This is a genomic window from Candidatus Phyllobacterium onerii, from assembly GCF_028331445.1.
Classification (GTDB): Bacteria; Pseudomonadota; Alphaproteobacteria; order Rhizobiales; family Rhizobiaceae; genus Phyllobacterium; species Phyllobacterium onerii.
This window is the reverse complement of the sequence record NZ_JAQMHX010000009.1, coordinates 1-57,415: the sequence shown is the minus strand read 5'-3', so window position 1 is coordinate 57,415 and position 57,415 is coordinate 1. Positions and strand designations below refer to the sequence as shown.

Annotated in this window: 53 protein-coding genes and 1 tRNA gene (1 of these 54 cut by a window edge); 27 read left to right on the top strand and 27 right to left on the bottom strand. The window is 55.8% G+C overall.

Features of this window, described 5'->3' with window-relative positions; translation table 11 throughout:
- Both PHA01_RS20005 and PHA01_RS20000 read right to left on the bottom strand, forming a co-directional pair.
- Window positions 1-696, bottom strand: partial view of an ATP-binding response regulator gene (locus tag PHA01_RS20005; RefSeq protein ID WP_271898122.1) — the 5' portion only. Its footprint begins 2,019 nt before the window's first position; only the first 696 of its 2,715 coding nucleotides appear in the window; the start codon lies at window positions 694-696; the stop codon falls past the left edge of the window.
- Complete coding sequence (locus tag PHA01_RS20000) at window positions 693-1,436, bottom strand: Tll0287-like domain-containing protein (RefSeq protein ID WP_112530575.1); 744 nt, start codon at window positions 1,434-1,436, stop codon at window positions 693-695. The genes PHA01_RS20005 and PHA01_RS20000 overlap by 4 nt, the downstream gene beginning before the upstream one ends.
- A gap of 306 nt (window positions 1,437-1,742) precedes the next feature.
- Here PHA01_RS20000 and PHA01_RS19995 point away from each other — a divergent pair, with 306 nt between their 5' ends.
- Window positions 1,743-3,341, top strand: coding sequence for an FAD-dependent oxidoreductase (locus PHA01_RS19995; RefSeq protein ID WP_271898121.1), 1,599 nt, complete (start codon window positions 1,743-1,745; stop codon window positions 3,339-3,341).
- A gap of 286 nt (window positions 3,342-3,627) precedes the next feature.
- On the opposite strand, the gene PHA01_RS19990 is transcribed toward PHA01_RS19995, so the two are convergent.
- From PHA01_RS19990 to PHA01_RS19960, 7 genes are all read right to left on the bottom strand, one after another.
- On the bottom strand, window positions 3,628-3,960 hold the full coding sequence (locus PHA01_RS19990) for a hypothetical protein (protein WP_271898120.1): 333 nt from the start codon (window positions 3,958-3,960) through the stop codon (window positions 3,628-3,630).
- A gap of 368 nt (window positions 3,961-4,328) precedes the next feature.
- On the bottom strand, window positions 4,329-4,706 hold the full coding sequence (gene cyoD, locus PHA01_RS19985; RefSeq protein ID WP_271898119.1) for a cytochrome o ubiquinol oxidase subunit IV: 378 nt from the start codon (window positions 4,704-4,706) through the stop codon (window positions 4,329-4,331).
- On the bottom strand, window positions 4,706-5,326 hold the full coding sequence (gene cyoC, locus PHA01_RS19980) for a cytochrome o ubiquinol oxidase subunit III (RefSeq protein ID WP_271898118.1): 621 nt from the start codon (window positions 5,324-5,326) through the stop codon (window positions 4,706-4,708). Before cyoC ends, cyoD begins: the two co-directional genes overlap by 1 nt.
- A complete protein-coding gene (cyoB, locus tag PHA01_RS19975; protein ID WP_271898117.1) occupies window positions 5,323-7,275 on the bottom strand; it encodes a cytochrome o ubiquinol oxidase subunit I in 1,953 nt (650 codons plus the stop codon). The genes cyoC and cyoB overlap by 4 nt, the downstream gene beginning before the upstream one ends.
- Window position 7,276: 1 nt before the next feature.
- Entirely contained in the window at window positions 7,277-8,131 is an 855-nt protein-coding gene (gene cyoA / locus PHA01_RS19970) for a ubiquinol oxidase subunit II (protein ID WP_271898116.1), read from the bottom strand.
- 82 nt (window positions 8,132-8,213) lie between these two features.
- Window positions 8,214-10,166 carry a pyrroloquinoline quinone-dependent dehydrogenase gene (locus tag PHA01_RS19965; RefSeq protein ID WP_271898295.1) on the bottom strand — a complete coding sequence of 651 codons (1,953 nt, stop codon included), beginning with the start codon at window positions 10,164-10,166 and terminating at the stop codon, window positions 8,214-8,216.
- Window positions 10,167-10,195: 29 nt separating this feature from the next.
- A complete protein-coding gene (locus PHA01_RS19960) occupies window positions 10,196-10,555 on the bottom strand; it encodes a hypothetical protein (RefSeq protein ID WP_271898115.1) in 360 nt (119 codons plus the stop codon).
- Between the two features lie 326 nt (window positions 10,556-10,881).
- Here PHA01_RS19960 and PHA01_RS19955 point away from each other — a divergent pair, with 326 nt between their 5' ends.
- The gene (locus tag PHA01_RS19955) at window positions 10,882-11,190 is read left to right on the top strand and encodes a UBP-type zinc finger domain-containing protein (RefSeq protein WP_271898114.1); all 309 of its coding nucleotides are present in this window, start codon (window positions 10,882-10,884) and stop codon (window positions 11,188-11,190) included.
- A 92-nt stretch (window positions 11,191-11,282) separates the two neighbouring features.
- Here the strand turns inward: PHA01_RS19955 and PHA01_RS19950 are convergent.
- Window positions 11,283-11,359: transfer RNA gene (locus PHA01_RS19950), tRNA-Met, on the bottom strand.
- A gap of 451 nt (window positions 11,360-11,810) precedes the next feature.
- Between PHA01_RS19950 and PHA01_RS19945 the strand changes: the two genes are divergently transcribed.
- Both PHA01_RS19945 and PHA01_RS19940 read left to right on the top strand, forming a co-directional pair.
- Entirely contained in the window at window positions 11,811-12,773 is a 963-nt protein-coding gene (locus PHA01_RS19945) for a Gfo/Idh/MocA family protein (RefSeq protein WP_271898294.1), read from the top strand.
- A gap of 299 nt (window positions 12,774-13,072) precedes the next feature.
- Window positions 13,073-14,197, top strand: coding sequence for a DegT/DnrJ/EryC1/StrS family aminotransferase (locus PHA01_RS19940; protein ID WP_271898293.1), 1,125 nt, complete (start codon window positions 13,073-13,075; stop codon window positions 14,195-14,197).
- A gap of 34 nt (window positions 14,198-14,231) precedes the next feature.
- On the opposite strand, the gene mnmA is transcribed toward PHA01_RS19940, so the two are convergent.
- Window positions 14,232-15,419 (bottom strand): tRNA 2-thiouridine(34) synthase MnmA, encoded by a 1,188-nt coding sequence (mnmA, locus tag PHA01_RS19935; protein WP_271898113.1) that lies wholly within the window; start codon window positions 15,417-15,419, stop codon window positions 14,232-14,234.
- Window positions 15,420-15,859: 440 nt separating this feature from the next.
- On the opposite strand from mnmA, the gene sciP reads away from it, so the two are divergent.
- Window positions 15,860-16,135, top strand: coding sequence for a CtrA inhibitor SciP (gene sciP / locus PHA01_RS19930; RefSeq protein ID WP_091878079.1), 276 nt, complete (start codon window positions 15,860-15,862; stop codon window positions 16,133-16,135).
- Between the two features lie 49 nt (window positions 16,136-16,184).
- Here sciP and PHA01_RS19925 read toward each other — a convergent pair whose 3' ends face one another.
- Window positions 16,185-16,643: a paraquat-inducible protein A gene (locus PHA01_RS19925; protein WP_271898112.1), complete on the bottom strand. Its 459-nt coding sequence runs from the start codon at window positions 16,641-16,643 to the stop codon at window positions 16,185-16,187.
- Window positions 16,644-16,867: 224 nt separating this feature from the next.
- Between PHA01_RS19925 and PHA01_RS19920 the strand changes: the two genes are divergently transcribed.
- Window positions 16,868-18,979, top strand: coding sequence for a carboxy terminal-processing peptidase (locus tag PHA01_RS19920; RefSeq protein ID WP_271898111.1), 2,112 nt, complete (start codon window positions 16,868-16,870; stop codon window positions 18,977-18,979).
- Between the two features lie 52 nt (window positions 18,980-19,031).
- Window positions 19,032-19,328, top strand: a complete 297-nt coding sequence (locus PHA01_RS19915; RefSeq protein WP_271898110.1) for a GNAT family N-acetyltransferase — start codon at window positions 19,032-19,034, stop codon at window positions 19,326-19,328.
- A gap of 54 nt (window positions 19,329-19,382) precedes the next feature.
- On the opposite strand, the gene PHA01_RS19910 is transcribed toward PHA01_RS19915, so the two are convergent.
- Window positions 19,383-19,769 carry a flagellar export protein FliJ gene (locus PHA01_RS19910; protein WP_271898109.1) on the bottom strand — a complete coding sequence of 129 codons (387 nt, stop codon included), beginning with the start codon at window positions 19,767-19,769 and terminating at the stop codon, window positions 19,383-19,385.
- A 492-nt stretch (window positions 19,770-20,261) separates the two neighbouring features.
- Here PHA01_RS19910 and ctrA point away from each other — a divergent pair, with 492 nt between their 5' ends.
- Window positions 20,262-20,963, top strand: coding sequence for a response regulator transcription factor CtrA (gene ctrA, locus PHA01_RS19905; RefSeq protein WP_112530599.1), 702 nt, complete (start codon window positions 20,262-20,264; stop codon window positions 20,961-20,963).
- A gap of 103 nt (window positions 20,964-21,066) precedes the next feature.
- On the opposite strand, the gene PHA01_RS19900 is transcribed toward ctrA, so the two are convergent.
- Both PHA01_RS19900 and chpT read right to left on the bottom strand, forming a co-directional pair.
- Window positions 21,067-21,423, bottom strand: coding sequence for a response regulator (locus tag PHA01_RS19900; protein ID WP_271898292.1), 357 nt, complete (start codon window positions 21,421-21,423; stop codon window positions 21,067-21,069).
- A gap of 129 nt (window positions 21,424-21,552) precedes the next feature.
- Complete coding sequence (gene chpT / locus PHA01_RS19895; protein WP_271898108.1) at window positions 21,553-22,182, bottom strand: histidine phosphotransferase ChpT; 630 nt, start codon at window positions 22,180-22,182, stop codon at window positions 21,553-21,555.
- A gap of 319 nt (window positions 22,183-22,501) precedes the next feature.
- Here chpT and PHA01_RS19890 point away from each other — a divergent pair, with 319 nt between their 5' ends.
- On the top strand, window positions 22,502-23,080 hold the full coding sequence (locus PHA01_RS19890; RefSeq protein ID WP_112530605.1) for a DUF1134 domain-containing protein: 579 nt from the start codon (window positions 22,502-22,504) through the stop codon (window positions 23,078-23,080).
- Between the two features lie 110 nt (window positions 23,081-23,190).
- A complete protein-coding gene (locus PHA01_RS19885; RefSeq protein WP_271898107.1) occupies window positions 23,191-24,243 on the top strand; it encodes a coiled-coil domain-containing protein in 1,053 nt (350 codons plus the stop codon).
- On the opposite strand, the gene PHA01_RS19880 is transcribed toward PHA01_RS19885, so the two are convergent.
- The 3 genes from PHA01_RS19880 to PHA01_RS19870 form a co-directional block, all read right to left on the bottom strand.
- On the bottom strand, window positions 24,211-25,047 hold the full coding sequence (locus tag PHA01_RS19880; protein WP_271898291.1) for a TrmH family RNA methyltransferase: 837 nt from the start codon (window positions 25,045-25,047) through the stop codon (window positions 24,211-24,213). The genes PHA01_RS19885 and PHA01_RS19880 overlap by 33 nt on opposite strands.
- A gap of 5 nt (window positions 25,048-25,052) precedes the next feature.
- Window positions 25,053-25,823 (bottom strand): HugZ family pyridoxamine 5'-phosphate oxidase, encoded by a 771-nt coding sequence (locus PHA01_RS19875; RefSeq protein WP_271898106.1) that lies wholly within the window; start codon window positions 25,821-25,823, stop codon window positions 25,053-25,055.
- 97 nt (window positions 25,824-25,920) lie between these two features.
- Entirely contained in the window at window positions 25,921-26,112 is a 192-nt protein-coding gene (locus PHA01_RS19870) for a hypothetical protein (protein WP_271898105.1), read from the bottom strand.
- 238 nt (window positions 26,113-26,350) lie between these two features.
- On the opposite strand from PHA01_RS19870, the gene PHA01_RS19865 reads away from it, so the two are divergent.
- Complete coding sequence (locus PHA01_RS19865) at window positions 26,351-27,295, top strand: cell wall hydrolase (RefSeq protein ID WP_271898104.1); 945 nt, start codon at window positions 26,351-26,353, stop codon at window positions 27,293-27,295.
- A gap of 12 nt (window positions 27,296-27,307) precedes the next feature.
- On the opposite strand, the gene PHA01_RS19860 is transcribed toward PHA01_RS19865, so the two are convergent.
- From PHA01_RS19860 to PHA01_RS19840, 5 genes are all read right to left on the bottom strand, one after another.
- Window positions 27,308-27,661 (bottom strand): DUF930 domain-containing protein, encoded by a 354-nt coding sequence (locus tag PHA01_RS19860; protein WP_334312042.1) that lies wholly within the window; start codon window positions 27,659-27,661, stop codon window positions 27,308-27,310.
- Window positions 27,633-28,493 carry a hypothetical protein gene (locus PHA01_RS19855; RefSeq protein ID WP_271898102.1) on the bottom strand — a complete coding sequence of 287 codons (861 nt, stop codon included), beginning with the start codon at window positions 28,491-28,493 and terminating at the stop codon, window positions 27,633-27,635. The genes PHA01_RS19860 and PHA01_RS19855 overlap by 29 nt, the downstream gene beginning before the upstream one ends.
- 21 nt (window positions 28,494-28,514) lie before the next feature.
- Window positions 28,515-29,105 (bottom strand): protein-S-isoprenylcysteine O-methyltransferase, encoded by a 591-nt coding sequence (locus tag PHA01_RS19850; protein WP_271898101.1) that lies wholly within the window; start codon window positions 29,103-29,105, stop codon window positions 28,515-28,517.
- A complete protein-coding gene (locus PHA01_RS19845) occupies window positions 29,102-30,298 on the bottom strand; it encodes a hypothetical protein (protein WP_271898100.1) in 1,197 nt (398 codons plus the stop codon). Before PHA01_RS19845 ends, PHA01_RS19850 begins: the two co-directional genes overlap by 4 nt.
- A gap of 144 nt (window positions 30,299-30,442) precedes the next feature.
- Window positions 30,443-31,204 carry a 3-hydroxyacyl-CoA dehydrogenase gene (locus tag PHA01_RS19840; RefSeq protein ID WP_271898099.1) on the bottom strand — a complete coding sequence of 254 codons (762 nt, stop codon included), beginning with the start codon at window positions 31,202-31,204 and terminating at the stop codon, window positions 30,443-30,445.
- A 333-nt stretch (window positions 31,205-31,537) separates the two neighbouring features.
- Here PHA01_RS19840 and PHA01_RS19835 point away from each other — a divergent pair, with 333 nt between their 5' ends.
- From PHA01_RS19835 to PHA01_RS19810, 6 genes are all read left to right on the top strand, one after another.
- Window positions 31,538-33,142, top strand: a complete 1,605-nt coding sequence (locus tag PHA01_RS19835; protein ID WP_224511629.1) for an ABC transporter substrate-binding protein — start codon at window positions 31,538-31,540, stop codon at window positions 33,140-33,142.
- Window positions 33,143-33,195: 53 nt separating this feature from the next.
- A complete protein-coding gene (locus PHA01_RS19830) occupies window positions 33,196-34,203 on the top strand; it encodes an ABC transporter permease subunit (RefSeq protein WP_112530624.1) in 1,008 nt (335 codons plus the stop codon).
- A 64-nt stretch (window positions 34,204-34,267) separates the two neighbouring features.
- Window positions 34,268-35,128 (top strand): ABC transporter permease subunit, encoded by an 861-nt coding sequence (locus PHA01_RS19825; protein WP_112530754.1) that lies wholly within the window; start codon window positions 34,268-34,270, stop codon window positions 35,126-35,128.
- Window positions 35,129-35,131: 3 nt separating this feature from the next.
- Window positions 35,132-35,986, top strand: coding sequence for an ABC transporter ATP-binding protein (locus PHA01_RS19820; protein WP_224511631.1), 855 nt, complete (start codon window positions 35,132-35,134; stop codon window positions 35,984-35,986).
- A complete protein-coding gene (locus PHA01_RS19815) occupies window positions 35,983-36,813 on the top strand; it encodes an ABC transporter ATP-binding protein (RefSeq protein WP_271898098.1) in 831 nt (276 codons plus the stop codon). The genes PHA01_RS19820 and PHA01_RS19815 overlap by 4 nt, the downstream gene beginning before the upstream one ends.
- Before the next feature lies 1 nt (window position 36,814).
- Window positions 36,815-37,075, top strand: coding sequence for a hypothetical protein (locus PHA01_RS19810; protein WP_271898097.1), 261 nt, complete (start codon window positions 36,815-36,817; stop codon window positions 37,073-37,075).
- Between the two features lie 6 nt (window positions 37,076-37,081).
- Here the strand turns inward: PHA01_RS19810 and choV are convergent, their stop codons facing one another.
- From choV to PHA01_RS19795, 3 genes are all read right to left on the bottom strand, one after another.
- Entirely contained in the window at window positions 37,082-38,125 is a 1,044-nt protein-coding gene (gene choV, locus PHA01_RS19805) for a choline ABC transporter ATP-binding protein (RefSeq protein ID WP_271898096.1), read from the bottom strand.
- A complete protein-coding gene (choW, locus tag PHA01_RS19800) occupies window positions 38,122-38,964 on the bottom strand; it encodes a choline ABC transporter permease subunit (RefSeq protein WP_224511641.1) in 843 nt (280 codons plus the stop codon). Before choW ends, choV begins: the two co-directional genes overlap by 4 nt.
- A 104-nt stretch (window positions 38,965-39,068) precedes the next feature.
- A complete protein-coding gene (locus PHA01_RS19795; protein WP_271898095.1) occupies window positions 39,069-40,010 on the bottom strand; it encodes a choline ABC transporter substrate-binding protein in 942 nt (313 codons plus the stop codon).
- A 190-nt stretch (window positions 40,011-40,200) separates the two neighbouring features.
- Between PHA01_RS19795 and PHA01_RS19790 the strand changes: the two genes are divergently transcribed.
- The 6 genes from PHA01_RS19790 (at window position 40,201) to PHA01_RS19765 (ending at window position 47,719) form a co-directional block, all read left to right on the top strand.
- The gene (locus tag PHA01_RS19790) at window positions 40,201-40,803 is read left to right on the top strand and encodes a thymidine kinase (protein ID WP_271898094.1); all 603 of its coding nucleotides are present in this window, start codon (window positions 40,201-40,203) and stop codon (window positions 40,801-40,803) included.
- 127 nt (window positions 40,804-40,930) lie between these two features.
- Complete coding sequence (locus PHA01_RS19785) at window positions 40,931-42,019, top strand: hypothetical protein (protein WP_271898093.1); 1,089 nt, start codon at window positions 40,931-40,933, stop codon at window positions 42,017-42,019.
- Window positions 42,020-42,022: 3 nt separating this feature from the next.
- Window positions 42,023-43,177 carry a hypothetical protein gene (locus PHA01_RS19780; RefSeq protein ID WP_271898092.1) on the top strand — a complete coding sequence of 385 codons (1,155 nt, stop codon included), beginning with the start codon at window positions 42,023-42,025 and terminating at the stop codon, window positions 43,175-43,177.
- A 13-nt stretch (window positions 43,178-43,190) separates the two neighbouring features.
- Window positions 43,191-45,098 (top strand): AAA family ATPase, encoded by a 1,908-nt coding sequence (locus PHA01_RS19775; RefSeq protein ID WP_271898091.1) that lies wholly within the window; start codon window positions 43,191-43,193, stop codon window positions 45,096-45,098.
- Entirely contained in the window at window positions 45,098-46,381 is a 1,284-nt protein-coding gene (locus PHA01_RS19770; protein ID WP_271898090.1) for a DUF6638 family protein, read from the top strand. The genes PHA01_RS19775 and PHA01_RS19770 overlap by 1 nt, the downstream gene beginning before the upstream one ends.
- A 204-nt stretch (window positions 46,382-46,585) precedes the next feature.
- Window positions 46,586-47,719 carry a DUF2333 family protein gene (locus tag PHA01_RS19765; protein ID WP_271898089.1) on the top strand — a complete coding sequence of 378 codons (1,134 nt, stop codon included), beginning with the start codon at window positions 46,586-46,588 and terminating at the stop codon, window positions 47,717-47,719.
- Between the two features lie 345 nt (window positions 47,720-48,064).
- On the opposite strand, the gene PHA01_RS19760 is transcribed toward PHA01_RS19765, so the two are convergent.
- Window positions 48,065-48,526 (bottom strand): Lrp/AsnC ligand binding domain-containing protein, encoded by a 462-nt coding sequence (locus tag PHA01_RS19760; protein ID WP_112530643.1) that lies wholly within the window; start codon window positions 48,524-48,526, stop codon window positions 48,065-48,067.
- Between the two features lie 111 nt (window positions 48,527-48,637).
- On the opposite strand from PHA01_RS19760, the gene putA reads away from it, so the two are divergent.
- From putA to PHA01_RS19740, 4 genes are all read left to right on the top strand, one after another.
- The gene (putA, locus tag PHA01_RS19755; RefSeq protein WP_271898088.1) at window positions 48,638-51,730 is read left to right on the top strand and encodes a bifunctional proline dehydrogenase/L-glutamate gamma-semialdehyde dehydrogenase PutA; all 3,093 of its coding nucleotides are present in this window, start codon (window positions 48,638-48,640) and stop codon (window positions 51,728-51,730) included.
- A gap of 99 nt (window positions 51,731-51,829) precedes the next feature.
- Window positions 51,830-53,509: a formate--tetrahydrofolate ligase gene (locus tag PHA01_RS19750; protein ID WP_271898087.1), complete on the top strand. Its 1,680-nt coding sequence runs from the start codon at window positions 51,830-51,832 to the stop codon at window positions 53,507-53,509.
- A gap of 232 nt (window positions 53,510-53,741) precedes the next feature.
- On the top strand, window positions 53,742-55,925 hold the full coding sequence (locus tag PHA01_RS19745; RefSeq protein WP_271898290.1) for an anthranilate synthase: 2,184 nt from the start codon (window positions 53,742-53,744) through the stop codon (window positions 55,923-55,925).
- A complete protein-coding gene (locus PHA01_RS19740) occupies window positions 55,922-56,830 on the top strand; it encodes a cation diffusion facilitator family transporter (RefSeq protein ID WP_271898085.1) in 909 nt (302 codons plus the stop codon). The genes PHA01_RS19745 and PHA01_RS19740 overlap by 4 nt, the downstream gene beginning before the upstream one ends.
- The last annotated feature ends 585 nt before the right edge of the window (window positions 56,831-57,415 follow it).

Below are 57,415 nucleotides of genomic sequence, written 5' to 3'. Positions count from 1 at the left end.
GCGTCCCTCGGTGAGCTGCGCCATGGCTCTATCGACGCGCCCCAGTGGTACAAGGATGGACCGAAGCACCAGCCACGTCATGATCGCGCCAAGGATTGTGATCGCGCTGACTGCAATCATTGCGCGGTGAAATGTGTTGCGCATCGTTGTGACGGCCATATCGCGCGCACCATCGGCTTCAGTTTCGAGGCGTGTTTCAAGCGCCGTCAGGACGCCGTCTATTTCGTCACTATAATTTCTTGCTGCCGCCAGCCGGGTATTGCCGACGACGCGGTTGTCGTTGGTGTAGGCATCGACAGCTTCCATTGCCTGATCGTAATAGGACTTTGCCCCCTTCTGAATCATATCGGCGGCGTCGGGAGCAAACTCCCTGATACGTGCCAAATCCGCGTCGAGGGCAGTTCTTGCGGTTTCGGCGCGACGCTCCGACAGCGTCAGCAGGCTCACGGACAGATCGGTCAGCCAATAGCGCATCTCACCAAAATGCCTGTGTGCCTTGGCGGCCTCGCTGAACATGTGAAAACGCGCGTTTGCCACCTGCACACGCCGTTGATTGTCGAGAAGGTCATGGGCCATGAAGGCGACGCTGAGAAGAAGCGCGCCCAACAGGGCCGCCGAAAGGCAGGCGAGGCGCAGTGGTATCTTCCGTTCCAGGAGCCGGCCGATGCGGGACCGAATGGCATTGAAAGCGCTCATTTGAACAGTGTGATGCTCATTGCACCGCCCAGATCGCCCTCTGCGCCGCCTTCTTTCGGATAGCCGGAGATATCCATCTCCCCCTTGGGTGTTCCGTGGCAACTGAGGCACGAAGCGGAATAATATTCGGGAATGAGCATGCGAAACGCAGGACGGCCGTTCATGGGAACCTCTTCGACGAAGGGTTTGCCTTTTGGCCAATCGGCGGACATGAATTTCTGTTCGATGACCTGCTGCTCCCACTGGTCGGGCAGGGCCTTGCGATTGCGCACCAGTTCCTTTGGAGCCGTCACCTTCATCTTTGCCTGATCTCCGACTTTTTCCCCGAAGCGTTCATTGACGAGGCGGGCAAACGTGGCGGGGATAAAGCCTTTGAAACCCACGCCCTCTACATCGATCATCTTCTGATGCTCATCGACGACTTCGCGCAAGGCAGCGACCTGGGCATCAAAAAGCTTTTTGTCGTCCGCATCGAAACTGTCTTCTGGCGCAGGTTTTCCCTTGGCGAAGATTTCAAGCGTCTCGTCAGCAACACGTTGCCCCGTCAGATGCTTGTCGCCTATCGATGCGTCGTTGATCAGTTTTTGGTGGCCGGAAATCACTGTGCGACCAGCACGCAGGAACGCCGCGAGCCTCTCTCCCGTCGCGATGTCATTGCTGTCGTCCGCGGCGACCGCACCTGCAAAAGCGCAAAATACAACCCCTGCTAGAAAAACTCCGCACCTCAGACCGCGATGCATGGTGGTTCCCCATATTTTATTGATTATGGGAAGAGTGTAACAGACGCTGGAAAGATTCAAAAGCGCCCCATTGGGGTGTCCCTTGCAGCACTATTCGAACTGGCAAACGGTTCTCGATTCCGTGACGTGGTTCAGACGTGGCTGTGCGTGGTTGCGCCACCTTTGGAGCATAGAAAAGCAATCAAAGGACGGGGGTATCCACCAAAGAGACTACGGCTTTCACCCGCCGTGGTGCATTTTTCTCCGGCTAATTCTAACGGTATAATTACAGGAGTACTCCAGGAGTAACGGGGGCCTTGTAAGCGTATGTTTATCGATGCGAGAGAACTTCCATGCGGATCTGTACTCCATACGGAAATCTGCATTATCGGCGGCGGGGTGGCAGGTATAACGCTTGCTTTGGAATTTGCGCGGCGCGGCATAGAAACATGCGTCCTTGAAGGCGGCGGACTCAAGTTCAACGCTCAGTCGCAAGCGCTCTATCGCAGCGAAAATGTTGGTCTTGACTATGATCTTCACGCCACCAGGACGCGGCAACTGGGCGGCAGCTCCAATTGCTGGGGCGGATGGATACGGCCCTTCATAGACATCGATTTCGAGCGAAGGGATTGGGTTCCAAACAGCGGCTGGCCAATCGATCTCACCGAAGTGGAACGCTACTATCACCGTGCGAACGATCTCGTTAAGGTCAATGACCATAGTTTTGAACCGCAGTTCTGGCGCGAGCAGCTTTCTCCCAAACAGGTTCAGTTACTGGAGTTGAACGATGGATCGCTCGAGACGATCGTCAGCAAGTTCAGCCCTCCGACGCGGTTTGGACGCGACTACCGCGCTTCTTTGGCCGCTGCCAGGACGACCAAGGTGCTTCTCAACGCCAACGTAACCGAGATCGCCACCAATGATGATGCTTCCGTTGTGACGGGTGTCCACGTTGTGTCGTCAGCGCAGAAGCCGTTTTTCGTCCGGGCAAAGCGGACTATCCTGGCTGCAGGCGGTGTCGAGAACGCCCGGCTCATGCTTCTTTCGAACAAGGTGGCGCCGGCTGGGCTTGGCAACGAGCACGATGTGGTGGGCCGTTATTTCATGGAACACCCGCGCATCCGCCAAGGGCAGGTGATGCCGTCCAGCACCGCGGCGGCGTTCCGTTTTTACGATGCGCGTCACACGTATCACAATCCCGAGCTTGCCGTGGATGGCACCAGCGCCAGCGCCCATTTCGGTCTTGCCGAGCACGTGCAGCGGGAGGAAAAGCTGGTCCAGTGCCGAACTTATTTCCGCGCGTGCCGGGCAGGCGAAAACAGCGACGTGACCGAACGCTTTCATGAACTCTACAGTGCAATTCAACGGAGAAACTACCGGGACATCAAGCTGCGAACCTTCGCCACTGTAGCGCGTGGCAGTCCCAACCTGATGGCGTCCTTGATCTATCGCAGGCTGAAGCTTGCGGCGAAATCGGATCATTTCCAGATCGAGAGTGTTGTCGAACCGGTTCCGGACCGCGAGAGCCGTGTCACACTCTCCCGGCAACGCGACAGTCTCGGACTGAACCGGGCGGAACTGAACTGGCGGGTGGGCGATCTCGAGAAACGCACGCACCGGCGGATGCTGGGATTGATGAAGCAGCAGCTCGAAGGTTCAGGTATGGCGCGTGTCGATATGGAGCAGGAGGACGAAGGACAGCAGCATCCCATCATAGGTTGCAATCATCATATGGGCACGACGCGCATGCACGTGGACCCGCGTCTTGGCGTGGTGGATCAGAATTGCAAAGTCTATGGTATGCACAATTTGCACGTCGCCGGCAGTTCGGTCTTCCCGACATGCGGCAATGATATGCCGACGCTGACGATCGTCGCCCTGACCTTGCGCCTTGCCGATCACATTACGATGATGCTTGGAGTTTGAGGGTTACGCCGACTTTTGCCGTCAGTTGTTTCCGGCCCAGGACGGCCGCCGTGGTATACCATAATCATCGTCCGGCGGAGAGCCATTGGACACGCAGCCGCTCAAGGCCATTAGAACGAGCATCAAGAATAGTCGCATCTTTGCCTCCAAAAGCGCGGCCCTTTCAACAGACGTATAAGGGGGCCGGGAGCGTTGTTTTGGTTTCCCTAGTGGCGATGCCAAAAACTGCACGCTGCGGCGCGCACGGTCAATTCACAAAGGCGTTTGAGAGACGCGCATAGCACGACTAGCGGCTGAATTCCTCGAAGAGCTGATCTACCTTCGCCTGGGCCTCGGTGAGCAGCGTGATACAATCGCCCTTGTTGATGGGCTTGCTCAGCCGGGTCGTGCCATTTTTCAAGCCACTGTCCAGATTGGATACGTCCTCGTCCTTGAAAGTCGTGTCCGTGTCGAACTTCCTCACCCAGCGTCTGACGGAATCCCGCTTCGTCCTGTAGAGAGGGTCACTGCAGGCGTAGGATAATTTCATCAGATCGAATTGGGCCTGCATGACGGCATCACCCTGTTCAACCCTGGTTCCCGCCAGATATACGCCCAAGAACAACGAAACAGTCAGCATTCGTCCCCCTATGCTCTGCTCGAATCACCCCATGGACGAGCAGCACCCCGAAGATACTTGCTGCGCATGTGCCGGAAAGTAGCTCGTTCGATTGAGAGCCCATTTTGAAACTCTACTGCGGCGGTCATCTGACGCGGTTTTCTGCGCTTCCGGTGCTCAGGTCTGCGCTCGTCGCAAGGGCGACCCCAAAAACCACGCCATATGCCTTCGCCGCAGCGACTTTCCAAACGGGCTCTGAGAAAGGGGCGGTCACGTTCGTTCGTGGCAGCGAGGTAGACGTCAATCGCCCGCCCGACCCCATTCTAAAGCTAATGGCAGTCGCGCCCGCGATCCTAGTATCTTATGCCGCGCAAGATCGCTACCCTTGGCTAGCGCTGCATATTCATCAGTTCCGGCATCGACATCATGTTTGCATTGAGATTGGCCATGATGATCATCGAACCGAATACAACAAGGGCAACGACAAAGACGCCAAAGGCCAGCGCAAGGATGTTGTTGAGGCTGTCCGGTGCGCTGGATATGTGAAGAAAGAAGACGAGGTGAACGCCCATCTGGGCAATCGCCAATACGGCAAGCAGGATCGGCACGCCCGGTCCCCAGACTAGATCGGTTCCAGCAACCCAGAATGAAGCCAGCGTCAGTATGATCGCAAAGACCATTCCGGTGAGGTAGCCCTGCCAACTTCCCCCGGCCACGCGCGGTGCACCGGCCTCTTGATCCTCGGTCGTTTCAATGGGTTCGGCCATCAGTGGGCTCCAAGATAAACGATTGTGAAAACACCAATCCAGACGATATCGAGCGCGTGCCAGAACAGGCTGAAACAGCGCAGCCGCCGCAGGACCATCGGGCGGAAACCGAGGGTTGCGATCTGCGCGAACATCACAAGCAACCAGAACAATCCCGCCGACACGTGCAGGCCATGTGTGCCTACCAGCGTGAAGAAGGCGGAAAGGAAGGCGCTGCGATCGGGTCGGGCACCGCTCTCGATCATGCCGTGGAATTCAAACAGTTCCATGCCGACAAAGGTCGCGCCGAGCAAGAACGTGACCGCGCCCCAGGCGGCGGCGGGGATCAGTTTGCGTTGTTCGACGGCCAAGGACATCAGGCCACAGGTGAAGCTTGACGCGAGAAGAATAGCTGTCTCCAGAAGGACGCGGTTGCGATCAAACAGATCATTCCCCGACGGTCCGCCCGCCGTTTCGTGCGAGAGCACGGCAAATGCTGCAAACAATGCCGCAAATATGACGATGTCGCTCAGGAGAAACAGCCAGAAGCCGAAGCTAACCACCACATTTCTCGGCGCGGGGCCGCGTTCCGATACTGGAATCTCGCGAACCTCTGAGTGAGTCGATGAACTTGCACTCATATGGCGGCTCGCTGCCGTTGGCTCGCGACGACGTACTCGACCTCGTCCGAAACGCGCCAGGCGTGAGCAAGAATGGTCATGAGCGCGCCTATCAATCCGGCGATAGCCATCCACCAGATATGCCAGATCAACGCAAAGCCGGCCATGACGGCAAAAAATGCCAGCACGAACCCGATGGGGCTGTTGCGTGGAACTGCGATTGTTTCCAGATCGGGACCGTTTTGACGGTGAGATTTGGGACTTTTCTTTGCTTCCCAGTAAGGGTCGAGGCCGTTTACCGCCGGCAAAACCGCAAAGTTCCACGCCGGAGGTGGAGAAGGTGTGGACCATTCGAGTGTGCGCCCATTCCATGGATCGCCGGTATGATCGCGCCGCTGGTCGCGTGTGCGGATGCTGACGACGAGTTGAACGCCGGTGAGGACGATGCCAGCGAGGATGACGATTGCGCCAAGCAGCGCTACCAGCATCAGAGGCTGCCATCCGGCAACATCGTAGTGTTGCATCCGCCGTGTCGCGCCCATCAGGCCCAGTATGTAGAGCGGCATGAAGGCCAGATAAAAACCAATGAACCAGCACCAGAAAATTGCCTTGCCGATACGCTCGTCCAGCTTGAAGCCGAACGCTTTCGGGAACCAGAACGTATATCCTGCGAAAGCTCCAAAGAGCACGCCTCCGATGATCACGTTGTGAAAATGCGCAACGAGAAACAGACTGTTGTGCAGGACGAAATCCGCAGGCGGAATTGCAAGCAAAACGCCTGTCATGCCGCCAACGACAAAGGTCACCATGAAGCCCAGCGCCCAATAGACCGGCGCATCGAACCGCAGCCGCCCGCCATAAAGCGTGAACAACCAGTTGAAGACTTTCACGCCGGTCGGCACCGCTATGATCATCGTCATGATGCCGAAAAAGCCGTTGATGTCGGCTCCTGCGCCCATCGTGAAGAAGTGGTGCAACCACACCATGAAGGACAAAACACATATTGCCATGGTGGCGATGACCATGGAGCGATAACCGAATAGTGCTTTGCCGGAAAAGGTGGCGATGACCTCGGAGAAAACGCCGAATGCGGGCAGGATCAGTATGTACACTTCCGGATGACCCCAGGCCCAGATGAGGTTGATATACATCATGGCATTGCCGCCAGCCTCGTTGGTGAAGAAGTGGAATCCGAGATAGCGATCAAGAAGGAGCATCGCGAATGTCGCGGTCAGGATCGGAAAAGCTGCGACGATCAGAAGGTTGGAAGCCAGCGCCGTCCAGCAGAAGATCGGCATCCTCATATAGCCCATGCCGGGCGCTCGCAGCTTCAGGATGGTTGTTGTCAAGTTTATCCCCGACAAAAGCGTGCCCGCGCCGGATATCTGCAGCGCCCAGAGGTAATAATCGACGCCAACTCCGGGCGAATAGGCCAATTCCGATAGAGGCGGGTAGACCAGCCACCCTGTCCGTGCGAACTCGCCAATGACGAGTGACATGTTCACTAGCAGCACACCTGCCGCCGTCAACCAGAAGCTGACCGAGTTCAACACGGGAAACGCCACATCGCGGATACCGAGTTGGAGAGGCACGACGAAGTTCATCAGGCCGACCATGAAGGTCATCGCCACAAAAAAGATCATGATCGTGCCATGAGCCGAGAAGATCTGGTTGTAGTGTTCCGGCGGCAGGTAACCCTGCGCGCCGCCCGCGGCCAGTGCCAGTTGCGAGCGCATCATGATCGCATCGGTAAAGCCTCGGACGAGCATGACAAGGGCAAGCAGGATATACATGACGCCTATGCGCTTGTGATCGACGCTGGTGATCCATTCGGACCAGAGGTACGGCCACCAGCCTTTCCACGTGAAAAGCAGCAATATCGCGGAGATCGTGAGCATGACCAGCAGGGATGCGATCATGGGAATGGGCTGGTCGAAAGGTATGGCGGCCCAGCTGAGCTTTCCAAGCATGTCAGGTTCCGTCAGAAATTGAGGGTGTCGAATGGTGCCCGGTGGGGGAAGTGCCGGGTGCGGGGTTGTTAGAATTCACGATATCATTGAACAGGTTTTGCTCCACCTGACCAAAGGTGGACGACGCTACCGCGGAGCTCGGACGCGCCAGTTGCGCATAGCTCGCCTCGTCCAAATTCCCGCCAGCGGCCCGCGTGTTTGCGGCCCACTGGTCAAAGGCCTGCTGGGGCATTGCATCGACCACAAAGCGCATATCCGAAAAGCCTTCACCGCTGAATTGCGCCGAAAGTCCCGGGTACCTTCCCGGCTTGTCTGCGAGCAGATTGAGCCGCGTCGTCATGCCCTCCATCGTATAAATCTGGCTGCCGAGCTGGGGCACGAAAAAGCTGTTCATCACAGTTGCCGACGTAAGCTGAAAGCGTATCGGAACACCTGCCGGCACCACCAGGCTGTTTACGCTTGCGACGCCCAGATCGGGATAAATGAAGAGCCATTTCCAATCGAGGGAGACCACCTGCACATTGACCGGCGCGGCGCTGGAAGCGATCTGTTTGCCCGGATCGAGATCGTGGGAGCCGACCCAGGCGATTCCGCCGAGGAAAAGCACCACCATCGCGGGTATCGACCAGACGATCAATTCGATGCGGCCCGAATAGGACCAGTCAGGTATATAACGCGCCCGCGCATTGCTGTGCCGAAACCACCAGGCGAACCCGAGAGTGAGCACAATGACAGGAATGACCACTGCCAGCATGATCGTTGTCGCGTTCAGCAAAATCGTATTCTGTGCGGCGCCAACCGGTCCCTGCGGGTCAAGAACGCCGCTGCGCCAGTAAGAGCCCGCTACGTCAGACATGACGTAATGACCAGTAACCGGATTGTCTCATCAACGAAGCCCCTTTTGCCAACCCGGTTCCAAGCTGCAATGGCACGGCGTGTCAGTTCGGCAGGGCGAACGCGATAATTTCGTCGCTGACCTTTGGAGTGAGGATCGAATTACCCCCCGCTGCAAACACGACATATTGTTTGCCCTTATATTCATAAACCGCCGGAAGCGCGACGGCCGGAGCTGCCACAAGAGACTTCCACAACACCTTGCCGGTTGCAAGATCAAGTGCACGCACCATCGAGTCCATGGAAGCGCCGATGAAGATCAAGCCGCTCGCGGTAATGACAGGGCCTCCCAGGGTGATCGATCCCCACGACTCGGGCATATAGAAGCCGTATTGCTGAACCTGCCCGAACGGCACGTCCCAAAGCTGCTTGCCGGTTTTAAGATCATAGGCAGCAATTGAACCATAGGGAGGCTTCCAGCAGGGCATCCCCAAAGGATTGAGGAATGTCGTGAGCTGGACTCCGTAGGGTGCGCCGGTCATCGGAAAGAAACCGCCGGTTTCCAGGCCTCCGGCAGTTGCTGCCTTGTCATAATCAGCGCGCGGGATCAGCTTGTAAATCTGCACTGCACTCGAGTAATTGACAACGAAGGTGCCAGTCGACGGGTCGACCGCTCCGCCACCCCATTCGATGCCTCCAATCGTACCCGGATAAACAAGCGAGCCTTCAAGGCTGGGCGGTGTAAACCTGCCCTCGTCGCGCAACGTCGCGGCGGTGCGGCTGCAATAACCGAAGCTCACGATGTCCGCCAAGCCAAAGACGCCCGGCCACTTGTCTCCCACGACAGCTTTCGGCAGCGGCACGTAGGGCTGCGTCGGCGCGGCCTTCTCGCCGGGTACCGTTGAAGCCGGGAAGGGGCGTTCCTCGATCGGATAGACCGGCTCTCCGGTCTCGCGGTTGAGGACATAAAGGAAACCCTGCTTGGACGTCTGCACCAGCGCCGGAATTGTCGCTCCATCCTTCTGTATATCGATCAGTGTCGGCGCCGAATTGGTGTCGAGATCCCAGATATCGTGATGCACGAGTTGCCTGGACCAGACGACTTTGCCCGTGTCCACATCAAGCGCAGTGACAGACGTTCCGAGCGAGATCGCGTCCAGCCTGTTACCGCCGAAAAAGTTTGGACTGGGTGAACTGACCGGCAAAAACAAGAGGTTACGGTCACGATCGACAGCCATGCTTGCCCAGACGTTCGCCGTGCCGCTCTTCGCAGCGTCCGCTGGGTTCAAGGCATGGAACGTCCAGCGCAACGCGCCTGTGCGTGCATCTAAGGCGAAGACAGTGCCGGGTGGATCGACAGCGTCGGCCCAGTCCTTGCCGGCCCAGCCAACGAAGAGGAAATCCTTGTAGACGGTCGGAGGCTGGAGAATGGACAGCGGCCATTTGGCGTTTTCAACATTCCACTGGTTGATATCCACGACGCCGCCTTTGCCGAAATCGGCACAGGGCTTGCCCGTGTCTGCGTCAACGGAATGCAACTTCGCATCCATCGTACCAATATAGATGCGTTTCTGGCATGCCTGCGAAGTGTCAGGGGCATCTGCCTGCCAGTAAGCAACGCCGCGGTTCTTGAGGTCAGGCTGCGTCAGCGCTTCAAGAACAGCATTGGTGTCATAGCTCCACTTCACTTTTCCCGTATCGGGTTCAAGTGCGAAAATCCGGTAGAAGGGTGTGCCAAGATAGACTGTGTCATTAACGAAAAGCGGCGTCGCCGACCACACTGTTGGCGGAAGATCGGCCTGCGGACCAGAGGCTGGCGGGCGATTGTGCATTCCAGCTGGAGGCGGCCCACCGGATGAAACGTCGCCAGTATGTGTGCGCCATGCGACCGCGAGATTCCCCACATTCTGCGGGGTTATCTGCTTCAGGGGCGAGAATTTTTGTGCCGCCAGGTCACCGTTGTAGGTGCTCCATTCGACGCTTTGGGCCTGGAGTTCGCCGCAAGTTGCCGTCAACGCCACAACAGACAGCGCCGACAATAAATACTTTGTCCACATCACGTCGGTCACCATTGCAAAAGCTTGGTTCAGGCAAACGCGCGACGCCGTCTGAACACGTGAAGAATCCAGCCCAGAAGGCTGACGAGCATAAGGATCACAAGTGTTTGACTATGCAGGAGATACCCGGCGAAGGATGTGCCGGCGATATTGAGGATAGAAGAGACAATGAAGAACGACCGGAGGAAGCCAGGCTTCAATTTCCCAAGCGCCATACCGAATAGTGCCAGCAGAATGGTGGACGCAATCACCAGAAGCGTTCCTGGCTCACCGGCGATACCGCTATCGGGATTGAAGTAGTTGAATATCGAAACGACGAGGCCGCCAAGCGATGCCAGCACCATGAGTGCGGCTCCAGCATCATTAAGGATCCCAGAAGTTTTGGCCATCGTCCCTCGCTGCGATAGTATTGTAGCAAGCGAGTGGCAAAGTCTAGCTGGATTTTTACAGCCGTATAGCTCTTTTGATCAGTCTAATTCCAGTAATTGCCCAACATACCGAAACAATGTTGCATACGCCGCCCAAACATCTTCGCTTAAACAGAGATGCAATTCGCTGATGCGGTTGCGAGGCAACGAGGCGACCAATCCGTGTTTGCGTTTGCTCAGACGAGTTCGCTGCGCTAGATTGCCGCGACATTGGTGTTTGCGCGTACGAGACGGACAGACTAGATGCCTGCCCGAATTGGCCCAGCCGTTTTTTCTGACGACGGAGTATGAGTGTGAGTTCATGCAACCACAGCGGGCAAATTCGCAACGTCATTCCAGGATCGCTTGGATGCGCGGAATGCCTGGCGCTGGGAACACCTTGGGTGCATCTGAGGCTTTGCCGATCATGCGGTCACGTCGGGTGCTGCGACTCTTCGCAAGGAAGACATGCGACGGCGCATTTTCGAACGACCGGCCACCCCATCATTGAAGGTTACGATCCCCCAGAGGGCTGGGGCTGGTGCTACGTCGATGAGGTCATGGTGGAATTACCGGACCAAACCGAGCAGCTTGGCCCGATACCGAGGTTTATCTGATGGTCGAAAGCTCATATCTGCTGGCTCGCGGCTCACCGCGTGTGACATGCCGCCAAACGGCGCGTCTCGGCAACTTGTAATCTTGAAGAAAATGGTAGCGAAGGAGGGATTCGAACCCCCGACACAAGGATTATGATTCCTCTGCTCTAACCTACTGAGCTACTTCGCCCCATATGTCTCGCGACCCATAGATGGTTTGCCTGCAAAAGGAACCGGGAGGCCGCGCTGTCAAATCGACAGGGACGGGGCGGGATATATGGGGGTGGCAACAGCCTGTCAAGCAATGTTACGCCGCTTTTTTATCTCCCCCCTTGCGGGGGAGAAAGGATTTTCCTGAATTTAGCCCCTTCGCTAAACCCTCGGAAAATCCAAGAGAGGGAATTTTTCCGCGGAAGCACGCCAATTTATCCCCTCTCTTGTGATTTCTGGCACTTAGCTGACGCTAAGATGCTGAAATCACCGACCGGGGCGAGCCACGGGTCTCGCCCGCCTTCGGCCCCCCACAAGGGGGGAGATAACGGCCAACCTTTCCGCACAATTCAAGTGCAATGCCCGGAAGCGGGACTTGTCATAGTTTCGTCGTACGGATATTGGATGCCGACATGAACAAGGCTGAAAAGATGGCTCCACGGATTGCAGTGCTGGGTTGCGGTTACTGGGGGAGCAACCATATCCGTACATTGAAGAGCCTTGGCGCTCTTTATGCCGTCGCCGACCAGAACAGCGATCGTGCTGCCGGCTTTGCCGCCGAGCAGGACGTTTTGCATATAGAGGTCGAGGATCTTTTCACCCATCCCGATGTCGACGCCATCGTCATGGCCTTGCCGCCGCAGTTCCATGCGGAAGCGGCTATTCGCGCGGTCACCAATGGCAAGGATGTGCTGGTCGAGAAGCCGATCGCCTTGACGGTACCGGACGCGGAAGCCGCCGTGAAAGCGGCGCATGACAACGGCCGCATCTTCATGGTCGGCCACGTTTTGCGGTTTCATCCCGCGTTTGAAAAGCTGCTCGATCTTATCAAGGCCGGCGATCTCGGCAAGGTGCGCTATATCCACTCGCACCGGCTTGGTCTCGGGAAGTTCCATACCGAGAACGATGCGCTGTGGGATCTCGCGCCGCATGACCTGTCGATGATCCTGGCGATCACGGAAACCGAGCCGCTGGAGGTGCGCGGCGAGGGTGCCGCCGTGCTGGACCACTTGAGCGATTTCGCGCATCTGCATTTGCGTTTTCCGGATAATGTGCGCGGTCACCTGTTTGCCTCGCGGCTCAACCCTTATCGCGAACGCCGCCTGACCGTGGTCGGCACCAAAGCGATGGCGGTGTTCGACGACATGGAGCAATGGGACAAGAAGCTCGCCGTCTACAAGCATTCGATCTGGCAGGATGACGGCCAGTGGGCCTCGACGACGGAAGAGCCGACATATGTCAAGGTTGCACAGGGCATGCCGCTGACGCGCGAGTGCCAGAGTTTTATCGAGAGCATCCAGACGCGCAGGCAACCGAAAACGGATGGCGAGGAAGCCATCCGCGTCTTGCGTATTTTGACCGCGGGAACGGTTGCTCATAACAAGAGTGAGTGAGCTGCATATCGATAGTGCGTGGTTCGACAAGCTCACCATGAGGGAGATTGTTGAATTGCAAGCCAATCGCCGGCGTTGAAGAATTTGGCTCCCTGCAATCAACCCCATCCCCTCATGGTGAGCTTGTCGAACCACGCATTAACGATATGCAATCGCATTGCTCTCGACGTAAAGCGTTGTTACAAGGCCGCACAATCTTTGAAATGGCGCACTCTCGCGGACCTCCCTCCGCCCTTCTATAGAGTAGCCGAACAGTTTCCCCGGCGCAGATTCGCGGAGACATTGATATTGGAGCAATGATGCAGTTCATCGATCTCGGCGCACAGCGTGAACGGATTAGCGGCAAACTCGACGCGGCAATCGCCAAGGTCGTGCGTGAGGGTAAATACATCCTGGGGCCGGATGTTGCCGAGTTTGAAAAACGTCTGGCTGAATATATCGGTGTCGAGCACGTTGTCGCCTGCGCCAATGGCACCGACGCTCTGCAGATCCCGTTGATGGCCAAAGGCATAGGCCCTGGCGATGCGGTGTTTGTGCCAAGCTTCACATTTGCCGCGACTGCGGAAGTGGTTGCGCTGGTCGGTGCCGAACCGGTCTTTGTCGACGTCGATCCCGACACCTACAATATCGATGTGAAGCAACTCGAAGCCGCCATTGCCGCTGTACGCGCGGAAGGCAGGCTGAAGCCGAAAGCGATCATTCCCGTCGATCTGTTCGGGCTTGCCGCCGATTACACGTCGCTGTCTGCAGTCGCGGCCCGCGAGAACTTGTTCGTCATCGAAGACGCTGCGCAGTCAATCGGCGGCAAGCGCGACAATGCCATGTGTGGCGCGTTCGGCGATGTGGGAGCGACGAGTTTTTACCCTGCCAAGCCGCTCGGCTGTTACGGCGATGGCGGCGCCATGTTCACCAATGATGCCGCGTTTGCTGACTTGCTGCGTTCCGTGCTGTTTCACGGCAAGGGCGAGACGCAATATGACAATGTGCGCGTCGGCCTGAATTCCCGTCTCGATACGATCCAGGCAGCGATCCTTATTGAAAAGCTCACCATTCTCGAAGACGAGATGGAAGCGCGGCAGGTGATTGCCAGGCGCTATGCCAATGGCCTCAAGGATGTCGTCAAAGTGGCATTGATGCCGGAAGGATCACGCTCGGCCTGGGCACAATATGCGATCGAGACGAAGAATCGCGATGAATTGAAGGCGCACCTGCAGGCCAACGGTATCCCGTCGGTGATTTATTATGTAAAGCCGCTGCATCTGCAGGAGGCTTATGCTCATTACATGCGCGCGCCGGGCGGTTTGCCGGTTTCTGAAACCTTGCCGAAGAACATCTTGTGCCTCCCCATGCATCCATATCTGAGCAATGATGACCAGGACCGGATTATCGGCACGATCCGCGAGTTCCACGAAAAAGGGGCCTGACGGCCCCATTTCCTTTAACATCGAACTGATCTGATCAGGCGTGCTGGCCTTGCTGGGCGAGACGCTTCAACATGGCTTCCGCCTGCGGGGCACGTTCGGAGCGGCCAATGAAGCCGCCGCCGAAGACGCGGGCATTATTGCTGTCGTCTGAATAAAGCACGCAGGCCTGGCCGGGCGCGATCCCGCTTTCGCCGTCGACCAGCTCGACCCATGTCTCGCCTGCCTGATGGTGCAGGACGGCCGGGCGGGGCGGGCGGGTGGAGCGAACCTTGGCGTAGACCTCGACGCCGCCTGCCGGAATATCTTCCAATGCGTCGTCACCAAGCCAATTGACGTTGCGCAAGAAAACCTTGCGGGTTTCAAGCGCTTCGCGCGGGCCGACTATGACGCGGGCATTGGCCGCATCGAGATGAACGACATAGAGCGGATCGCCGGTAGCGACGCCAATGCCGCGACGCTGGCCGATGGTGTAATGCACAATGCCTTCGTGGCGGCCGAGCACGCGCCCGTCGATGTGGACGATATCGCCCGGATTGGCCGCTTCCGGCTTCAGTTTCGAAATAATGTCCGAATACTTACCCTGCGGTACGAAGCAGATGTCCTGGCTGTCCTGCTTGTTTGCGACAGTGAGACCAAGCTCCTCGGCGATTGCACGGGTTTCCGGCTTCGTCAGACCACCGAGCGGGAAGCGCAGATAATCGATCTGTTCCTGCGTGGTGGCAAAAAGGAAATAACTCTGGTCCTTGTCGGTATCGACAGGACGGAACAGGGCACGATGCGCACCATTGGCATGGCTGCGAATATAATGACCAGTCGCCAGTGCGTCCGCGCCAAGATCGCGGGCGGTCTGCAGTAGATCCGCGAATTTTACGGTCTGGTTGCAGGAAACGCAGGGGATTGGCGTCTCGCCGCTGACATAGCTCGCGGCAAAAGGATCGATCACGGCTTCGCGGAAACGGGCTTCGTAGTCGAGTACATAATGCGGAATGCCGAGACGTTCGGAGACGCGGCGCGCATCCTCGATATCCTGACCAGCGCAGCAGGAACCGGCACGATGGGTCGATGCACCATGGTCATAGAGCTGCAAGGTGACGCCGACGACATCATAGCCCTGGCGTTTGAGGATGCCGGCCACAACAGAAGAATCCACGCCGCCAGACATGGCAACGACGATACGAGTGTCTTCCGGTCTTCCCGGCAGATCGAGATTATTCAGTGTCATAAGCGGATCCGTTTTCGTCGCGGCATATAAGCGCAGCGCTTTGTCGGCTCTATATAGGGCATCGACCCGGACTTGCCAATAAGAGACCGTTTGAAACTCTACTGCGACGGCCATCTAACGCGATTTTCTGCGCTTCCGGTGCTCACGTACAATAGTACGCTGCGCTCCGGTTATCGAAAAACCGCATCATATGCCTCGCCGCAGCGACTTTCCGAACGTCTCTAAGAAGTGGTGTGGGAGAAATTTTTATCGAGACAAGATTTTTGCGCGACACCCGCTTCAAAACACGAAAATTCTGCGAGTTGGGCCAAAGTTTAACGAAAATATGGCCGATCCATTAACCGAAGTTACCAGAGAATGACTCGAGGTTTAGGCAATTATTAAAGCCCTGACTGTAATGTCAGGTGCGATAGGTCTTGAAGTTTAGTGTAGAGAGTACAATGACCGATCTTGTTCGACCGAGAGTAAAATACGTAATCGGCCCGGATGGCAGCCCGCTGACCATCGCCGATCTTCCACCCGCGAATACGCGGCGTTGGGTTATTCGCCGCAAGGCTGAGGTGGTTGCCGCTGTGCGCGGTGGTCTTCTTAGTCTTGAGGAGGCTTGCCATCGCTATACGTTGACGGTGGAAGAGTTCCTGTCCTGGCAGTCCTCGATCTCCGATCATGGGCTGGCTGGTCTCAGAACGACCCGGATACAGCAATATCGTCATTAGATGATGGTGCATGAATAGAAGGGGCTAGCCGCGAGGCCAGCCCCTTCGCTTATGCAATCGTTTCTTCACGCACGATCAAGTGCGTTGCCAGTGCCGACAGAATTGCCGATGCGGTGAAAAACCAGAGTCCTGGCTGGGCGATCGCTGTGGCAAGGCCGCTCGTCTTTGCGCCGAAAATCACCAGAGCGACCAGCAATACGTCCAGCATCGACCATTTCGACAGGAAGCCGATCCACCGGTGCAGAACATGGGCGGCAGCGGGTACTCGAGCTGCCGCCAATTGTGCGACGGCGAGCTTTGTGACTGGAAGAATGACCGAAAAGAGCCCGACGATGGACGCCAGCAACCAATCGCCGCCCGTCCAGAGCGATCGAATTATGCCCAGGAGCGAAGGGTTCTCGTCGAAAAAGTACAGCCTGCTGACATTCATCAGCGGCATGGTCATCCCCAGTGCCAGCGAAAACGTGGCGATGAAGAGAAAGATGGGAATGAACGATCTTGTCGACATGCTGGTCCCGAACCAAGGCTAACCCAGTTACGCATGAAGGAAATGCATGGCACCCGTCAAGCATAGGCGACGACAAGACACACCGGATCACATTCGCTTGTACCCGATTGACGCTTCCCATGGCTGGTCTCCATAGTTAGGGTACATAGCACCGACGACTGCCGGCGGTAACCAAGAGTATTTAATTCTTGATGATTTGGTCGAACATTGGATTGATGCACCTTATGCGTACAAAATTCGGACTGCTGTTTGTTTTCCTGGCCTTTGTTTCCTCGGCCCAGGCGCTGGAGGCCGGCTCCCCGCCACCGCTCGCTCCAGAGGAGGAGCAGGCCAAGGCTGCGCATTTGAGCGCGCAGGTGCTGACATACTACCACTACAAGAAGGTGCCGTTGGACGACGCCTTGTCTGAAAAAATAATTAACCGGTACATAGAATTACTCGACCCGGAGCGCTTCTTTTTCCTCCAGTCCGATATTGATCAATTCATGACCAATAAGGACAAAATCGACGATGCTATCTTCAGCGACGATCTGAGCATCCCGTTCGCTATTTTCAACGTGTTCGAGCAGCGTTACGTGGAGCGGCTTACATACGCGCGTGAATTGCTCAAGAATGGTTTCGATTTCAGCCAGAACGAAGAGTTCACGCTCATCCGCGACAAGGAGCCTTGGCCGAAAACGATGGCGGAGAGCCAAGACCTATGGCGCAAGCGCGTGAAAAACGATTGGCTGCGCCTGAAACTGGCGGGTACGCCTGAAGCGACGATACGCGAAACACTTGGCAAGCGGTATGGAAACTCACTGGCCCGGGCCTACAAGTACAAGAGTGACGATGTCTTTCAGACATTCATGACGGCTTACACGAACTCGATCGAACCCCATACCGACTATCTGGGTGTTGCTGCGGCATCGGATTTCGACATTTCGATGAAACTCTCGCTCGTCGGTATCGGCGCCGTACTGCAGGAGCGCGACGAATATACGACCATACGGGAGCTGGTACCGGGTGGACCGGCCCAGCTGTCTGGCCAGCTGGCGGTCGGCGACAGAATTGTCGGCGTCGCCCAGGGCAAGGACGGCACGCTGGTGGACGTTGTCGGCACCCGCGTTAATGACGTCGTGAAATTGATACGCGGAGAGAAGGATACCGTCGTACGGCTGGATATCTTGCCATCCGATGCGGGACTTGACGGCAAGCATCGCCTCGTCACCCTGGTGCGAGAAAACATCAGTCTGGATAAGCAGGCGGCCAAAAAAAGCGTTCAGATTGTCAAGGACGGCGATATCTCGCGGAAAATCGGCGTGATCTCGTTGCCCACGTTCTATGAAGATTTCGATGCGCGGCGGCGCGGTGACAAGGATTACCGGAGCGCAAGCCGCGATGTCGCCAAGCTGTTGGCAGAACTCGAAAAAGAAAAGGTAGATGGCGTCGTTATCGATCTGCGCAACAATGGCGGCGGTTCTTTGCCGCAAGCGATCGAACTGACCGGCTTTTTCGTGGGCAAGGGACCAGTTCTGCAGCAGCGCAACGGCGATGGTGAGATCAGGGTAAATGGCAACAAGCGCGCAACGGCCCTGTGGACGGGGCCGCTTGCTGTGCTCATCAATCGTGGTTCCGCCTCGGCCTCAGAGATTTTCGCCGCTGCAATACAAGACTATGGCCGCGGCGTCATTATTGGCGAACCGAGTTTCGGCAAGGGCACTGTGCAAACAGTGGTCGATCTGGACGAGGAAGCACGCAATCCAAAGCCGGAATTCGGCGAGCTGAAAATGACTGTCGCGCAGTTCTTCCGCATCAATGGCGGCACCACTCAGCTTCGTGGGGTGACGCCGGATATCGTCCTGCCAGGATTCTCGGACGAGGACAAACTGGGGGAGTCGAGCTATGACAATGCGCTGCCATGGCTGCAGATCAAACCTGCGAGCTACAAACCCCTTGGTGATATCAAAGCGGTTCTGCCGGAGCTACAGAGCCGCCACGACGCCCGCGCCAAAACGGACAAGGATTTCAAGGATCTCGTTGAAGACGTGAATGAGCTCGACGATTTGCGCAACAAGCGGGTTATCTCACTCAACGAAACCGAAAGGCGTGCCGAGAGGGAACGTCAGGTCAACCGCCTGAAGGCGCGCGAGGCAGCAGACGGCAAGGGTTCCGTGTCACAGGCAGATCTTGTGTTTCAGGAAGACGGACTGCAGGCCAACGAGCGCAGCTTGAGCGCAGATATAGCGAGCGAGAAGGCGCTGAAGGACGCAAAGGACGTTCTCCTGGATGAGACGGTGCATATTCTCAGCGATGCCGCAGACCTTACCAAATTGAAATCGGCAAAAAACAATTGATTATTGGCGCCAGCGCTGAGTGCTGGCACTCCACATGGCGAATGGTGCAGCGATGGCAGATCAGATCAGTATCGAAAAACAGGAAACGGGTAGCGGCGGACGCTACGTGGCCGTGGTATCAGGGCACGAGGCCGAGATGGCGTTTTCACGCGCCAGCCCGCATCTGATCATCATCGATCATACGGCGGTGCCGGATGCGTTACGTGGCCAGGGTGTGGGGCAGGCCCTGGCGTTGCATGCGGTAGAAGATGCACGGGCGGGCGGATGGAAGATCATTCCGCTTTGCCCATTCATGCGCGCTCAATCGCTGAGGCACGAGGAATGGGCGGACGTCGTTCAGCAGAGATAAGGCCTTTTGGGAACTCTATGCCCGCGGAAGCTGATTTCTCAAAAAGTCTACTGACTATCCGATCATCGCCCGCTTGGCGGTGACAGGAATTTCTTCGACATCCCGCGGCTTGCCATCGCGTTGCTCAAGTGCCTCGGCTTTGGCAAGTTCCGCTTCGGATTCGGTAAGTGCCGCTTCGGCATCGTCCTTCTGGGCCTTCAGGTCGCGAATTGAATCAAACAGGTTGTCGCGGCGCTGACGGGCGGCTTTGGCAAACGTCGGATAGGCGAAATGCGTGGTGTCGGTGATGCCGGCCTTTTTTTCCTCGGACAGTATCTGCGCGTCCAATTCGGCAGCCATGCGTTCGAACTCGCCCATCATCAAATCAAGCTGGCCGAGTTGACGGCGCTTTTCCTTGACCTGAAAGAGCTTCAGCCGAACCAAACCTTCATGCGACTTCATACTCACTACCCCCTCAACACCTGCCAAAAGCCGGTACTCTGATCCTGCCAAAACGCTGGCGATCGATCATCCGGCGCCGTTTCACCCCGAATCACTTCGGAAAAATGAAACAAAAACTTAAAGGTTGCCCTGTCTGGTAACCTTTCCTTTACGTTCAGCATTAATCATACGCCTTAAGACTTAAAGCTCTGTAAATCAGTGCGGCAAGTTTTTGGACGGCGATTTTATCGAGTCGAATGAATCGCTTAAGGCCAGAACCTGATGCTGCGCCTTATGATTTTTGACGGGTAAGTTGACCTTATGAATCAATGCGGTGCCAATGATTTTTAAATCAAGAGTCAAAGGCACTTGCAAAGCGGAATTAGATTTTGTTAACCATTCGGTGGCAATCTTAACGTTATGGAAACGGCTTGTTTCGCGACCTGACTTCGGGATTGCCCTGATCGAGGTTTCTTGGGCAACCCATTTCAGCGGCGGGAAAAGGGGAATGATATGCGGGTTCTTTTAATCGAAGACGATAGTGCAACGGCCCAGAGCATCGAACTGATGCTCAAGTCGGAAAGCTTCAATGTTTATACGACGGATCTGGGCGAGGAGGGTGTCGATCTCGGCAAGCTCTACGACTACGATATCATTCTTCTCGACCTCAACCTGCCGGATATGTCCGGTTATGAAGTCCTGAGGACCCTGCGTCTGTCGAAGGTGAAAACACCGATCCTGATCCTTTCCGGTATGGCCGGTATCGAGGACAAGGTTCGTGGCCTCGGCTTCGGCGCCGACGACTATATGACCAAGCCCTTCCATAAGGACGAACTTGTTGCCCGTATCCATGCGATCGTGCGCCGTTCCAAGGGGCATGCCCAGTCGGTCATCACCACCGGCGACCTCATCGTCAATCTGGATGCCAAGACGGTGGAAGTCACCGGCCAGCGGGTTCATTTGACGGGCAAGGAATATCAGATGCTGGAGCTGCTTTCGCTCCGCAAGGGCACGACACTTACCAAGGAAATGTTCCTCAACCACCTCTACGGCGGTATGGACGAGCCGGAACTCAAGATCATCGACGTTTTCATCTGCAAGCTGCGCAAGAAGCTCGACAATGCTTCCGGCGGTATCAACTATATCGAAACCGTCTGGGGCCGCGGCTATGTGCTGCGTGAGCCGGATGCATCGGATCTGCGCGAAATCGCCTGATCAAGATACTATCGAGAAACAAAAAAGCTCCGTGTGAACGGAGCTTTTTTGTTTGCTGTGACATTGAAGCCCCGGCTAAGCCGTCCCATACACAATGTTGCTCTCAGCCTTCAACCGGCATCGGCGGCAGGATTTCGGCGATGGAAGCACGATTGAACGGTTTCAGCAGATATCCGGCTGCACCAGCACGCTTGGCACGCATGATCCGGCTCAGGTCAACCTCGGGCAAGCAAAGATAGATCTTGCTGTGCTCACCGCCTGGCAAGGCACGCACCTGGCTGATGATCTCCGACGCTGGCATGTCGGATAGCGCATCGTCGAGAATAATGATGTCAGGCATTTCGACACTACAGGCGGCAATCGTCTGATAGCCGGTATCGGCGGTCGTCACGACGGTCGTTTCGTTGGCAATAAGCCTCCGGGCAACCTTCCTGACCACAGGAGATCCATCCACAATCATGCAGCGTAGCAATTGAAAAACTCCCCGCAAAAGCAAGTTGCGTCTGTCCCCATGACCAAGACTACCAGCCGTTGGGTGAATAAATACCCAAGGTTGATGGTAAATTTTTAGGACAACTTGCGCGATAGGCTACGCGGCGGTGAAGACGATCTCTTCAGGGCTGGCATGGATCGAGATGGTCATGCCGGCTTCCTGGGCCAGCAGCAACGTATAGTAGGGCTGAACGCCGTGGGCGTCGATCGGCTCGTCAGGAACCTTGCCGCTGTGCAGTTCCAGGAATTTCGGCGGGACACGCAGCATTGGACCACGTGATGTCAGGACAAAACGCGGCTGTGTTTCCGGGGTTTGCAGTGCGACGGACAATGTGCCACCGCGAGGCAGGGCCGCATTGGCGATCAGGACCAGATTGAGCAAGAGCTTCACCTTGTTCTTAGGCAGCAGAACCCGGGTGCCTTCCCAACTCAATTCGGCCTTTTCGCCCTTCATATATTCATTGGCGACATTCTGCGCGTCGCCAGTATCGATCTGAACCCCGGCGGAGCCGGCGGCGCCGAAAGCAATGCGCGCGAACTGCAGGCGAGCAGACGCGCTGCGTGCGCTGGATTTGATGAGGCTCATCGCGTCTTCATCGGAACCGCCTTCTTCGAGCAATTCCAATCCATTATTGATGGCGCCAACGGGTGAAATGATGTCGTGGCAGATGCGGCTGCTCAGGAGCGCTCCGAGGTCCGTTGCCGAGAGAATAACGGGCAATGTCATGGGGAAAATCTCCTGAAGATTGGCTGGTGGTTCAGAGGCAGCCGCGAATCAGTAACACGCGAATCACTCCGATTTCTGGCCTATTTGGATACATAGCTCGATCATGATCGGCAAGAACGTCGTGGCCGGAGCTTGTAAATGTTGAAATTTCAAGGTTTTTGTCACTCATTGCAAGTCATTGAAATGCCAAGATCGATTCATAAACTTTTATACAAGGTTTAGCGCCTTAAAATGAATTCGATTTTAAAAGCAGGCGCAAGATCTGCTCATCCTTGCATCAGGCGTCAGGCAAAGAAGCGAACAGCCAAAAGGAATTATGATGGCGTCTCTACTCTTGTCTTTGAACCGCGGCTTTCTCCTCATTTTGACACTTGTGTCGCTCGTTGTCGCCCAGGCGCAGACGGCGCGTGCTCAAGAAACCTATACGATGGAAGAAATCGTCAATTCCGGCCAGCGGTTCTTCGGATCGACTTCAGGTGGGCTCGCCACGGCTGTCGAAAAAGTCTTCCAGAGCTATGGCCTGCCCAACGGCTATGTTCTCGGGGAGGAAGGATCCGGCGCTCTCATCGGCGGCCTGACCTACGGTGAGGGTTCGCTCTACACCAAGAATGCCGGGGATCACAAAACGTTCTGGCAAGGACCATCGATCGGTTGGGATTTCGGCGGACAGGGTTCGCGCGTCATGATGCTCGTCTACAATCTCGATGATGTGCAGAACCTCTACGGCCGCTTCGTTGGTGTTGCCGGTTCCGCCTATCTTTTCGCCGGCGTCGGTTTCAATGTGCTCAAGCGGAATCAGGTCCTGCTCGTTCCGATCAGGACGGGCGTCGGTGCACGTCTGGGTGTCAATGTGGGTTACCTGAAGATTACCCAGACGGCGACGTGGAATCCTTTCTGACAAAATAAACCGTATTGCATTTGGGACGCGAACTCTTCAGTTCGCGTCTTTGCGTTTCAGAGCCTGACTGTTAGTACCTTATAAGATAGATATCCAACAGGACCCTGATCGTGATCCAGTCTGCGCTATATTTTGCTTTCGGATTCCTGAGCGCCGTGCTGGTGGCGCTTTTGGTTGCGCCGCCCATCTGGCGCCGGGCGACACTGCTCACGCGCAAGCGTGTCGAGGCGGAGACTCCGCTGACGCTCAACGAGATACAAGCCCAGCGGGATGGCCTGCGCGCTGAACATGCGATCGCCGAGCGCAAGCTTGAGTTGATGCTGGAGAGTTCCCGCGAAAAAGCTGCACTGCAGTTGGCCGAACTCGGCGAGAAAGAGCGTCTCATGCGCAATCTCACCTCTGAACTTGAGGCGCGCGATGCGGCGATAGCCGAGTCTCGATCGTCATTTGCCGATCGTGACAAGGAACTGGAGAAAGCCGCGGCCATGATCACAGGGCATGAACGATTGATCGAGCAAAAGTCAGCTGAACTCGAACTCGTGCATCGGCGGGTGTCCAGTGTCGCGATGAATGCAGACAGTTTTCAAATCGAAGTCGCCGCGCAATCGGCCAGGATCGACAATCTTTTGGATGATCTGAAAGAGGCACGGCAGGACAAGCGCGACAGCGACAACCTGAGACAACGGGCCGAAGCAGAGATCAAGGAAGTGCAACATTCGCTGGCCCAGGAAACCAAGCGAAGCAGTGAGCTTGAGAAACGTTCGAATGCCCTGCTCAGGCAAATTTCCGATAGCGAGGCCAAGCTTTCAAGGCGCGAGAAGGAAATCGAGCGGATCAACGAACGTTTGCGCAAGGTGCTCGCCGATGGGCGCAAGCAGGGATCTTCTGTTCTGGATACGCCGCGCGGCAAGCAGGTCCTGGTTCAGGCGCAGGAAACCGAGCGTTTGCGCGAAGAGATGAATAGACTTGCAGCGCAGGTCGTTGCCATGGTCGCGCGGCTAGAGGGGCCAAACTCGAAGGTCAACGAACTCCTGGCGCAAGCCGAGAGCGAAATGTCCCCGGTGCATGACGAAAACGGCGAAATCATCGTGAGTTTGGCCGATCGCATTCGGGCTTTGCAGACGGCGGCTTTAGAAACCCGAAAAACGGCTGAACCGCGATAGCGCGATGCCCGAAGCTGTCGCAACGTTCAGGCTGTCGAAACTCCCGGACATAGGGATTTTCACTGTTTTCAGTTTTTCCAAGAGTAGCTTTGGCAGGCCGTCGCCTTCAGTGCCCAGAAGCAGCGCAACGCGCCGCGAGGGCTTGGCATCGTAAATATCGGTTATGCCGGCGGGGCTGAGGGCAAAAATGTCGAATCCGGCAGTTTGCAGTTTGGCCACGATGGCTTCGATTGATCCTTCCCTGGCAAAGGGGACTTTCAATGCCGCGCCGACCGATACGCGGATGGCCTTGCGGTAAAGGGGATCGCAACTGGTTTCGTCCATCAAAATGCAATCCGCTTCGAAGGCGGCGGCGTTGCGAAAGATCGATCCCATGTTGTCGTGATTTGAAATGCCGCACAAAACGACCGCTAATGCCTCGTCCGGCATAATATCGATCAACGCATCGATGGATCGCAGCGTGTTGCGGCGGCCAACAGCGAGGATGCCGCGATGCATCGGAAAGCCGGCAATTGCATCCATGACCTCGCGGGACACGCAATAGATCGGTACATCAGGCGGGCAAAGCTCGAGCTGCTGACTCAGCCCCGCAAGCCGGTTTTCCAGTATGAGGAGTGATTCCACCGCGAACGCCGGGTTGGACAGCAGGACATTGAGGACAACCTTGCCCTCGGCGATGAATCGGCCCTCGCGCCCGACGAGATCCCGTTCACGCACATTCCGGTAAGGCGCAAGCCGATCATCCTCGGCATCGGCGACGCGGGTTACCCGATGTTGCAGCCAGTTGTGCTCTTCCGGGACCAGTGTTTTCACGACTGCGATGCGAGCCCGGCGCGAGCCTCGCCAGCCATCCGCACGAGTGTCATGTGCATGTCCTTGGCAGAGGTCAGGGGCTCCTGGAAAAAGACACGCAGGACGCCGTCACCCTCGGCCAGATCGAAGCCATCGGCGTCAATACCTGTCATGCGCCACTTGCCATTGGGTGCCCTGGCATAAAAGCGGGCATAAAGCGCGATCGCATCGGAATGGTCTTCGTTCATATGGTCGACGGCGCCTTGTTCCGCGGCGGCGAGTTCCTCGCCGACCGGACTAAGACTAAGCCAATCATTTGCTGACAATTGATAGGCCTGGCCAAAGCCGCCATTCAGCTTGGCGCTTTCAGGTTCCAGCCGGAAAAAGCGAAAATCACCAAGGCCAACATAGAGCTTGGCCTTGGGCAAGTGGGAAAGGTAGCGCCATGCAATGCGGGTGTGTTCCGGCGTATCGCGGGCAATCTCGCGTGCCTTGGCGGTTATCGTCATGCGCGGATGGGCGAGTGGGTCACCTTTGTCCGGTTCACCGACCAAAAGCGAGCACCGAGGATCGGCCAGCAGTGCCGGTGTGTGTGCGGCGAGGGCCGACACAAGGATGATTGGTGCGCCATCATGATCCGTCGAGACTCCGACGCGCGTGGCAATCGGAGCGCCGGACTGCGGATCGAGCGTCGCAATCACGGCATGGCGCGCGGTACGCATCAACGTGCGCGCAAGGCGTATTGCATTGTCGTCAATCTCGCGGAGGACGTCTTTCTTTTCGCTCACGTGTCATCTTTCAAACCGGTCATCGTGCCGATTGATAGTTTGTCACACGGATTGGAACAAGCCCTTTGCGGACAATAGCGAGGATGGGCCGGGAATGTCAGGCTGCGATAGCCCGATTGTCGTTAAGGCCGATATCGTTCATGCAATCGGCCAGCAGATCGAGATCGACCGGTCCGATCGTGCACAAAACCGGGGCAACATCTTCAAGCGGAATTTGCAACGCCATGAGTTCGACAAGCGCTGCCATAAGCGATTCGCGAGTATCGTAGCGGACTGAATGATTGCGCATAGCGTGCCTTACGAGCTTGGGCAGATGCACAAAGTTTAGGGCAAATGTGGTAAACAAGTTCTTAATTTTGCCATTATTGAAATTTTTTTGCTGTTGAAATGAATAAAATAACTGCATATTTTCAAATGGATGGTAATGTCGTATATCACAATAATCATCATTGCCATTGTTTGGCCCTAAATCGCATCAATCTGTCAGCAACTTCACCAGCAGGATTAACAGCGATGAGAAATGCTTCGTGAACGGCGTCGGTAGGGGAAAACTCCACTCTGTTATAGGCATTGTTGCGGCGGCCGGTCTCGTCACCGGTTGTACGACGAGCCAGAATTCGGGCAAATTATCCGCCGGTCTGACGACGCATTCGGGTACCAAAACTACTTCTTACGCCTATACGCCGAAGGACAAGGAATGCCTTGAACGGGCGATGTTCTTCGAGTCCAATCGCTCGAGCAAGGAAGGCTTGCTCGCGGTCGGCACCGTGGTGATGAACCGTCTCGATTCAGGCAAATGGGGAAATTCCATTTGCGGCGTGGTTGGTCAGAAAAACCAGTTCGCGCCGGGCGTGCTATCGCGGCCCATGCGTTCTGTGGCAATGCCCGACGTGCAAGCTGCAGCGGACGCCGTGCTCAAGGGTGAGCGCAACCCCAAAGTGAAGAACGCGATGTATTTCCATACGGCGGGTCTTCGGTTCCCTTACAAGAACATGCATTATACTGTCGTCGCGGGCGGCAACGCGTTCTACGAAAAGCGTGACCGTTATCATTCAGCAGATATAGCTTCGAATGATGCCAGCCGTGCAATTGCCAACGCCTATATTGCCAGCACCAGAATGGCGGGGGGCAATGTGCAGATGGCCAGCGCCGCGCCGGCTACTACGACGACGTCCACAGCGACTTCAGGTCGCGTTGTGAAGGATATCAGCCAACAGCCGATCGTTGTCGCTCAGGCTGACCTTCCCTTGCCGGCGCAAATGGCGTTTGCGAGCGACAAGGTAGCAGTGCCAGTCGATCCTCCGGCGCAGGCAATGGAGTACACAGCTCCGCAACCGGTAACGATGCCAGCCGCGACGGCAGAGGGAACTCTGCAGACAAGTGCACTAGCCTATGAAGCGCCGACCGCAAAGAAGGTAGACGCGATAGGTCAGATGCTCTTGGCGCAGGATCGTCCCAACACCCTTAACTGATTTCCACATCAACTATTCGGACACCAAATAGTGGTGAGCCCATTCGCTATGGGGAATAACTTGTCCTATGGCGTATTGGAAAGACAACACCGTCATGTGGTCCGGAGACGTGGCACAGGTGTAGGACAGATGGTACCATTCGCCCTTGCTGCGGAAAGCTGCGCCGCCTGAACGGATCTTGTCACCTTTGATCTTCGGCTCTTCAAAAGCATAGGCGACCAGTTCGTCGGCGACCAGTTTGGCGGGATCCTTGTGGATGCGCTCCATTGCCTCGAGATCACAGCGCTGTTCGAGCCGCGTCTGCGGGTCCAGCCGCTTTAGCTCTTCCGCAGCACCATTATCCATAGCGCGTGCCGGACTTGCCAAGGCGATCGACACCAAGAGCATGGCGCTTATTATTCTCATCGTAGGCGGCTTTCATCGTGTGAACGCGAAGGACGAGTCGTTGGTTCTGGTCCCGGCGCGGTATTGATACCAACCGGATTGGGACTAAATTATGAAAGCCCACTGACCTGAACAAAATGGCAGTGGTTCCCCGTCTACTGGCCGCTTTTTTTCTCCCATCGCCGTTCGCATCGATATAGGCATATATGTAGGAAAACGACGGCTGTGCGCGATTGGCGGGCTCGACCAGCCCTGCAACGCTGCCGAGCGACGCCGCGTAGTTGTTGCAGTTATAGCCAAACATGCGCCACGTGGGTGGTTTGGCAATATCTGCCCGCACTTTGCTGAGCAATTGCTGATACTGGCTTTCGGTCAGCGATACGCGATACGCCGCGTTTGGCGTGAGATGGCAGTCGGCATAGCTCGGCACCAGATCCGCGGGCATCGGGACAATCGCGCCGGCATACAGTCCCGCAAGACTGCCTTTGGGGAAGAGACCCGTATAGAGGCGGGTCACCGGATTGCCTTTGGCGTCCAGTCGCCCAAAAACCACGTAGAGATGGCCGCTCGGTATGCCGGGTGAGAAACGCTGGCGGAACTCGATATAGGCGGGATCACCAATTCTTGTGCGATTGGCCGTCAGTTTCGCCGGTGAGCCATTCGGATTGCCATGTACCGCGCAACTGAGTTGCGGCGTTTCAGGCGCGTAGGCCGATACTGTAATCGCGCTGGTGGATTGGGGGACTGACTGACAGGCTGTGAGGGTAATTGCGGCGATGCTGGCGATGATTGATTTCAGAGATGCTGGAGGCACGATTAACCTTCTCTCGATGTGTCAGTAAACATAGGGCAGGACACGCCACGTGCGCGCGCGGTATCGGCTATATTCCTCTCCAAATGCTTCCTGCAGCATCACTTCTTCAGGGCCTATCCGAGAGAAAAACAGATAGCCGAAGCCAACAATGCCAGCCAGACCGGCGACATAGTTCGGGAGGAGCAACGCCTGGGTCAATGCCATGAGCCAGAACGCCGTATACATCGGGTGACGGAGATATTTGTAGATGCCCGTGGTGATCAGCTTGTGGTCCTGCTTCAACTGCAGCGATACGGACCACATTTTTCCCAGCGCCTTGTGCGTGAGACGGAACATGATCAAGGAGAGAATTCCGGAGGCAATACCAAGCAGGAAAAGTATGGTGCTTGCCGGGTAGGACGCAAAATGTGGCTGACCGGTCGCGACGTAGATTGCTGGAATGATACCGAGGCCGGCGAGGGAAACCGCAAGTCTGGCCGTATCGGCGCCCTTCCGCCGATCGACAGTGAGATTCACCTTGCGCGCGCGTCGATCGAATGGCCGGCGCAGCACATACCAGGCAGCGACATGAAGGACCCACAGGACCTTGCCGGCAGAAACAAGAGAGATCATGTGGTGGCAGTTCCAGCAATATTGAGTTTTGCCGGCGACGGTGTGTTCTGATCACAGCGCAGGCCACCTAATGCGGCGACATCGGCGAATTGTTCCGGACCACACAAGATGGCATGCCATGAGTAATGGGTGCGTTTTTCGACACCGAAAACAAACTGGCGATGTACGCGAAAGAAATCCCGTCGAATAGATTTATATGCCTCATCGCAAAGTTGGTTGCGGAAACGCACTCTCACCAGGATCGGCGATTTTTCACCTTTTATTTTTAGGTCCCGCACGGGATCAGATTGGTAGAAATTCATGGGGTCTGTCAGCGATTGCACATCGATCCAGACCGTTTTGCTATTTGCAACGGTCTCGACACTTTTGCGCAACGTGTGAGCAGCAGGATGCAGTGCTACCTTCAACAGACTGGACCCGACAGTGAGCAGGCCATACCGGCGAGAACCCTCGCGGCGAAGGGCGGCATCGAGAATCGGAATTGCGCAAACCGCGCCAAGGCTGTGAGCTGCAACAACGATTTCTGTGCCGGGTGGAGCATTGCTTATACGGTTGGCTGCATCGGCAATGACGCGATCCAGTTTCTGCATCACATCCGGCCGTTTGCCCCGCGCCATATCACGGGCGAACGTCCAGTCATCCATGAGGAGCAGGAAATGGAGTTTTGAGGCAGCGAGCCAGAACAACAGGATGGCGGTAGTCAAAGCTATCGCCGGCGCGACCGGTACGCTGGTTTGGTTGTACAACGCGGCAAGACGCCCGGTGCCGTAGGATGCACCCAGTATGACAAAGCAGATCAACAACGGATAAACGAAAAACAGGGCATAGCGCCAACTCGTCACAACAAAGCGGAAGAATGTCCCGGTGAGGATAAAATCAAGCAGGGCGATAATTCCACTTAGCAACCGCCTTAGGGGATTTCTGGACGCGTAAAAAAGGGTGATGTCGCCTAGTCCGTAGAGGATGAAATCCGTATTGGCCGACCAGCCATCGCCGGAAGCATGGAGACTGAACTCGCCGGTTGCGATCCCGCCATCGGTCGAGGAAACGCGCAGCGGTTCAGACTGGGTCAAGGACATATCGTAAACGGGGGCTGTCTTGGCCGCTTCGCGCGTGAAGCGGCGATGATGGGCCTCTACGGGCATATGCTCAAAGCCTGGTAACAGTACAACCAGACGATTGATAACGGACATCTGTAACCTTTTCACGGTCGGGTTCAATCGGTGTCAGCGACCTATGACTCTTGCTAAGGATTCTAGATGACCGACCTTAACAGAACATCGCCGGCGCGTAAAAAGTTGCAACCCACAATTCGATTTATGCGTCAACTTGCCTCTTCATTTTGGTGCCATCCGGATTGCGCCATCAAGACGGATAGTTTCGCCGTTAAGCATCGGATTTTCAATGATATGCAAGGCCAGAGCCGCATATTCCTCCGGTTTGCCAAGTCTCGATGGAAATGGAATGGACGCAGCAAGGGAATCCTGAACCTCTTGCGGCATGGCGAGTAGCATAGGCGTTCCGAAAATGCCGGGCGCAATAGCCATGACGCGAATGCCGAAACGCGCGAGTTCGCGCGCTGCGGGTAGGGTCATGCCGGCTATACCGGCTTTGGAAGACGCATAGGCCGCCTGACCGATCTGGCCGTCAAAAGCGGCGACGGATGCGGTGGAGATGATAACACCGCGTTCGCCCGATTCGAGCGGATCAAGCTTTGACGCGGCATCGCTGACAAGCCGAAGCATATTAAACGAACCGATGAGATTGACCTCAATCACACGTCGATAAAGGTCGAGATCGTGTGGGCCATCACGACCGACGATGCGCCCCGCATTGGCTATACCGGCGCAGTTGACCAGAATGCGCGGCGTTCCGAGTGCGTCGATGACATGCGCAACGGCCTTCTCGGCGTCGCCTGCACTGGACACATTGCAACTGAGCGCCAATCCGCCGATCTCATTTGCGACGCTCTGCGCGGCGTCAAGATTGATGTCGAAAAGGGCAATTTTCGCACCTTTTGCCGCCAGCCTGCGGGCAGTCGCTGCTCCCAAACCCGAGCCACCACCTGTTACAATTGCCACATGTCCATTCGTATCCATGATCGTCTCCGATGCTCGTTCCTGCCTTCTCGCATGGGTGTGGTCGGTTATCCAGCCGTTTCGCTGTTTCCTGCCGTCAAAATCGTTCCCTGCCGCCCAAGTATGAGGCCCCCAGCGACGCGTCATAGTAAAAGCCAGTGGACGGATTTTTAGGGATTTTCACTTTTTTTTTGGCATGAAGGCAGAGATTCTCCAGAATCCAGTATTATCGGCGTTTCGGTGGGTTGACTGCGAATAAATCTGCTTGCATTGCGACATGGCAAAGGCTTCCATGCAACCTTCGTTGTAGGCATGGGGGCCTGCAACACAAAAAAACCTCTGAAGGTGGAAAAGATGAATACCTACAAGAAACTCCTTGCGGCGACCGCGCTCGCAATGCTGACAGGTGGGCTGATGGCAGGTGGAGCCGCAGCCAAGACGTTAGTCTTTTGCTCGGAAGCTGCCCCAGGCGGTTTTGATCCGGCGCTTTATACGGGTGGTGAGACACTCGATGCGACAGGACAAGCCGTCTTCAACAAACTGGTGGAATTCAAGCCAGGAACGTCGGAAGTTGAACCAGCTCTCGCTGATAGCTGGACGATCTCCGATGATGGTCTGGAATACACGTTCAAACTTCATCCAGGCGTCAAGTTTCAGACGACAAGCTATTTCACGCCATCGCGTGAGCTAAATGCTGACGACGTGGTGTTTTCCTTTGAACGCCAGAAGGAAGGCAGCCCTTGGGCCAAGTATGTAGACGGCGCTTCCTACGAATACTTTGAAGGCATGGACTTCCCGAAGCTGATCAAGTCAGTGGAAAAAGTCGACGACCTGACTGTAAAGGTCACGCTGACCAAGCCGAACGCGCCGATGCTTGCCAACCTTGCCATGGACTTCTCGTCCATCGTTTCCAAGGAATATGCCGACAAGCTGATGGCTGACGGAACTCCGGGCAAGCTCAACGAGCAGCCGGTTGGTACGGGCCCATTCCAGTTCGTGGACTATCAGCTCAACACTGCCATCCGCTACGAAGCCAATCCTGACTACTACAAAGGCAAGGTCAAGCTCGACAGCCTTATCTTCGCGGTTACGCCTGATGCGGCTGTTCGCGTGCAGAAGCTCAAGGCCGGTGAATGCCAGCTGACGATCTATCCGGATCCGGCAGATGTGGAAGGCCTGAAGGCTGATACAAACCTGAATGTCATTCAGGAAGAAGGCCTGAACGTTTCGACGCTTGCCTACAACACGACACAGGCACCGTTCGACAAGCCGGAAGTGCGCAAGGCACTCAACCAGGCAATCGACAAGAAGGCCATCGTTGACGCCGTTTATCTCGGTCAGGGTACACCGGCGATCAACCCGATCCCGCCAACGATGTGGTCCTACAACAAGTCGATCAAGGATGACGAATACAATCCTGAAGCGGCAAAGGCAGCACTCGAGAAGGCTGGCGTAAAAGATCTGTCGATGAAGATCTGGGCTATGCCGGTTGCACGTCCTTATATGCCGAATGGCCGCCGTACTGCCGAACTGATCCAGTCGGATTTTGCCAAGGTTGGTGTTAAGGCCGAGATCGTTACCTTCGATTGGCAGGAATACCTGAAGCAGGCTTCCGATCCAAAGCACGACGGTGCGGTCATCATTGGCTGGACCGGTGACAATGGCGATCCGGATAACTTCCTTGCAACCCTGTTGTCCTGCCAGGCTGTGGGTACATCCAACCGCGCTGCATGGTGCAACCAGGAATTCACGGATTTGATCAACAAGGCGGCTGTCGTCTCCGATCCTGCAGAGCGGACCAAGCTCTATGAAGAATCGCAGGTTGTATTCAAGCGTGAAGCACCATGGGCAACGCTTGCTCACTCGCTCGTTACGACAGCTATGACGAAGAACGTATCTGGCTATGTGCCGAGCCCGCTCGGTGTTCATAACTTCGCCAGCGTCGACGTCGCAGAGTAAATTTACTCCAGCGGTACCGGCTTCGGCCGGTACCGCGTTTTTTTCAGGTCACCATGTTTCGCTATATCGCGTCCAGAGTGCTGCTGCTGATTCCGACGTTTATCGGTATCAGTTTTGTGGCCTTCATTTTCATTCGTTTGTTGCCCGGCGACCCAGTCATCGCACTTGCGGGCGAACGTGGCATGACGCCGGAACGGCATCAATTGCTGATGGACCAGTTCGGTTTCAACAGGCCCATATGGGAACAGTACTTTTCGTTCCTATGGGGTATTTTCCATGGAGATTTCGGCACGTCGATCGCCAGCAAACGGCCGGTTCTAGCAGATTTCCGGGCGCTTTTCCCGGCGACACTGGAGCTTAGTATCTGCGCCATGCTCTTTGCCGTCATCATCGGCATCCCGGCGGGTATCTTCGCTGCAGTCAAGCGCGGTTCGATATTCGATCAGTTGAGCATGGGCATCGCACTCGTTGGCTATTCGATGCCGATCTTCTGGTGGGGTATTCTCCTGATCATCCTTTTCGCCGGTATATTGCATTGGACGCCGGTGTCAGGGCGCATGGACCTCATCTATTTCTTCAAGCCAACCACAGGCTTCATGCTGATAGATAGCCTGATTTCAGGTGGCAAAGGCGCATTCAAATCGGCTGTTTCGCATCTGATTCTGCCGACAATCGTGCTTGGAACGATCCCGCTCGCGGTTATCGCGCGTCAAACGAGATCCGCCATGCTGGAAGTTCTCGGTGAAGACTATGTGCGTACTGCCCGGGCAAAGGGCCTTGAACCGAAACGCGTCATCGGCGTGCATGCCCTGCGCAATGCGATGATCCCGGTCATTACGACGATTGGTTTGCAGATGGGCTTGCTCATGGCCGGCGCGATCCTGACCGAGACCATCTTTTCCTGGCCCGGCATCGGCAAGTGGATGATCGATGCCATCTCCCGCCGGGATTACGTCGTGGTGCAGGGAGGCCTCATGCTCGTGGCGCTGATCGTCATGGTCGTCAATCTGATTGTTGATCTGCTCTATGCGGTTATCAACCCGCGTATTCGCGTAAAGTGAGGAACCCGTGACCAACGAAGTTTCCCCGCCCGTACCGCTTGCCTCGTCCCAGACTTCGGGCCGTATGGCGCGGTTTTCGGAATTCTGGTTTTATTTCAGCGTCAACAAGGGCGCGGTGATAGGTTTTGCCGTCCTCGTCCTTCTGGTGCTGATCGCCATATTTGGTCCGCTCATAGCGCCGCACGCTCCCTACCAACAGTACCGCGATGCATTGCTGACGCCGCCCTCATGGCAGGTCGGCGGCAAGGAGCAGTTTTTGCTTGGCACCGATGCCGTGGGCCGGGACCTGCTTTCCCGCCTGATCTACGGCGCGCGCTATTCGTTGTTCATCGGCTTGATTGTCGTGACGTTCGCCATGATCACCGGCGTTATTCTCGGTGTGCTGGCTGGCTATTTCCGTGGTTGGGTCGATACGCTGATCATGCGCATCATGGACATCATCCTGGCGTTTCCGCCCCTGTTGCTCGCACTCGTGCTTGTGGCTATTCTGGGGCCTGGCCTATTCAATGCGATGATCGCAATTGCTCTCGTTCTGCAACCGCACTTCGCGCGCCTTACGCGTGCGGCGGTCATGAGCGAAAAGAACCGTGAATACGTCATCGCATCGAAGCTGGCAGGCGCTGGCCACCTTCGCTTGATGTTCAAGACGATCCTGCCGAATTGTCTCGCGCCGCTGATCGTGCAGGGAACACTGTCGTTTTCGAATGCAATTCTCGAGGCTGCAGCACTTGGGTTCCTCGGCATGGGTGCCCAACCGCCAACACCGGAATGGGGAACGATGCTGGCCGAAGCGCGCGAATTCATCCTGCGCGCCTGGTGGGTGGTGACTTTCCCTGGTCTGGCAATCTTGATCACCGTCCTCGCGATCAATCTCGTTGGAGATGGACTGCGCGATGCTCTCGATCCTAAGTTGAAAAGGAGCTGAGATATGGCGCTGCTTGAAATCAAGAACCTGTCTGTTGGCTTCGATACCAACGCCGGCTTGTTCATGGCCGTGCAGGGCATTGATCTTTCGGTCGACAATCGTGAAGTTCTGGCGATCGTCGGTGAATCCGGTTCGGGTAAGTCTGTTGCCATGCTGGCCGTGATGGGCCTTTTGCCGAAGACCGCAACCGTCACCGCCGACAGTATGACATTCGATGGCCACAACATGTTGACGATGACCGGCAAGCAGAGGCGAGAAATCGTCGGCCGCGACGTCGCCATGATCTTCCAGGAGCCGATGGCAAGCCTCAATCCCTGCTTTACAGTCGGTTTCCAGCTCGAAGAGGTGCTGCGCTTCCATATGAAGATGGATGGTCCGACACGTCGCAAGCGCGCGATCGAATTGTTCAAGCAAGTGGGCATCCCGTCGCCGGAAGAGCGATTGAACTCCTTCCCGCATCAGATGTCCGGCGGCCAATGTCAGCGCGTCATGATCGCCATTGCCATTGCCTGCAATCCGAAACTGCTGATCGCTGATGAGCCGACGACGGCGCTCGACGTGACGATCCAGAAGCAAATTCTCGACCTTCTCGTGAGCTTGCAGGTGAAGCACGGCATGGGTCTGATCATGATTACCCATGATATGGGTGTCGTTGCGGAAACGGCTGATCGCGTGATTGTTCAATACAAGGGCCGCAAGATGGAGGAGGCCGACGTGCTCTCGCTGTTCGAGTCGCCCAAAAGCCCCTACACCCGCGCGCTTCTGTCTGCCTTGCCGGAGAATGCGACTGGCGACCGTCTGTCAACGGTTGCAGATTTCATGAAGAATGAAGCCGCCAATGCAGGAGTGGCGCCATGAGCGAGGTCGTACTCGAGGGCCGCAATATCGTCCGTGACTATTATGTCGGCGGCGGCTTGTTTGGCAAGCAGAAGACCGTGCACGCGGTCAAGGGCGTCAGCTTTACTTTGGAAAAGGGCAAAACCCTTGCCATTGTGGGTGAGAGCGGTTGCGGAAAGTCAACGCTGGGTCGGATACTGACGCTGATCGATCCGCAAACTTCCGGCGAACTTTTGATCGACGGGAAGCCTATCAACATCGCCAAGGATCGCGTCACCGCGGAGATGCGCCGAAAGGTTCAGATCATTTTCCAGAATCCCTATGGTTCGCTCAATCCGCGCCAGAAGATCGGTGAAGTTCTCGGCGAACCCTTGTTGTTGAACACCAACAAGACGGCCGCCGAGCGGCGCGATCTGGCGATGCAAATGCTGGTGAAGGTCGGACTTGGACCTGAACACTACAATCGCTATCCGCACATGTTCTCCGGAGGTCAGCGCCAGCGTATCGCCATCGCCCGCGCGCTGATGCTTAGCCCCAGCCTGCTCGTGCTGGATGAGCCGGTCTCTGCGTTGGATCTCTCGGTACAAGCACAGGTTCTTAACCTGTTGGCCGATCTGCAGGACGAGTTCAACCTTACCTACGTCTTCATCAGCCACGATCTTTCTGTGGTGCGCTATATCGCCGACGAGGTGATGGTGATGTACTACGGCGAAGTTGTTGAATACGGTACGCGGGAGGAAGTGTTTGCCAACCCGCAGCACAGCTATACGAAGACGCTGTTTGCAGCGACGCCGAAGTCCGATGTGGAAAGCATCAGAGCACGCTTGGCCAAGAAGAAGGCTGCATGACATGACCAAAAAGCAGCCGATCTCCACAGCACCCAAGGATGGCAGCAAGGTTCAGGTGTTCTGGACTGACGAGGATGGACAGGAAAACGAGTCCATCGGGCAATATCGTTCACTGGATCGCCTGAAGGCCACGGGTGGTCAGTGGGACGAAACGGATGCCGGCTGGTGGATATTCACGGATTCAAATACGCAGAAAAAAGTCGTGCCACATTCATGGCAGCCAGCCGGGAAATCCGGCGACGAGGATACGGAAGAAGAATAGCTCAAGCTAATGCTTCTGGTGCTTTAACAAGCCACGCACGATGTCATCGGCAGAGATCATCCCGAGAAATGCGCCGTTTTCCAGGACGCCCACATCGCCACTGTTTTTCGCGATCGCTTGCATGATTTCACGCACTGGCGTTTCCGGACGGGCTGTAGCCGCAAATGGCCTGCTCGCAGGACGCGTCCGATCAAGCGGAACCATGATGTCCGCGGCAGTGAGGACACCAAGTGGATTCATGTTGGCGACAAAATCCGCAACATATTCATCCGCCGGGTTAAGCAGGATGTCTTGAGCCGTACCGCACTGGATGATCCGTCCGCCTTCCATAATGGCGATCCGATTGCCAATTTTCATGGCCTCGTCAAGATCGTGGCTGACGAAAACGATCGTCTTCTTCAGGCGCTCCTGTAGACTTAGAAGCTCATCTTGCAGGCGGGTTCGAATAAGCGGGTCAAGCGCTGAAAAGGGCTCATCCATCAGCAGGATCGGTGCACCTGTCGCGAAAGCACGTGCAAGGCCGACCCGCTGCTGCATGCCACCGGAAAGCTCACCGACCTTGCGCTTGGCCCAGTCCTTGAGGTTGACCAGTTCCAGCTGCTGCTGCACGGCTTTCGCGCGCTCTTCCTTCGGAACACCCGAGAGCTCAAGTCCGAACCCGACATTCTCTTCGACTGTGCGCCAGGGCAGGAGACCGAACTGCTGGAAAACCATCGAAACAAGATGCTTGCGCAAATCCCGCAAGGTTGTCTTGTCGGCCTTGCCGACATCGATGGCCCGCCCTTTGTTGTGAACGACGACGGAGCCGCGTGAGATGGGGTTAAGGCGATTGATGGCGCGCAGGAGTGTCGATTTTCCGGAGCCCGAGAGCCCCATCAACACGACTATTTCTCCTTCGGCGATGGTGAGAGTGCAATTGTGAACACCAAGCACATGGCCTGTTTCGGCCTGGATATCCGAGCGGCTTTTGCCTTGGTCGGCCAGAAACAGCGAACCGTCAGTCTTCTTGCCAAAAATAATACAGACATTATCCAGTGTGATCGCGGTCATTCACCTGGCTCCTTGCCGGGACGGAAGATACGGTCGAGTATGATTGCGACGACTACGATAACGAGCCCCGCTTCGAAGCCCAAGGCCGTGTTCACCGAATTCAGGGCACGAACGACTGGAACGCCAAGCCCATCAGCTCCGACCAGTGCTGCGATGACCACCATGGACAGCGACAGCATGATCGTCTGGGTAAGTCCAGCCAGTATTTGCGGCATGGCGTAGGGCAGTTCGATCTTCCATAGCAGTTGGCGGGAAGATGCACCGAATGCCTCGCCGGCTTCGATCAGGTGCCGGGGTGTCGAGGAAACGCCGAGATGGGTGAGGCGGATGGGTGCCGGCAGAACAAAGATTGCGGTTGCAATCAGGCCGGGCACCATACCTATGCCGAAAAAGACGATGGCGGGGATGAGATAGACGAAGGTGGGTAAGGTCTGCATGAGGTCGAGTACGGGACGTATCGCGGCATAGAACTTCGGCCGGTGCGCGGCGACAATGCCGATGGGCACGCCGATGCCCATGCACAGGATGCACGAGGAGAGCACCAGGGTCAGTGTCTCCATTGTTTCTTGCCAGTATCCCTGATTGAGGATGAACAGGAAGCCAAGAATGGTGAGAAGCGTGACCGCTATGGACCGGCGCAGGGCGTAAGCGATGGCGGCGAAAATCACGACCATGATCAGGGGATGTGGATATTTCAGCACAAACATCAGGCCGTCGATGAAGGCCTGCATGACTGCGGCAAGTCCATCGAAAAATCCGGCAAAATTGGTGGTGAGCCAATCGACGGCCGCTTTCGCCGTCCGGCCAACCGGAATCTTGTCTTGCGTTAACCAGTCCAAACCAAAACCATCCCCACAATGAGTAAGTGAAAGGAGCCGCCCGACCGGTGCACCGGACGGCTCATGTTTCTTTGGTCTCTTTATCCCGTCAGGGACAGCGATTGTTATAGGCCCAGCGATGCCTTGACCGCGGGGAGACCTTCCTTGCCATCGAAGGTTGTAACGCCTGCCAGCCATGTATCCAGAATTGCCGGGTTGGCCTTCAGCCATTCGGTAGCAGCCTTGGCACCGTCTTCACCATCATCAAGAATCTTGCCCATGATCTCATTTTCCATCTGCAGATTGAATTTGAGATTGGTCAGGAGCTTGCCGATGTTCGGGCATTCGGTGGTGTACCCAGCACGAACGTTGGTATGAATGATGGCGCCACCAAAGTCCGGTCCGAAGACATCATCGCCGCCAGAGAGATAGGCAAGCTTGAAATTCGAGTTCATCGGGTGCGGTTCCCAACCAAGGAAGACGATTGGTTTTTCGCTTTTTGTCTGCTTGGCGACCTGCGCGAGCATGCCCTGCTCGGACGATTCCGCAAGTTCAAAACCCTTCAAACCGAAAGTGTCCTTGGAAATCATGTCGAGAATCAAGCGGTTGCCATCATTGCCGGGCTCGATGCCGTAGATCTTACCGCCGAGATCATCCTTGAACTTGGCTATGTCCTTGAAGTCTTTCAGACCCTTATCATAGAGGTATTGCGGCACCGCGAGGGTGTATTTCGCACCTGTGAGATTAGGGCCGAGGTCTTCGACAGTCTTGTTCTCAAGATATGGCTTTACGTCGGCTGCCATAGTCGGCATCCAGTTGCCGAGAAACACGTCAATGTCCTTCTTGCCAAGCGAAGCATAAGTCACCGGCACAGAGAGAACCTTCGTGTCGGTCGAATAACCCAAGGCCTTCAGCACTTCACTCGTTGCGGCTGTGGTGGCTGTGATATCAGTCCAGCCCACATCGGCGAATCGGACTGTCTTGCAAGATTCGGGTTCCGCAGCGAATGCCGTACCTGCGGAAAGAACCAAAACCAAGGAAATGGTGAGTTTGGATAGTACTTTCATAGATAGTTCTCCCCTTCCGGTTTTTACCGGATTTTCAATGTCATGAACCAAGCACCAAACGGAAACGCATTCAAGCATAGGCGCGCATAAATCCGGTCAAATAGCGACAGTTGTTGATATTCCGACAAAAGTTGCGAAGGAGTGGATTGCAAGGGTTCATGCGGAGACCCAACTCTGATTAAAGCGGGAGATGGCAAAACTCTATTTCAGTTACTCGGCGATGAATGCCGGAAAATCGACGCTGCTTTTGCAGGCTTCCTACAACTATCAGGAACGCGGCATGCGGACGATGCTGTTCACGGCTGCGCACTATGCCGAAGACGGTGTCGGAAGGATTACCTCACGGCTGGGTGTCAGCGCCGAGGCACTGCTTTATCGCGATCAAGATGATCTTTTTGCGATTATCGCCAAGGCCCACGGTGAAAGCGCGCTGAGTTGCGTGTTTGTCGACGAAGCGCAGTTCCTGACCAAGGAGCAGGTCTGGCAGCTGGCGCGCGTGGTCGACCGCCTTAACCTGCCAGTTTTGTGTTTTGGTCTGCGCACCGATTTTCAGGGTAAACTCTTTCCCGGTTCTGCGGAATTGCTCGCCATTGCCGACACGCTTCGGGAAATCCGCACCATCTGTCACTGCGGCGCCAAGGCGACAATGGTTGTTCGTCACGGACCGAAAGGGGAGGCGCTGCTTGAGGGCGATCAGGTGGCGATCGAGAAATCCGTCTATGTCTCGCTCTGCCGCAAACACTGGGAAGAGGAAACCGGCCGGATTGCAAGCGGGGACGTCCATAAGCCTTAAATAGCGAATCTCTGCTTGCAAGTTTACCTTGAGACCTGTCATTTTCCCGTAGGCTTTTTTTCGCAATGTACCGTGTCTATATTCGATCGTCGCGAGAAGCGATTTTGGTAATCAGGGGAAGACTTAAATGGCGAGTTTGCAGAACTTCGATTCCGAGATCGAGAAGACCAGAACAATGGTCAATGATATGCGGGCCAAAATCGATCAGTCCACAATAGTCCTCGACAAATTCGCTAAAGCTGATGAGAAGATCGGCGCTTCCGATTTCGATATCGAAAATGCGCGCATTGATGATGTCTTGCGTCAACAGAAGGTGATGGAAGGCAATATTGCCGAGCTGATCATCGGGCTGGAGGATGCCACCAATGTTTTCGGTTCTGAATTCGAAAGCATGAAAGGCTATTCCGGCTGGGAAAAGTTTATCGGTGTCTTCTCCAAGCAGAAGATGCAGCGCCTGCGTTCAGACCGCGTCCGCAATATGTCACTTGCGGGAAATCTCCAGGAACTCCTTTCCAAGTCCGACCGGATTGTCGGTATTCTGAAAGAGCAGAAAGGCGTTCTGGACGAACGCTACAAGACCTCCGAAACGAGCCTTGCGACTGTCATAGAACGGCGCAAGTCCACCATCGCCAACCTTGAAGCGACGCAAAAGCGAATCGAAGAACTAAATCCGCTCTTGCTGGATATTGAAAACAGGATTGCCGCGTCGACAGATCAGGGCGCACGCACCGAGCTTGAAGGTCAGCGGTCGAAACTTGCAACAGAATATAATGAGCGCCAGGCCAAGGAGCAGGAGCTTCTTGCGGAAAGCCAGACGCTGGAACGTTACACGTCCATGTTCCAGACTTTTGTCGATTCGCTCAATAACCAGATCGCGGCGCAGAGCACGCTGATCAACAAACTGTCGATCGACACCGAGCAGCGCATCGTTCTTTACAAGGCGCTGGAAGATTCTTTGAAAACGGCCGCGCAACAGGACGTGGCGCACAAGATCAATACGCTCGGCAGCAAGGTGGATACGGCAGCAGAAGAGACCATGGCCGGTGTCGGTGCAGCGGCACAGAAGCACATCGGCGATCTTCTCGAAATGCACGAGAGGAACATGGTCAGTTCGCAGGATATCCAGCGTCGCAAGAAGCTGGCTGACGATGCTTTCTCGCGGCGGTTCTCAGAGGTCCTGAAGAAGCACAATTCCGCCGACTACGTGCAGAGCTAGTCAATGACCGACAATGCCAATGCGGATCTTGCGGCGGCTGAGCGCTATTTTGGCGCTATCCGTGCGGCGCTGGATGGGCTCGAAGTCTTTCTGAACAACCAGGACTCGCCACTCTACAAGCATGATCTGGTTGCACAGACTGTATCTGAATATCTGCAGCGCCTTGATTCTTCGTTCGAATGCTGGCGCAACAGGCTCGGTTTTGCCGAGCGCTTTCGCATATCCAAGGCCGAGAGCGGCTTTCCTGTCTTCCAGAATGTTCTGGAGCTTGAAAATGACAAGAAGGACGCATCGGTGCGGCTTGCTGCCATTCCGCCGGCGGATGCGCTTCGGGGCGAGATGGCGGATTTCATTCTGCGCAATCGCGAGTTTCCGCGCGACCTGCAAAGGTCCATGGCGGAACGGGTATATCTGGAAGTCGTGGACAAAGGCGAGATATTCTCCCCCTTCCTGCTCCCGACCACCATCCGGGTTTCTGTTAACCCGAAAACCATGCGCCCCTTCTACGTGGTGCATTGGGGCGCATTCGACGGAGCCTCGAACTTGCCATTGATCTACATGGCGATCATCGAGGACTCATCCGAAGATATGGTGGAGACGTTGGTGGCTGAGGGCAAGCTCAACAACAAGGTCAGGATTCCCCTGCCGGTCGGCGGTCTTCTCAATCCGGATATCGCACGCCGCTTTGACGATTTTGCCGCGAAGAACTCGGCCTATTCGCTGTCGCCAGTTACCATCGCTACAGCACTCGATCAGGATTTTCCGGAACTGCACCCCAAGCAGCTACGCCGGCTCGTTCTTGGGCCATTCTACACGGCCGGAATTACCGAGCATAATCAGAAGGTTGCCGACGTCCTTGAGCGCGTGCGCAAGCCGGAGGACGCCTGGCTCCTGACCTGGACCTTGCAGGAAGTTTTTTCCAAGGCGGAGAAACCCGGCAAACGTGGACTTTGGTCGTCGGAGCCGTCGCGTGAAGAGTTTCACATCAATACTGATGACCTTGAAGCGGCAAGGCAGGGCGTCAGTCACTATGAGCAGCACGCTCTGGTGCCGCATGAAGCCTATCAGGCGTTGTACGCATCAGGGGAAGCGGCAGGAATCTTCAAGGGGTTTCAGACGCATATCCTGTCCAATGGCCAAGTGATCAGCGGCATTTGAGGAGGAAACGATCATGGATGTCGGTCTGACCACGCTTGTTGAGAAGGACATCGCCAAGCATCTTGCCGTCGCACAGGCAATGGTGACGCGATTCGTATCGCTGGACAGCGGCGAGAAGTCAGGTACCGAAATTGCCGGCACTGGCAGACGTTTTGTTTCGACCGTTTCAACCGGCGGCTTGCGGAAGACGCGTGAGGTGGAGCTTGCAAAGACGATCCAGTCTGTGCGTGCCGACGATCAGATGCTTTCGATTGCCCAACACACGCTGCTGTTTCGGGCTCGTCGTGGTGTCGCGATTGCACTAGCCGTCGCCGATGTTTTCGGCCGGCAAAGTGATCTTGAAAGTTTGATGGCGCGCAATGCTTCCGCTCCGTTACAGGGTGAAGAGGCCAGTCATTTCAAACGGCTTCTGTCAGCTGCAGCTTACGTTGCCGCTTTCGCCTTTGCCGCCTATCTCGCGCAACTGATCGAGGCTGATTCAGAACCAGCCAACGATATGAGCGAGCCGGATTTCGTCTTCGATACGGCGCAAGACGCGTTGAAATCGGTGATTGCCGGACTCGATCGCGCAATTTCCGGCGCGAGCGATGAGCAGGTGATGCTTGCGCGCGCCAAAGCCTTTTCCGCGCTTGCCATCGAAGGGCTTTTGCAACGCAAGGGACGATTTGACGGTCTTGGCAATTTCGAGGATACGCACCTGCGGCTCGACAGCGATGACTTCACACTGGACGGGTTCGATGTTGCGCCATCGAAGAAACGCACGCCGCTGGTGATGACATTCAAGAAACCGAACGAAGTTGTCGGCAACCACATCGCCAAGTTTCAGGCTCTGAAGCTCTCCAAAATGCTGATGGCTTATGATTTCGACCGGCAGCTCAACCCGTTTGTCGAGTTGGGCGGGTTTCTGTTCACGTTCATTGGTGACGGCGCGCCGGGCACAGGCAAGACCACGCTGATCCAGATGATCGCCGGGATGCTCAATGATTATTGCCAGGTCGCCGGTTACGCATTTCACTATGAGAATTTCGGCGTGGATCAGATATCGTCCTATCAGGGCAAGTCCGGACAGAACTGCAAACAATTTGTGACGAATGTGCTCAATCCGCGCGTGATCGGCTTTGGTACGATCGACGACATCGATCAGGTCGCGGCAAAGCGTTCGGATGACCGCGCCTCCTCGGGCCAGCACGAGATCACCGGCGTGCTGATGGAAGCTTTTTCAGGCGCCTCCACCGTTGTGCGCGGTAATTGCTCATTCGGTATGTTCTCCAACTATCCGGAGAACGTCGACGACGCGTTGAGGCAGCGGGCAGGGGCGCGATGGCTGGTCGACGGACCACAGACACGCGACGACTACATCGATATCTTCGCGCTGCTGGCGGGCAAAAACCACAAGATACCGCTGGGCGATCACAAGCTCTACGAAGCGCAACAGATCGCACGGGCGGTGGAGACGGCCTATGACGAACTTTCGGAGCCGCGGGAGGAGGGGCTGAAAGTGGTCTTTGATCGCTTCATCAAGGACAATGGCGAGCCAAAAACCCTGTCCGACATCGGCACCTATCTACACATGATCAAGGAGCGCGAGCCACGCTTCACTGGCCGCGCCATCAAGAACGTCACCGACGCAATCAAGATGCGTGCGATGGATGTGGAACTTCCGGATGAATGGTTCGAAAAGCCCGAAACGTTCATGCACAAGGGCTATGATGAAAAGAAGGCGATGATCGAGACGTTGCGCAAACCCTTCACGATGGAGATGGTGCTGCAGGAAACCAACCGATACGCGGATTCGGAGTTCCGTTATTCCGACAAGTCCGACGATGCGGCAGTGGACAAGATGGTGCGAGACGCGAGATTGCGTGAGCGGGCAGTGCGGGAAGTTGAAGCGCTCAAGGCCAAAGGGCAATGGGACGTCTGATGGACCTTCTCTACGAAAACGAGCTGATCTATGGACGCTTGCTGACGATCGACCAGCCGCACCTGATAGAGCGTTATAATCGCGCGCTGAAATCCTTCGGTTTTTCTGCGACGAAACTCAAGAAATTCAACGTCGACAGGACCGGCTTTTCGCCGGAAGTCGCCAAGGAGCTGAAGGATCCGTCTTATCTCGATCCAAATGGCGTCAACCGCCGGTTCATCATTTTGACACCGGCGCAGGTGGATTTGCCGGTCGTGCACACGCAATTCTCCAATACATCGCAACTGATGTACGAGTTTTTCACCAGCAATTCCCGCGCCATCAATGCGCTGACGATCAAGGATGTACTCTACGGCGAGATCGAGGATAGCGTTTCGGTCGTCAATGACATCGAAGACCTTCTGTCGATCAACCAGGTGGAGTTCCGGGTTCTCTCCGCCGAGAATGTCATGGGGCAGGCGGCGGAATTGCGGCTTTTGGTCGACCGGCTGGAGGACGAACCGGACGCCTGGCGCAACAACGAGCTCATCAACCGCATGGTGGAACTCGCCAAGGTCACCGGCGATATCCGGGAGAATTCGCTGGTGCCGGACAAGGTGATATTCCGGCACCGCGCCTTCTGGACCAGCCATTTCGGTGGTGTTTTCATCTTTGTCGATGACAATACGACGACCGTCATTGGCGATCCGTCGGCACCGGGATTCCGACGTTCGCGACCGTGGCAGGTGAATTATATTTCCATCAAGGATGCCGAGCAGGTCTTTCAGTTTCTCGCTTCGACCGCTCGCATCGAACTGCCGCGCGCCTCATGGATCGAGCAATCGGGCTATCTCGAAAATCGCGGCGAGATGATTATCCGCCATCTGATCCAGTCACTGGAGCCGGAACGGGACCTGACCAATATCGACCGAATCTGGCTGCAGACCTGGATTCACGCCAATGCCAGCCTGATCAATCATGATGGTACGTGGCCATTCCTTAATGGGGTCAAGCGCGAGATCAGCCAGACTGGGCAGCTCAACATGGCGGAAATCGATCCGAAACGCCGGTTTCTTGTCATACGCGCCCTGCCGCGTCACCCGGACGCCTGGCTGGTCAACCATCTGATCAGCGATTTCGTGCCATGGGATTTCCTGTCACGTTATGTCTTCAACAAGCCGGGCTTTTATGCCGATTATCAGAGCTGGAGCCCGCCCTATCAGGCACACGTCGTTGATATTCTCAAAACGACCTATCTGAAAGACAAGGAAGGGCTGCGGAAACGGTTGTATGGGTTGGCGTAAAGTAGAGGGGGGCGAAAGTTGTCGCTACTCGTCAATCGCCCGGGCTCTTTGCAGGCTGCGAAGGCGGAATTTTTGCACCGATTCTACAGGTCGACTCTCTATCTCGCAGGAACACGTTGTCGATTTTCTCGAAACAACCTATGTGATTGACAGATAAGGGCTGCGGAGGCGGCTTAATGGACTTGAACAGTAACGAGGAACAGGATGCTCGAGCCCGTGATCAATTTTTTCAGCCGGATTTTCTACTATATTGGGCGCGGTATCGGCTTTGTCGTCGGTATCATCCTGTGGCCGTTCATGTGGCTCGGGAGCTGGTATGGTCAGCGCGGAATTATCCTCAAGGCGGTTCTGGGTCTCGCAGTGCTCGTATGGCTCGGGCTCTACGGATACTTCTTCTACAACACACAGGTCTGGACGAATTTCAACCCGGACTACATCAGCTCGTACAATTTCAAAAACCTCACCGTTCCTGTAGGCGAACCGGTTCCTTCGCCGACGCAAGCCGCCGATACAGGCGCAGCGAAGACCTGCGCGCGCTCGGCCATCGTGCAGGTGACCGCAGACCTTACGGATTTCAACGTCAACCAGAACGCGTGGATTTCCTCCATGCTGCTCTACAAGCTCGGGTTCTTCGGCGTCGATTGGGACAATACGCCTTTCCTCGATAACAAGGCATCCTTTCAGCGTGGCATCAATTCTGCTGTACGCCGCACGGCGGTTGAACTCGTCGATACACTTGGGCGTGTTCGCGGGACCTCGCAGATCGACGCCGACTTGCAGAAGGCGCGCGGAAACCTGCAATTTACCGAAGACGCCTGGTATTTTGGCCTCAATCCCTTTGGTCCGAAGACGCCGACGCCGAGTTATTATCGTTCGGCGGTCAAGGATCTGCGTACGTTCAATACGAAGCTGGAGTCCTGCAATGCCATTTTTGATGCGCGTGCGGATAATCTCATCCAGTTCATCGACCGTATCGCCAACGATATCGGCGCGACTTCGGCGATTTTGAAAGATCGTTCGGAAAACAACAATTATGGCTGGTTCGACACGCGTGCCGATGACCGTTTCTGGTTCGCCTACGGTCAGCTCTATGCCTATTACGGTCTGATGAATGCAGCTCAGCTGGATTTCAAGCAGGTGCTCGATGAAAAGCACCTGACGCCGCTTTGGGATGGTATGGACGGGCAACTTCGTTCGGCCTTGAACATCAAGCCCTGGATCATCGCCAATGGCAGCGAAGGCGGCTGGCTGTTGCCGAACCACCTGACGACGATGGGCTTTTATATCCTGCGCGTGCGCTCTAACCTGATCGACATCAAACAGGTGCTGCAGCAGTAGTGGACTTGGGTTTGTAAACTGCTATATTGGCGTTGGAGCAGGGACGAGCTTTCGCCCGCCCCCTTTCCTAGTTAATTGAATTGGATCCGGATGGTCACTTGCCAGCGAGTCCGGATCCTTTTCACAACTAGGGTGATGCTCAGCGGTTTAAACCACATCACTTCACCTCCAAATTCGAACGACAAGGCTGTTGCCGCAGTTGGAGGAGCCTATCGCCTCCAATGCACCGCTGGCCCGGTACTGCTGCTTTTGCCGTTGAACGTCATCTACATGCCGTTAATGGTTGCGCACTACAACGAATGTGCGGTTGCAAAATTTATGTGGTGAGTTGCGGGCTATCGACACTCATACCGGCAAGCTTGACGTTTCCTTGACTTCTTCCATCACGGCGTAGGTGTGGCTTTCACGGACACCTGGCAAAGAAAGCAGCATATCGGAGAGAAAGCGCCGGTAATGCTCCATATCGGCAACGCGGGCCTTGATCAGATAGTCGAAGCCGCCGGCTACCATATGGCATTCCATCACGTCCGGGTTACGGCGCGTGGCTGCGGCAAAGGTTGCGAAGACGTCCGGCGTGGTGCGATCAAGTTTGATCTCGACGAATACAAGCATTGCGCGATCGAGCTTTTTGGGCGACAATTTTGCCGTGTATCCAAGGATGTAGCCGTCGCGGGACAGGCGCTTTACCCGTTCGGTCGTAGCGGTTTGCGACAGGCTGATGCGCTCGGACAATTCTGTATTGGTCAGGCGTCCATCCTTTTGCAGCTCGCGCAATATTCTGCGATCGAGGCTGTCCAAATTTTTCATCGCTAAAATATTCCCCATTTGTAGTTTTTTACACGTAATCTCTCACATTCATTGGTGAGAATAACTGAGTAGATTTGGATTATATGGGAAAAATCAATAAGGGGAAGCCTGATGACCGCACCATTGCCATCTACCAATGATTTTTCTGCACCTTATGCCGTCGATGATCAGGCGTTGGTTGCCTCGTTGCTTAAGTCCATAACATTGCCGGAAGATGTCAGCCGTCGCATCGATGCCCGTGCCAGCAAATATATCACGACGATCCGCAAGGAAGCGAGCGGTATCGGTGGGGTCGAGGATTTCCTGCGGGAATATGGTTTGTCGACCCGCGAGGGTCTGGCGCTGATGGTGCTTGCGGAAGCCTTGCTGCGCGTGCCGGATGCGGCAACGCAGGACAAGCTGATCGAGGATAAACTGAAGCAAGGTCATTGGTCGGAGCATGAGCCAAGCGGCGATACGTGGTTTGTGTCCGCTTCCGCTTGGGCGCTGGGTCTCTCAGCGAAGGTCATCAAACCGGGTGAAACTCCGGAGGGCGTGCTTTCCTCGCTGGTCAAACGGATTGGCCTGCCGACTGTCCGTACTGCTACCAAGCAGGCCATGCGCTATCTCGGACACCACTTCGTCTTAGGTGAAACGATCAAGGATGCGCTGAAACGCGCTAGCACCAATGAGGCCAAGGGCTATCGCCATTCCTTCGATATGCTGGGGGAGGGAGCTCGTACACGGAAGGATGCGCAGGGCTATTTCAAATCCTATGCGGACGCCATCGATGCGATCGGCCGCGCCACCGGTAACAAGAAGCTACCGGATCGCATGGGGATTTCGGTCAAGCTCTCGGCGTTGCATCCGCGGTATCTGGCGACACATCATGATCAGGTCATGGCCGAACTGGTACCGGACCTTCTGGCACTTGCGCAAAAGGCGAAGTCTTACGATCTTAATTTCACTGTCGACGCGGAAGAGGCTGACAGACTTGAGCTATCCCTGGATGTGATCGATCGGGTGTTTGCCGATCCGTCACTGGATGGCTGGGACGGATTCGGCCTCGCCATTCAGGCCTACCAGAAGCGGGCGCTTGATGTAATCGATCACATCGACAAGCTCGCGGCGCGGCACAACCGTAAGATGATGGTGCGTCTGGTCAAGGGGGCTTATTGGGACACCGAAGTGAAGCGGGCGCAGGAACGCGGTCTTGCCGACTATCCAGTGTTTACCCGCAAACCAGCGACCGATGCGTCCTATCTCGCATGTGCCAAGCGCATGCTCGATGCACGACCGCGTATCTTCCCGCAATTTGCTACGCACAATGCGTTGACTGTGGCCATGATTCTGGAAATGGCTGGCGCCGACAAGACTGGCTTCGAATTCCAGCGCCTGCATGGTATGGGGGAGAGTCTTTACAAGCAGATCACGGAGAAGAACGACAAGATCGCCTGCCGGATTTATGCGCCGGTTGGCGGCTATCGTGATCTTCTCGCCTATCTTGTGCGCCGTCTTCTTGAAAACGGTGCAAACTCGTCGTTTGTCTCCGTGGTTGGCGACAACAATATACCGATTTCGGAGTTGTTGATAAGGCCGGCCGAGAAACTGAACGATGGCAAGGGCTATCGTCATCCGAACATCCCGTTACCGCTAAAGCTCTATGGCAAACGCACCAATTCGGCTGGTGTCGAGCTTGGCGATCGCAAGGAATTAGCAGCTCTGCTGTCTGGAATTGCCAAAGCATCGACGACTGTTAAAGCCGTCCCGTTGATCGAAGGCGTGAAGCCATCCGGCAAGACGCAGGATGTAGCCTCTCCAGTAAATGGCTCGACTGTTGGTACCGTGGTTTTTGCAACGGCTGAAGAGGCGGCTAAAGCCGTCAATGTAGCGCGCAAGGGTTTCTCATCCTGGTCGCGTGTCCCGGTGGAGACGCGGGCCAAGGCGCTGGAAAAGGCGGGAGACCTCCTGGAAGCCAATCGTGACAGCCTTCTCGATCTTCTTTCGCGTGAGGCAGGCAAGACCATCGATGACGGCATCGCCGAAATCCGCGAAGCAGTGGATTTCTGCCGCTACTACGCAGCCGAAGCTCGCAGACAGTTTGGCGTGGACAAAGTCATGCCGGGGCCGACCGGCGAGGACAACAAGTTGCGGCATCGCGGCCGTGGTGCTTTCGTCTGTATCAGCCCCTGGAATTTCCCTTTGGCGATTTTCCTGGGTCAGGTAACGGCAGCGCTCGCCGCCGGCAATACTGTCTTGGCCAAACCGGCAGAACAGACGCCACTTATTGCCTACGAGGCAATTGGCGTCCTGCACGAGGCAGGTGTTCCGAAAGATGCGGTGCTCTATGTGCCGGGTGATGGATCCGTTGGGGCAGCGTTGACCTCACATCCGGAAATCGCAGGCGTCGCCTTTACCGGCTCGACGGACACGGCCTGGGCGATCAACCGGACGTTGGCAGCGAAGAAGGGTCCGATTGTTCCGCTGATCGCCGAGACAGGAGGCCTCAACGCGATGATCGTCGATGCGACAGCCCTTTCCGAACAGGTCGCAGATGACGTTGTCATGTCGGCCTTCCGATCGGCCGGCCAGCGTTGCTCTGCTCTGCGCATTCTCTATCTGCAGGAAGATATCGCTGACAACATGCTTGAAATGATCGAGGGTGCAGCAAAGGAACTCACCTTGGGCGATCCTTCTTTGCCTTCGACGGACGTCGGCCCGATCATCGATCAGGCACAGCGCGATATGCTGACAGATCATATCGCGGCGATGCGGAAGTCACAAAAAGTGCGCTTTGCGGGCGAGGCACCGAAAGATGGCCTGTTTTTCGCGCCGCATATCGTGGAGCTCAACCGGCCGGAAGCGCTGGAGCGCGAGGTATTTGGCCCGGTCTTGCATGTTGTTCGCTGGAAAGCCAAGGACCTCGACAAGGTGCTCGACCAGATTGCGTCGACTGGCTACGGCCTGACGTTTGGTTTGCACACCCGCATCGAAGCGACAGTAACCAAGATCATCGACCGGCTCGATATTGGTAATATTTACGTCAACCGCAATACGATCGGCGCTGTTGTGGGTACGCAACCTTTCGGCGGCTCTGGTCTTTCCGGTACTGGACCAAAGGCGGGCGGGCCGGCCTACCTGGCACGATTTGCACTCGAGCAGGTTGTTTCCGTTAACACGGCGGCGGCAGGTGGCAATGCAAGTCTTATTGCCATGGGCGAATAGAGACTCTTATCCTCAGCAACTGGGGATAGTCCCTTCTGGCTATCCCCATTTCGCTTACACGATGCTATTTGACGTTCTTGAAGCATTGAGGAGACGTCGATGGCTATCGTCAAATCCGATATTGAGATTGCGCGCTCCGCGGTGAAAAAGCCGGTGCTGGAGATCGGCGCCAAGATCGGTATTCCGCCGGAGCATCTTGCTCCCTATGGCCATGACAAGGCCAAACTTTCGGCGCAGTTCATCCGGTCCAAACGTGGTGCCAAGGATGGCAAGCTCATTCTCGTAACTGCCGTCAGCCCGACGCCGGCGGGCGAGGGCAAGACGACGACGACAGTCGGTCTTGGCGACGGACTCAATCGGATCGGGAAAAAGGCTATCGTCTGCATTCGTGAAGCATCACTCGGTCCCTGTTTCGGCACCAAAGGTGGTGCTGCGGGTGGCGGCTATGCGCAGGTCATTCCTATGGAGGACATCAACCTGCACTTTACAGGCGATTTTCATGCCATCACCTCCGCTCACAATTTGCTGGCGGCGATGATCGACAATCATGTGTATTGGGGCAATGAGCTAAATCTCGATACGCGCCGTATCACCTGGCGGCGGGTTATGGACATGAACGACCGGGCCTTGCGCGATATCGCGTCATCACTTGGCGGCGTGGCGAACGGCTTTCCGCGGGAATCGGGCTTCGATATCACGGTTGCCTCGGAGGTGATGGCTATTCTTTGCCTTGCCAATGATCTGAAGGATCTGGAACAGCGGCTCGGCGAAATCATCATCGGCTACCGCTTCAATAAGACCCCTGTTTATGCCCGCGATCTGAAGGCCGACAAGGCGATGGCCGTGCTTCTCAAGGATGCGATGCAGCCCAATCTGGTGCAGACTCTCGAGAACAATCCAGCCTTCGTGCACGGCGGGCCGTTCGCAAATATTGCGCACGGCTGCAATTCAGTCGTTGCGACGACGACCGCGCTGAAACTTGCAGATTATGTGGTCACCGAAGCAGGTTTCGGTGCGGATCTTGGCGCAGAGAAATTCTTCGACATCAAATGCCGAAAGGCTGGTTTGAAACCGGCGGCGGCGGTGATTGTCGCGACAGTGCGCGCCATGAAGATGCATGGCGGTGTGGCAAAGGAAGATCTGGGTCAAGAGAACGTCGCTGCCGTCAAATCTGGTTGCGCGAATCTCGGACGTCATATGGAAAATGTCCGCCAGTTTGGTGTGCCGGTCGTGGTTGCGATCAATCATTTTACTGCCGACACGGATGCGGAGATTGCAGCCATGAAGGCTTTTGTCGCGGCGCATGGCGCAGAGGCGGTTCTATGCAGGCATTGGGCCCAAGGCTCTGCCGGGATCGAAGAACTTGCGCACAGGGTCGTTGCGTTGGCTGAAAGTGGCTCAGCGCAGTTTTCGCCGCTTTACGAGGATGAGCTTTCGCTGTTCGACAAGATCGAAACTATCGTCAAGCGCATCTATCGCGGTGCAGAAGCGGATGCGGATACGAGTGTGCGCGAACAATTGCGGCAGTGGGAAGAGGCTGGTTACGGCAATCTTCCGGTTTGCATGGCGAAGACCCAATATTCATTCTCGACGAATCCGCATCTGCGCGGGGCGCCGGTAAACCATGTCGTGCACGTACGGGAAGTTCGTCTTTCTGCCGGAGCCGGTTTCGTTGTGGCCATCTGCGGAGAAATCATGACCATGCCGGGCTTGCCGAAGTCTCCCTCGGCCGAGCGGATTCATCTGAATGGTGATGGTTTGATCGAGGGGCTTTTTTAGACGTTGGTGGAAGCTCATACTTTTGCTGTTGCAAGCGTTGCAATGTAACGCTAACAATCACCGCATGAACACGCGCATTCTTTCAAATGGCTGGTGGTGGGCTCGCTGATAGCGGCCACTAAAGCCTTTTGCATGTTTGTGAAAAGGGAACAGGGCCGCGACGGGTTTTCCGGGCGGCCTTTTTGTTTGACCGCGGAAGCCCGCAACGCCAGATGCAACAAGGGAATTCATGATGCACAGAATTGAAGGCGATGTGGAAATATTCGATACCAAAGGCGGTGTCACGATCACGCGGTCCCGCATAGCAACGGCCTATGCCAGCGCCATCGACAGCTATGTCGATGCTCTCGACGAGCGGCGCGGCGCCGTCTTCTCATCTAACTACGAATATCCTGGCCGCTATACGCGCTGGGATACGGCGATCGTCGATCCGCCCGTCGTGATAACTTCCAATGGCCGCCATATGACCGTTGAGGCGTTGAACAAGCGCGGCGAAGTTCTTTTGGCTCCAATCAAGCAAGCTATCGAGGCGCTTATGGAAGTGTCCGTTACAGGTACAAGTGCGACCAGGCTTGAACTCGAGATTGCGCTGCCCAGCCGCCAATTCACCGAAGAAGAGCGTTCACGCATACCTTCCGTGTTCACGGTCCTGCGCGGCATTGTTGGTCTGTTCTTTACCGAAGACGATGCCAATCTCGGTCTTTATGGCGCGTTCGGTTACGATCTGGCGTTCCAGTTCGATACAGTCCAGTACAAGTTGAAACGTCCGGATGACCAGCGTGATATCGTCCTGTATCTGCCGGATGAGATCCTAGTGGTCGACCATCATGCTGCCAAGGCTTGGCTCGACCGCTATGACTATGCGTTCGCTGGCGCTTCAACCGAGGGTCTTCCGCGGGATACGGCGGCAAAGCCATTCAAGCCGACAGACAAGATACCCGGACGCGGCGATTACAATCCTGGGGAATATGCTGAACTGGTCAAGAAGGCCAAGGAAAGCTTCATGCGTGGCGATCTCTTCGAAGTCGTACCGGGGCAGACATTCTATGAGCGCTGCGAAACCAGACCGTCGGTTATTTCGCGCCGGCTGAAAGCCATCAACCCATCGCCCTATTCGTTTTATATCAACCTGGGCGATAACGAATATCTGGTCGGTGCTTCGCCGGAAATGTTCGTGCGCGTGGTTGGTCGGCGCATCGAGACTTGCCCGATTTCAGGAACGATCAAGCGCGGCGAAGACGCAATCGCCGACAGTGAGCAGATCATCAAGCTACTGAACTCAAAAAAAGATGAGTCCGAGCTCACCATGTGCTCGGATGTCGATCGCAACGACAAAAGTCGCGTGTGTGAGCCGGGTTCGGTCCGTGTCATCGGGCGTCGCCAGATCGAAATGTATTCGCGGCTAATCCACACCGTCGATCACATCGAGGGCCGCTTGCGTGAAGACATGGACGCATTTGACGGATTCCTGTCGCACGCCTGGGCTGTGACGGTAACTGGAGCGCCGAAGCTCTGGGCTATGCGTTTCATCGAAGAAAATGAGCGCAGCCCGCGCGCTTGGTATGGTGGTGCCATCGGCATGGTCAATTTCAATGGCGATATGAACACGGGCCTGACTTTGCGCACGATCCGCATCAAGGATGGCATCGCGCAGGTTCGTGCAGGCGCAACCCTGCTCTATGATTCAGTTCCTGAGGAGGAGGAGGCGGAGACCGAACTCAAGGCTTCGGCGATGATTGCGGCGGTGCGGGACGCGCACAAGAGCAATGTCTTGCCTGAGGAACGCGCTGTCGCTCGCGTAGGAGAGGGGCTGTCGGTTCTTCTCGTGGATCATGAGGATTCTTTCGTCCACACCTTGGCAAATTATTTTCGACAGACCGGTGCAAGCGTGACAACCGTGCGCACGCCGGTTGCAGAGGAGATATTTGACAGGATCAAGCCGGATCTGGTGGTTCTGTCACCTGGACCCGGGACGCCGGAAGATTTTGATTGCAAGGCGACGATCAAGAAAGCCCGCAAGCGTGGACTTCCTATCTTCGGTGTTTGCCTCGGTTTGCAGGCGCTTGCCGAGGCCTATGGCGGATCGCTGCGACAGCTGCATGTTCCGATGCACGGCAAACCCTCGCGCATTCGTATTACCAAGCAAGGTAAGATTTTCTCGGGCTTGCCCAAGGAAGTCACTGTGGGTCGCTATCACTCGATCTTCGCCGACCCGGTTCGCCTGCCAGACGAGTTCATCGTTACTGCAGAAACGGAGGACGGTGTCATCATGGCGTTCGAGCATAAAAGCGAACCGATTGCGGCGGTGCAATTTCATCCGGAATCGATCATGACACTCGGTCACAACGCTGGTATGCGGATGATCGAGAATGTCGTGGCGCATCTGCCGCGCCGGGCAAAGATACGAGCAGCATGACAGAAGACACCACAGTTCAGCGCATCGCAGGCTGGTCGATTTTAATCGGTATTACGGTGCTTGCACTGAAATACGCTGCCTATTACGTGACCGGTTCTGTCGCACTTTATTCGGACGCGCTGGAATCGATCGTCAATGTAGTGGCAGCGATCGCCGCCTGGTGGGCAATCCGTGTCAGCTACAAGCCCGCCGACCAGAATCATCCCTTCGGGCACCATAAGGCCGAGTATTTCTCGGCGGTGCTTGAGGGGGTGCTGATTGTGGTCGCTGCCTTGCTGATCCTGCGCGAAGTTTGGGTGGCTTGGGCGACGCCCCGGACATTGGAGCAGCCATGGCTTGGCCTTGCGATCAACGGCGGTGCATCGATCATCAACGCGTTCTGGGCTTCTTTGCTTATCAACCGCGGGCGCAAACACAAATCCCCCGCATTGCAGGCGGACGGAAAGCACATCATGACCGATGTGGTGACCTCTGTTGGCGTATTTGCTGGTTTGGTCGGCGCCATCCTGACGGGTTGGACGATCCTTGACCCGATACTCGCGGTGATCGTTGCGCTCAATATCCTTTGGCAGGGATGGAGCGTGATCGGAAATTCCGTGCAAGGCCTGATGGATGTCGGCGTGGCGACGGAAGAGACGATGCGCATCCGCGATGTCATTTCTTCCAATGCCGGCGGCGCGCTAGAGGTTCATGATCTGAAGACACGCATCGCCGGGCGAGTAACCTTTATTGAATTTCATCTGGTGGTTGAGGCGAACATGAGCGTCGGCGATGCACACATCATTTGCGACCGTATCGAAAACGCATTGATGGCAGAGATTCCGGACGCCAGTGTGGTCATCCATGTCGAACCCGAAGACGAGGCAAAATTGCCTATCGGGACGGTGGCCGTTCCTTTCGCCTGAGAGACTGACCGTGAATTCGCCATGGCGGGCTGCAAATGGTGCTTTTCTGTGCTCCGATGCTCATGTACCCAAATGTACGCTGCGCTTCGGTGCTCGAAAATCACCATTTCGTCGCCCCATGACGAACTTTCGGCTCAGTCCCGGACGATGATTTGATGCAGTCATGCAACATTTTTGTAACGGATTGTTTCAGTCGGTCATGATTTCGTTACAATTATGTTGACATAGAAGCGCTGCCGGGTGACATGTCTCCCAGCAATGCAATTCTCCGTATTCGATGCGACGCCGGGGGCGTACGTCTGGGGACCGTAAATTTTGGCGATACGCATCAGTTCCCTTTGAGGATCGAGCGGCCAAAGCGCATGGCAGCGCCGAGCGGATGACCGCGGCTGTTTACAATCTTAGTTAACCTTAGAGCAAAGGATAACCAGATAGAATCGTTCTGCCGGAGAGAATTTGTTTCAAGGTCGAGGGGTTTGGCGGGGGCGCTGGGGTTAACAAAGGCCCGCCCCCCAGACCCGGGGGTTTGTGGGCCCACCCGAAAAAAAAAAAGGTGTGATGTGGGATAAATTTATTGAAAAAAAG

Bases quoted from the DNA above. Each gene is read 5' to 3' on its own strand.
- PHA01_RS19745 (WP_271898290.1), top strand. From the start codon at position 53,742: ATGCACAGAATTGAAGGCGATGTGGAAATATTCGATACCAAAGGCGGT.
- PHA01_RS19810 (WP_271898097.1), top strand. From the start codon at position 36,815: ATGACCAAAAAGCAGCCGATCTCCACAGCACCCAAGGATGGCAGCAAG.
- cyoC (WP_271898118.1), bottom strand. From the start codon at position 5,326: ATGAGTGCAAGTTCATCGACTCACTCAGAGGTTCGCGAGATTCCAGTA.
- chpT (WP_271898108.1), bottom strand. From the start codon at position 22,182: ATGACATTGCCCGTTATTCTCTCGGCAACGGACCTCGGAGCGCTCCTG.
- PHA01_RS19765 (WP_271898089.1), top strand. From the start codon at position 46,586: ATGCTCGAGCCCGTGATCAATTTTTTCAGCCGGATTTTCTACTATATT.
- PHA01_RS19825 (WP_112530754.1), top strand. From the start codon at position 34,268: ATGGCGCGGTTTTCGGAATTCTGGTTTTATTTCAGCGTCAACAAGGGC.
- PHA01_RS19815 (WP_271898098.1), top strand. From the start codon at position 35,983: ATGAGCGAGGTCGTACTCGAGGGCCGCAATATCGTCCGTGACTATTAT.
- PHA01_RS19920 (WP_271898111.1), top strand. From the start codon at position 16,868: ATGCGTACAAAATTCGGACTGCTGTTTGTTTTCCTGGCCTTTGTTTCC.
- PHA01_RS19925 (WP_271898112.1), bottom strand. From the start codon at position 16,643: ATGTCGACAAGATCGTTCATTCCCATCTTTCTCTTCATCGCCACGTTT.
- PHA01_RS19785 (WP_271898093.1), top strand. From the start codon at position 40,931: ATGGCGAGTTTGCAGAACTTCGATTCCGAGATCGAGAAGACCAGAACA.
- PHA01_RS19760 (WP_112530643.1), bottom strand. From the start codon at position 48,526: ATGAAAAATTTGGACAGCCTCGATCGCAGAATATTGCGCGAGCTGCAA.
- PHA01_RS19750 (WP_271898087.1), top strand. From the start codon at position 51,830: ATGGCTATCGTCAAATCCGATATTGAGATTGCGCGCTCCGCGGTGAAA.
- PHA01_RS19915 (WP_271898110.1), top strand. From the start codon at position 19,032: ATGGCAGATCAGATCAGTATCGAAAAACAGGAAACGGGTAGCGGCGGA.
- choV (WP_271898096.1), bottom strand. From the start codon at position 38,125: ATGACCGCGATCACACTGGATAATGTCTGTATTATTTTTGGCAAGAAG.
- PHA01_RS19770 (WP_271898090.1), top strand. From the start codon at position 45,098: ATGGACCTTCTCTACGAAAACGAGCTGATCTATGGACGCTTGCTGACG.
- PHA01_RS19870 (WP_271898105.1), bottom strand. From the start codon at position 26,112: ATGCGCAATCATTCAGTCCGCTACGATACTCGCGAATCGCTTATGGCA.
- cyoD (WP_271898119.1), bottom strand. From the start codon at position 4,706: ATGGCCGAACCCATTGAAACGACCGAGGATCAAGAGGCCGGTGCACCG.
- PHA01_RS19910 (WP_271898109.1), bottom strand. From the start codon at position 19,769: ATGAAGTCGCATGAAGGTTTGGTTCGGCTGAAGCTCTTTCAGGTCAAG.
- PHA01_RS19940 (WP_271898293.1), top strand. From the start codon at position 13,073: ATGCAGTTCATCGATCTCGGCGCACAGCGTGAACGGATTAGCGGCAAA.
- PHA01_RS19845 (WP_271898100.1), bottom strand. From the start codon at position 30,298: ATGTCCGTTATCAATCGTCTGGTTGTACTGTTACCAGGCTTTGAGCAT.
- sciP (WP_091878079.1), top strand. From the start codon at position 15,860: ATGACCGATCTTGTTCGACCGAGAGTAAAATACGTAATCGGCCCGGAT.
- PHA01_RS19820 (WP_224511631.1), top strand. From the start codon at position 35,132: ATGGCGCTGCTTGAAATCAAGAACCTGTCTGTTGGCTTCGATACCAAC.
- PHA01_RS19795 (WP_271898095.1), bottom strand. From the start codon at position 40,010: ATGAAAGTACTATCCAAACTCACCATTTCCTTGGTTTTGGTTCTTTCC.
- PHA01_RS19835 (WP_224511629.1), top strand. From the start codon at position 31,538: ATGAATACCTACAAGAAACTCCTTGCGGCGACCGCGCTCGCAATGCTG.
- PHA01_RS19840 (WP_271898099.1), bottom strand. From the start codon at position 31,204: ATGGATACGAATGGACATGTGGCAATTGTAACAGGTGGTGGCTCGGGT.
- cyoA (WP_271898116.1), bottom strand. From the start codon at position 8,131: ATGTCTGACGTAGCGGGCTCTTACTGGCGCAGCGGCGTTCTTGACCCG.
- PHA01_RS19830 (WP_112530624.1), top strand. From the start codon at position 33,196: ATGTTTCGCTATATCGCGTCCAGAGTGCTGCTGCTGATTCCGACGTTT.
- PHA01_RS19740 (WP_271898085.1), top strand. From the start codon at position 55,922: ATGACAGAAGACACCACAGTTCAGCGCATCGCAGGCTGGTCGATTTTA.
- PHA01_RS19945 (WP_271898294.1), top strand. From the start codon at position 11,811: ATGGCTCCACGGATTGCAGTGCTGGGTTGCGGTTACTGGGGGAGCAAC.
- mnmA (WP_271898113.1), bottom strand. From the start codon at position 15,419: ATGACACTGAATAATCTCGATCTGCCGGGAAGACCGGAAGACACTCGT.
- putA (WP_271898088.1), top strand. From the start codon at position 48,638: ATGACCGCACCATTGCCATCTACCAATGATTTTTCTGCACCTTATGCC.
- cyoB (WP_271898117.1), bottom strand. From the start codon at position 7,275: ATGCTTGGAAAGCTCAGCTGGGCCGCCATACCTTTCGACCAGCCCATT.
- PHA01_RS19850 (WP_271898101.1), bottom strand. From the start codon at position 29,105: ATGATCTCTCTTGTTTCTGCCGGCAAGGTCCTGTGGGTCCTTCATGTC.
- ctrA (WP_112530599.1), top strand. From the start codon at position 20,262: ATGCGGGTTCTTTTAATCGAAGACGATAGTGCAACGGCCCAGAGCATC.
- PHA01_RS19790 (WP_271898094.1), top strand. From the start codon at position 40,201: ATGGCAAAACTCTATTTCAGTTACTCGGCGATGAATGCCGGAAAATCG.
- PHA01_RS19775 (WP_271898091.1), top strand. From the start codon at position 43,191: ATGGATGTCGGTCTGACCACGCTTGTTGAGAAGGACATCGCCAAGCAT.
- PHA01_RS19965 (WP_271898295.1), bottom strand. From the start codon at position 10,166: ATGTGGACAAAGTATTTATTGTCGGCGCTGTCTGTTGTGGCGTTGACG.
- PHA01_RS19955 (WP_271898114.1), top strand. From the start codon at position 10,882: ATGAGTGTGAGTTCATGCAACCACAGCGGGCAAATTCGCAACGTCATT.
- PHA01_RS19900 (WP_271898292.1), bottom strand. From the start codon at position 21,423: ATGATTGTGGATGGATCTCCTGTGGTCAGGAAGGTTGCCCGGAGGCTT.
- PHA01_RS19780 (WP_271898092.1), top strand. From the start codon at position 42,023: ATGACCGACAATGCCAATGCGGATCTTGCGGCGGCTGAGCGCTATTTT.
- PHA01_RS19890 (WP_112530605.1), top strand. From the start codon at position 22,502: ATGGCGTCTCTACTCTTGTCTTTGAACCGCGGCTTTCTCCTCATTTTG.
- PHA01_RS19960 (WP_271898115.1), bottom strand. From the start codon at position 10,555: ATGGCCAAAACTTCTGGGATCCTTAATGATGCTGGAGCCGCACTCATG.
- PHA01_RS19995 (WP_271898121.1), top strand. From the start codon at position 1,743: ATGTTTATCGATGCGAGAGAACTTCCATGCGGATCTGTACTCCATACG.
- PHA01_RS19990 (WP_271898120.1), bottom strand. From the start codon at position 3,960: ATGCTGACTGTTTCGTTGTTCTTGGGCGTATATCTGGCGGGAACCAGG.
- PHA01_RS20000 (WP_112530575.1), bottom strand. From the start codon at position 1,436: ATGCATCGCGGTCTGAGGTGCGGAGTTTTTCTAGCAGGGGTTGTATTT.